This window comes from Mesobacillus sp. (assembly GCF_057785455.1).
This window is the reverse complement of record NZ_JBYNSB010000023.1, coordinates 173,015-220,954: the sequence shown is the minus strand read 5'-3', so window position 1 is coordinate 220,954 and position 47,940 is coordinate 173,015. Positions and strand designations below refer to the sequence as shown.

The window sequence follows — 47,940 nt, the reverse complement described above, 5'->3', positions numbered from 1 at the left end:
TCGAGGGGCTAGGCGCTGGAGCTGGATTAGGACAACTGAGTATTCATATTACAATTTAATTATTTTAACACCAATAAAAAAAGGAGCACAATCTTGTGCTCCTTTCGAAATGCAGATCAACAGCTTGCGTTTATCTCAGGGATGCAGGGAGAAATGAATTTGCCTGGTACAGCAATTCAGATACGGTCACAAATTTATAGCCATTTTCGGATAGAATCTTGAGTATACTATCCAGTGCCTTAACTGTCTGCGAGCGGTCACCGCCGGCATCATGAAAAATGATCACATCTCCCGGCCTTGCATCTGATACAACATTTTGGACGATTTTATTGGCTCCAGGCCTGCTCCAGTCACGTGTCTCCTGATGCCATGACCAGAGGATGACATTATAGCCGCTTGAAACTGCCGTATCGACGATTTCCTCGTCATAATATCCGGCAATCGGGCGGAAAAGAGATGGGCTGTAACCAGTTAACTCTTTGATGATCTTCTCACTTTTCTCCAGTTCCCTTTTCAAAACAGCAGGTGAATGGCCGTCACGAAAATGATGACGATAGGTGTGATTGGCAATTTCATGACCTTCCCTAGCCTGGCGTTTAACAAGCTCCGGATACCTTGCCGCCTCTTCGCCAATAACAAAAAAGGTGGCCTTCGCATTATACTTTGCCAGGATATCGAGGATCTGGGCAGTGTAGTTCGGATCAGGTCCATCATCAAACGTCAGCGCGACCAGCTTTTCATCCACGGGTATATCCCAAAAGACATGCCCAGTCTTTTCAAACCGGGCTCGTTTGACCGAGGAAGGTGTGTCGGCAGCTGCCCCTGTCCGGGGGATTCCAGCGGTTAACATGCACAATGTAATCATACCAGCTATAAGTAATTTCTTTTTCATATCAACTGGCTCCTATCTAACGTTGGTACAACATATTTTGCACACTTGCATTTTCTTTGAAGCATTTATTTAATGGAAATTGTATTAGTGTGGCAAAAGAGGTAATTGGAAAACCACTCTTTGGTAATATAGACTCCTTTTTCCTGGAAAACTGAAATGCTAATGAAGCAAATTGACTGCCTATTGGTGACAAAAAATCCCCCTCGATCAGAAAGATGGTCACCAACACGCCCCCAACCCAAGACAAGCCTGTTCCCAACAAACAAAAAAACACCGGCAGCATCGTCATGCTGCCGGTGTCCTTATTTTTACCTAAAGAGAATTACTTCTTAAGGTTGTAGAAAGATTTGATGCCGTTGAAGCGAGCTGTTTCGCCAAGCTGATCTTCAATGCGAAGAAGCTGGTTGTACTTCGCTACGCGGTCTGTACGTGATGGAGCACCTGTCTTGATTTGGCCAGCGTTTGTCGCTACAGCGATGTCAGCAATTGTTGCATCTTCTGTTTCACCAGAACGGTGAGAGATTACAGCAGTGTAGCCTGCGCGCTTAGCCATTTCGATTGCGTCGAATGTTTCAGTCAGCGTACCGATTTGGTTAACTTTGATCAGGATTGAGTTGCCAACGCCTTGCTCGATCCCTTGAGAAAGCTTCTTCGTGTTTGTAACGAACAGGTCGTCACCAACAAGCTGAACTTTTCCGCCCAGGCGCTCAGTCAATAGCTTGTGGCCTTCCCAGTCGTTTTCATCCAAACCGTCTTCGATTGAGATGATTGGGTATTTAGAAGCCATTTCTTCGTACCAGTCAACCATTTCAGCAGAAGTCTTCACAACGCCTTCTCCAGAAAGGTGGTATTTACCGTCTTCTTTGTTGTAGAACTCAGAAGAAGCAGCATCCATAGCCAGCATTACTTGCTCGCCTGGCTTGTAGCCTGCTTTTTCGATTGCAGTTACGATTGTTTGAAGAGCTTCTTCGTTAGATCCAAGGTTTGGAGCGAATCCACCTTCGTCACCTACAGCTGTGTTCAAGCCTTTTTCCTTAAGAACAGACTTCAGGCTGTGGAAAATTTCTGCACCCATGCGAAGTGCTTCACGGAAGTTTTCAGCGCCAACAGGCATAACCATGAATTCCTGGATGTCAACGTTGTTGTCAGCGTGCTCGCCGCCGTTAACGATGTTCATCATTGGAACTGGAAGCTGCTTCGCGTTGAAACCGCCAAGGTATTGATATAGAGGAATGTCAAGGTAGTCTGCAGCAGCGTGCGCAACAGCCATGGAAACACCAAGGATTGCGTTAGCGCCTAATTTACCTTTGTTTTCAGTTCCGTCTAATTCGATTAGCGCGTGGTCGATGCCAACCTGGTCAAGAACGTTGAACTCTTCACCGATCAAGAATGGAGCAATGATTTCGTTCACATTTTCAACTGCTTTTAAAACACCTTTTCCAAGGTAGCGGCTCTTGTCGCCATCACGAAGCTCAACTGCTTCATATTCACCAGTTGAAGCACCGCTTGGAACTAGTGCGCGTCCGAAAGCGCCTGATTCTGTAAAAACTTCTACCTCAACTGTTGGGTTACCGCGGGAATCCAATACTTCACGTGCGTATACGTCTGTAATAAATGGCATAGTAATCTCTCCTTATTTTTTAATAATAGATGTTCCAGTCATTTCAGCTGGCTGATCTAGTCCTAGTAATTCCAGCATTGTTGGTGCAAGGTCACCGAGAATTCCGTCTTCACGAAGCTCCACGCCCTGCTTTGTAACAATGACAGGCACCGGGTTAGTCGTATGTGCCGTCATTGGAGAACCTTCGAGCGTCACAACTTCATCTGCGTTTCCGTGGTCAGCCGTGATGATCACTGTACCGCCTTTGGAAACGATCAGATCAACGATTCGGCCAAGGCATTCGTCGACTGTTTCAACCGCTTTGATTGTCGGCTCAAGCATTCCTGAGTGCCCAACCATATCAGGGTTGGCGAAGTTCAAGAGAATCGCGTCAAAGTTATCTGCTTCGATTTCCTTGATCAGTGCGTCCGTAACTTCGTACGCGCTCATCTCTGGCTTAAGGTCGTAAGTGGCAACCTTTGGCGAGCTGATCAGGATTCGCTTTTCACCAGGGAATTCCTTTTCACGTCCGCCGCTCATGAAGAACGTTACGTGCGGATATTTTTCCGTTTCTGCGATGCGCAGCTGAGTCATGCCGGCCTGGGAAATCACTTCGCCGATTGTGTTATCAAGATTTGTTGGCTTGAAAGCTACAAAACCGTCAACCGTCTCACTGAAGTGAGTCAGGCAGACAAAGTGAAGGTTTTCAGGGTGGCCCTCGCCACGGTCGAAGGAACGGAAGTCTTTATTTGTAAAAGTATTTGAAATCTGGATTGCGCGGTCAGGACGGAAGTTGTAGAAAATCACAGCATCGTCATTCTTAACCGTCGCAACAGGTGATCCATCTGGCTTAACAAGAACAGAAGGAACAACGAATTCATCAAAGATTCCATTGTTGTAGTTATCTTCGATGAGCTCCATTGGGTTCGAATACGTAGGTCCGTCGCCGTACACCATTGAGCGGTAGGATTTCTCCACACGCTCCCAGCGCTTGTCACGGTCCATAGAATAGTATCGCCCAGAAATCGTCGCAAATTCACCGACTCCGATTTCACTCATTTTTTCAAGAGTTTGTTTAATGTATCCTGGCGCAGTTTGCGGGCCAACATCACGGCCGTCAAGGAAGCCATGTACATAAACCTTTGTCAGGCCTTCTTTAGCAGCAAGCTTCAATAAAGCAAACATATGCTCAATATGGCTGTGCACGCCGCCGTCAGACAGCAAGCCCATCAAATGCAGCGCAGTGCCTTTTTCCTTCGCATGCTTGATCGCAGCAAGGAAGGTTTCATTTTTTTCAAATTCGCCTTCACGGATTGAAATGTTCACACGTGTCAGGCTCTGGTAAACGATTCGGCCGGCACCGATGTTCAGGTGTCCAACCTCAGAGTTTCCCATTTGGCCCTCTGGAAGGCCAACCGCTTCTCCGCTCGCAATTAATTGCGCATGCGGAAAGTTGTTCCAATAGCGGTCAAAGTTTGGCTTGTTTGCCTGGGCAACGGCATTTCCCATCCGTTCACCGCGCAACGCGAAGCCATCCAGAATGATTAAAGCTGTTGGTGACTGTTTACTCATTGGAACCTGCCTCCAATAGCTGCAAGAAGGAATCTGTCTCTAAGCTTGCTCCGCCGACTAATGCGCCGTCGATATCAGGCTGTGACATGTATTCCTGGATGTTTCCTGGCTTTACGCTGCCGCCGTACTGGATGCGCACTGCTTCTGCAACTTCTGGTGAGAATTGCTCAGCAATCACCTTGCGGATGTGTGCGCAAGTTTCGTTCGCATCTTCAGCAGTGGAAGATTTGCCTGTTCCGATTGCCCAGATTGGCTCGTAAGCGATGACAGTCTGTTTTACCTGCTCATCAGTCAATCCGTTAAGAGCAGCCTTGATCTGGCCGCCAACGAATTCGTTTGTTTCGCCATTCTCACGCTGTTCAAGCGTTTCGCCGCAGCAAACGATTGGAGTCAGGCTGTATTTGAATGCAGTTAACGTCTTTTTGTTCACTGAATCGTCCGTCTCATTGAACATTTCACGGCGTTCAGAGTGGCCGATGATGACGTATTTTGCACCGATATCCTGCAATGCTTTCGGGCTTACTTCGCCTGTAAAAGCACCGCTTTCTTCAAAGTGCATATTTTGCGCGCCGATTTCAAGATCTGAACTGTTTGTTAGCTCGACCAGCTGTCCAAGGAACAATGCCGGAGCACAAACAACAGATTCAACCTTGTCCTTTGAAGGAACAAGACCGCTTACTTTTTCGATAAAATCCTTAGCTTCAGGCAGCGTTTTATGCATTTTCCAGTTACCTGCGATAATAGGTGTTCGCATGCTGACACTTCCTTTCATGTTTCCTGCTGTATGTTAGCAGTATGCTTACTTTTAAGCTTTTTTGCACAGCTGTGCATAGCTTGTTTAAAAAATTGCCACTGGATGTTGGGCTTATTAAGGTTTTTAGCGGCAGCCCACAGGATCCGCACCCTCGGACTGCTGCTTTTAAAAAAAATCTATATTAAAAACTTACTTATCGTTCAAAGCAACAACGCCTGGAAGCTGTTTGCCTTCCATGAATTCAAGGGAAGCACCGCCGCCAGTTGAGATGTGGCTCATTTTATCTGCAAGATTGAACTTTTCAACTGCTGCTGCAGAGTCTCCTCCGCCGATGACCGAATATGTACCGCTCGCATCGGCTAATGCTTGTGCTACAGCTTTTGTTCCTTCAGCGAATTTGTCGATTTCGAATACGCCCATCGGTCCATTCCAGATGACCAATTTGGATTTCTGAATCACATCGCGGTAGGTTTCAGCTGTTTTAGGTCCGATATCAAGAGCTTCCCAGTCTGAAGGAATCTCTTCAATCGCTACCACCTTTGTATTCGCATCCGCAGAAAAATCATCGGCAACGATAGCGTCGACAGGCATATAGAAGTTAACGCCCTTCGCCTTTGCTTTTTCCATGAAGCTCTTAGCCAATTCAATTTTATCTTCTTCTAAAAGAGATTTGCCGATTTCGTGGCCCTGTGCTTTTACGAATGTATAAGCAAGTCCGCCGCCGATGATCAGGTTATCTACTTTTTCTAATAGATTGTCAATGACACCGATCTTATCTTTAACCTTCGCTCCGCCAATGATTGCTGTGAACGGACGCTCTGGATTTGATAATGCTTTTCCAAGCACATCAAGTTCTTTTTGCATCAGGAAGCCTGATACTGCAGGAAGATGCTTGGCGATACCTTCAGTTGACGCATGCGCACGGTGTGCAGCTCCGAATGCATCGTTCACATACACATCTGCAAGCTCAGCAAATGATTTTGCCAGTTCAGGATCGTTTTTCTCTTCGCCTGGGTAGAAACGGACATTCTCAAGAAGCAGGACATCGCCTTCGTTCATGCTGTCGATTTCAGATTTTACAGATTCGCCATATGCTTCATCTGTTTTCTTTACATCCTTTCCAAGCAGCTCAGACAGACGCTTCGCTACTGGAGTCAAACGCAATTCTTCAACAGCCTGCCCTTTTGGACGGCCAAGGTGGCTTGCAAGAAGGACTTTAGCTCCCTGCTCGACCAGGTACTGGATTGTTGGAAGCGCAGCACGGATCCTTGTATCATCCGTTACTTGTCCATCCTTCATTGGCACGTTGAAATCAACGCGGCAAAAAACTCGTTTTCCTTTTACATCCACATCTTTTACTGTCTTTTTGTTCAAGGCTAGAGACCTCCTTTAAAATAGCGCAAGAGCGCGATTAAGCAGAAAAAGAGGAGAGGGACTTTTCCCCGCTCCCCTTTTCACACCACTACATTATAGTCGTTAATGGATGGTTTATCCAATAATAGCTTACAGACCTTTTTTAGCGATGAAATCAACAAGGTCAACTACACGGTTAGAGTAACCTGACTCGTTGTCGTACCAAGAAATAACTTTAACCATGCTGCCTTCCATTACCATTGTTGAAAGTGCATCGATTGTAGAAGAGTTTGCGCAGCCATTGTAGTCGCTTGATACAAGTGGCTCTTCGCTGTATCCAAGGATACCTTTAAGTTCGTTTTCAGAAGCTTTCTTGAATGCTGCGTTGATTTCTTCAACTGTTACGTCTTTTTCAAGCTCAGCAACAAGGTCAACTAATGAAACGTTTGGAGTTGGAACACGCATAGCTCCACCGTTCAATTTGCCTTTTAGCTCAGGCAATACTAGAGAAACTGCTTTTGCAGCACCAGTTGTTGTAGGAATGATGTTTTCCGCAGCTGCACGCGCACGACGGTAGTCTTTGTGCGGAAGGTCAAGGATTTGCTGGTCATTTGTGTAAGAGTGAACAGTTGTCATCATACCGCGCTTGATGCCGAAGTTGTCATTCAATACTTTTGCAAATGGAGCCAGGCAGTTTGTAGTACAAGATGCATTAGAGATTACGTGGTGGTTAGCTGCATCGTACTTGTCATCGTTAACACCCATAACGATTGTGATATCTTCGTCAGTTGCCGGAGCAGAGATGATAACCTTCTTAGCGCCTGCTTCAAGGTGTTTCGCAGCGTCAGCACGCTTTGTGAAACGGCCTGTTGATTCTACAACTACTTCTACGCCAAGGTCGCCCCAGCCAAGTTGTGCAGGATCTCTTTCAGCTAAAACTTTTACACGCTGTCCTGCAACTACTAGGTAGTCACCGTCAACTGAAATTTCTTCGCTCAAAGTTCCGTGAACTGTGTCATATTTTAAAAGGTGTGCAAGCATGTTTGCATCAGTTAAGTCGTTAACTGCTACTACTTCCACGTTAGGGTTTTTCAATGCTGCGCGGAAAACTACGCGTCCAATACGTCCAAATCCGTTAATACCAATCTTTACTGCCATGTTTATTTCCTCCTTCGAGTCCTTAAAAGGTGTTGTTTATATTAAGGTGTTACCCTTGTAACAATGTTTTGGCGGCTCCCTCATCTGTTATTAAAATCGTTGAGGAAGGGGCCTGTTTCATATAGGCTCTGATCGCTTTTGCCTTTGATTCGCCGCCGGCAACTGCGATGACATCTCCTATATTCGCGAGGTCATCAAGCTGAAGACCGATCGTCAGCACTTTGTGGACGATTTCCCCTGCTTCGTTGAAGTAATAGCCGAAAGCCTCGCCGACTGCATTTCCATCGAGGATTTTTTGCAAATCCTCAGGGCTGGTATTGCGACGTTCCGCCATTGTTATAGCGTCTCCAATACCGTGCAAAACCATGCTAGCTGATTTTACTAAATTCCATACCTCGTAAATCAGCGGCTCCTTGATGAAGGAATCGTAAATTTCGCTGCTGACCTGGTCGGGCACGTAAAAGACCCGGTGGCGTGAATTCGTATGGTCCGCCATGTTTGCGCAAATCGTGTTCGCCTGATTCTTGACGTCCTCACCAATTCCGCCCCTTGCAGGCACAAACAGCAAATCCTTCTCCCCAAAATCGGGCGTCAGCATTCCCGCTACCGCTGCCATGGTCGATCCGCCTGTGACAGCAATGATATTCTTGCTGTGGAGGAGAGTCTTCATGCAGTCCGCTGTAGCGCGGCCAAGCTCACTTTTCACCCATGGAGAGCGGTCGCTGTCCCCAGGGACAACAATTACCTGCCTGATGTTCATGCGCTCCTTCAGCTGCCGCTCTAATGAGTTAATACCCATTATGTCGCGCATTACACTATCAAGACTTTCCAGTATATCTTTTCCCTCATTTGTCAGTGTCATTCCCTGAACCGACATCGAGATCAGATTCTGGTCCTTCAAAAATTCCACCTCTGAACGCAAAACCCGTTCCGTCAAATTCAGGCTGACTGAAAGGTTCCTCCTGCCTACTGGCTGCATCACGTTTATGTATTGCAGGATGAGGTATCGTTTTTGCATAACTTGCATTAGATCGGGCAATATTCTTTTTTGAATATCAATGAGCGATTCGTCCATAATGATATTCTCCTTCTTCAGTGTTGGTCATAAAATGTCCCGCCAAGACATATTATGTCCCACCTGCGGTAAAAAAAATCACCCCTGCTACAGATTTCATTCTAACAGGAGTGAAAACTCAATTCAACTAATAAACTCAAGGTTTTTTCTTGTAAACGCTTCACTTATGAACTTTTTGTTCACAATGCCATATTGGATCTCTTCCCCGTCCAGTTCCACGACTGGAATCATGATTCCGTATTTTTCAACCAGGTCATCATCGAGGTCGATATTGATTTCTTCTATTGTAAAATTAAAGTTCGTCTGGAGGTCTTCGAGAATCTCCCTGGCTGTTTCGCATAGGTGGCAGCGCGGGCGGGAGTAAAGTTTTACGTTTTTTTGCATTTTTTGTGGCTCCTCGCTGTTATTAATCAAACCGTTTTCTTTTAGAAGAAGAAGGAATGCCCAGCTGGTCGCGGTATTTGGCAACCGTTCTCCGGGACACAACCATGCCTTCCCTTTCTTTCAGGATGCCAGCGATATCCTGATCCGAAATCGGCTTTTGTTTATTTTCTTCTTTTATTAAAAGCTCAATCGCCGCTTTTACTTTTTGCGATGAAGCCTGTTCATTTTCCGTCGTTTGCAGGGCGCTTGTAAAGAATGATTTCAGTTCATAGGTTCCGGAGGGGGTCTGGATATATTTTTCCCGGACTGTACGGCTCACCGTTGATTCATGAATATCAAGTTCTTCAGCGACTTCCCTCATTGTCATCGGGTTTAAGTGGGCTGGCCCAACCAGAAAGAATTCCCGCTGTTTTTCAATGATTTTCATTGAAACTTTAAGGAGCGTTTCCTTTCGCTGCTCAAGGCTCCGCTGGATCCATTGGAAGTCTCCCTGCTTTTCCTGGAGGAATTTATTCACTTCCTTGTCCTGGTGGCTCGAGAGCTGCCGGTAATACCCTTCGTTGAATGAGATCTTCGGAATCAAGGCATCAAACACGCTGACACTCAGCTCGTCTCCATCCCGCTTCACGACAACATCGGGAACAATATATGCGGATTTCTCTCTTTGAAAAATCGCGCCCGGCTTCGGGTTAAGCTGCTGGATACAGTCATGGACCTTTTGGATTTCCGTAATATCAACCTCCAGCATCTTTGCGATCGCCTTCCACTTTTTTTCGGCAAAAAGCAAAAAGTGCTCAGTTATAACCTTGATCGCCAGTTCATTTCCAGGTGAAAAAGGTTTGCGCTCGAGCTGCAGGTATAAGCACTCCTGTAAATCCTTCGCCGCGATTCCCGCAGGATCCAAAGCCTGCAGTTTTTCAATTGCTTCATCAATTAAATCCTCGGACACGCCGAATCGTTTTGCTATCGCTATTCTTTCTATTTTAAGGTAACCGTTTTCATCTATACTGGCAGCTAATGCGTGTAAAATTTGTTTTTCCTCTGGTGTCGCGTCAAGCAGATTTAATTGAGACATCAGATAGTCTTCAAGAGTTTCAGTCTCGTGAGACCCAATTTGATCAATCAGGTTTTTCTGGTCACGCTCAAACGTCCGCTTTTGCGTCTTTCTTGTGCGGTCCATATTGGTATCAAAGTTTTTTATATTTTTGAAGTCCACTTGAATCAGGGGATTTTCCATCGATTTAGTTTCAAGGAAAGCCGCAAGCTCCTGCGCAGAGTACTGCAAAAGCGCAATCGCCTGGGTAAGCTCTTGCGTCATTGCCAATTTTAAAGTCTGCTTCTGCCACAATCCAGCTTTAAGATCCATCCAAATCACCCCCGCCATTTATTTTACATGATAAACAGGCATTGGTGTATGGAAAGAATTTGGTATCGGTTACAAAGTTGGTGAGGTGGTGATTCGGCGAGGTCAAAATGCGGATGCCATAAAAAGAGAAAAACCCCTTGCCTGTTGGAACAGACAAGAGGTTTTGGCAGCGCCCTCGGCAGGAATCGAACCCACATCTCAAGAACCGGAATCTTACGTGCTATCCGTTGCACCACGAGGGCAAATATAGTGTGGCTTAAACGCTGAGCAAGTTAGCGTTACGCTTACCTATTATAGGGGAAGTTCTGCTTCTTTGCAAGGAAGATTTTATGGAAGGTGGTGAGTTCATGTCGGAGTAAGGATGAATCGGCGGATTCATTTATGACTTTTTTTTAAAAAGCTATGGTATGTGCTATGGGGATTCTATAGGGCATTCAACACGCAAAATCTCTTGGCGATTTCCTATCCGACTTCTATAAGACATTCGATATGGAAATCCTCAGTTAAATGTCCTTTGCGAGATTTCTATAAGACATTCAACAGTCAGATCCACTCATGGGTGTCCTTTAGGGGGGGCCTATAAGACATTCAAGAGGAAATTTCCCTCGGGAATGTTCTTTAAGTGGCTTCTATAAGACATTCAACACGAAGACCCTCTTAGGAATGTCCTTTACACGGCCTCTATAAGACATTCAACACAGAAATCCACTCCGCTATGTCCTTTAGCAGGCTCCTATAAGACATTCAACACAGAAATCCACTCCACTATGTCCTTTAGGCGGCTCCTATAAGACATTCAACACGGCAATCCACTCCGCAATGTCCCTTACAAGAACTTTATGAGACATCCATCAAGGAAATCCTCAAGCGAATGTCCTTTACACAGACTCTACACGAAATAAAACCCCTCTAAATTAAGCCATCAACATTCACTCCAATTGTTTAAAAAACCCAACTATGGGTAAGATGGATACGGTACAGTAGTTTGGTCGTGAAGAGATTATTGTCGAACATTTATTGAGGGCGTTGCAAGCGATTTGTTTGACCTTTATTGACCATGCGTGTATCATTAAAATACATAGCTAAACTGGCTGAGGAACCATTTGCTGCCAGATTGCTTAATTGCCTTTTCATGGCATTGAAGACCTTATGCTAAAGGAGGAAAACAAACATGAACTTGATTCCTACAGTTATTGAACAGACGAATCGTGGCGAACGTGCGTATGACATTTATTCCCGCCTTTTGAAGGACCGCATCATCATGCTGGGAAGCGGGATTGATGACCATGTGTCCAATTCAATCGTAGCGCAGCTTTTATTCCTGGAAGCTGAGAATCCGGAAAAAGACATATCCATCTACATCAATAGCCCTGGCGGCAGCATCACTGCTGGTATGGCAATTTATGATACAATGCAGTTCATCAAGCCAGATGTACAGACAATCTGTATCGGTATGGCTGCATCCATGGGCGCGTTCCTGCTTGCGGCAGGTACAAAGGGCAAGCGTTTTGCGCTTCCTAACAGTGAAGTCATGATCCACCAGCCACTAGGCGGTGCTCAAGGACAGGCGACTGAAATCGAAATCGCTGCCAAGCGCATTCTTTTCCTTCGTGACAAGCTGAATACGATTCTTGCTGAGCGTACTGGCCAGCCGCTTGAAGTCATTGCGAAGGATACTGACCGCGATAACTTCATGACTGCTGAGCGCGCGAAGGAATATGGTCTCGTGGACCAGATCATCACTCGCAACGTACTTGAAGAAAAGAAAGATAAATAAGATCAAAAAACTCGCTTCCCAATTGGGAGCGAGTTTTTATTTGGCTTAATTTTCGCGCTGGATGTATTCAGCAAGCTTTTCGAGTGCTTCCTCTTCATCGTTGCCGTCAGCGATCAGGTTGACGGATGCACCTGCACTGACTGCAAGGCTCATCAAGCCCATGATGCTTTTCGCATTAACCTTCTTGCCGTCCTTTTCCAGGAAGATGTCGGACGAGAAGCGGTTCGCTTCCTGGACAAATAATGCTGCCGGGCGAGCCTGTAAACCAGTTTTCAATTTCACTTCCACCTGTTTTTCTACCATTTTCTTAATTTCCTCCTCTATCCCTCTATTTATTTATAATCTGTCCGGCCCGTAATTTTTCTGCGATTTCGTCAATCTTTCTCAGCCGGTGATTGATTCCTGATTTACTGATGGTTCCGCCAGTCACCATCTCGCCTAACTCTTTTAATGTTACATCCTGATAATCCACCCGTAGCTGGGCGATTTCCCTCAGCTTATCCGGTAAAATATGAAGGCCGACTGTATCACGGATAAACCGGATATTTTCTACCTGGCGAAGGGCAGCCCCTATGGTCTTGTTCAAGTTTGCTGTTTCACAATTCACAAGCCGGTTGACTGAGTTCCTCATATCACGGACGATGCGGATATCCTCGAACCTCAACAGCGCGTTATGGGCGCCAACGATATTCAGAAACTCTGTAATTTTTTCCGCTTCTTTTAAATAGGTGATAAACCCTTTCTTCCGTTCCAGCGTCTTGCTGTTCAGCCCGAAGGTATTCATCAATTCACACAGGGAATCATTATGCTCCTGGTAAAGTGAAGCGATCTCAAGGTGGTATGAGGAGGTTTCCGGATTGTTGACGGATCCTCCAGCCAGGAAGGCGCCTCTGAGATAAGAACGCTTACAACATTTCTTTTTCACAAGTTCAGAAGAAATTTCATGCAAAATTTCAAAGCCTTCTCCTAAAATCTTTAAATCCTCAAGGATATCTTTTGCTTTTTCCTTCAAGCGGACAATATAAACATTGTTCTTTTTCAGCCGCATCTTCTTTCGCACCAGCAGCTCTACCTGTACCTGATAGCTTTTCTTGATCAAGGTATAGATTCTTCTGGCGATGGCAGCATTTTCAGTCTGAATGTCTACGATGAGCGTACGATTTGAGAAGGAAAGAGAACCGTTCATCCTGATCAGGGCAGACAGCTCGGCATTGGCGCAGCAGCCCTTCACTTCAATGTTCGTGAGTTCCTTTTTTGTTTCCGAAGCGAACGACACCTTCTCACCCCCTAATTATAAAAGCCCGAGCGCAGGCCTTTTTTAAAAATGGCCTGACGCTGGAGCTGAATGTATTTTTAAAAACGGAGATACGCATTTACTGATGCCAGACAAACGCTTGCATCCTATATTACGCGTTATATCTCTTTTTAGTTTCATCTAAAATCATAGAATATAAAATTTCCGATACTTTTTTTGTATCGTGGCGGATAACGTCTCCTTCAAGCTCGGCGATTTCCTCCTGAACGACTTCGATTCCAAGGGCAATCAAACGGTCTAGGTCGAAATGGACCGGCTTAGCCAGCTCCTCTTTATATCTGAGCTCGACGTCTGGCGGGATTGTTTCACTATTCACAAGGATGGTGTCGATAAAGGCACAATCCATATGGTCATAGATGGCCCTTACATGATCGCTCGCAGTGAAGTCGTGCGTTTCCCCGGCCTGTGTCATGAGGTTGCAGATATAAACTTTGCGGCCCTGCGCCTTGCATACTTCCTGCCCCAGTTTTTTTACAAGCAGGTTTGGTAAAATGCTCGTGTACAGGCTGCCCGGCCCAATCACGATCAGGTCTGCTTCCCTTATAGCCTGCAGCGTTTCAGGAAGCGGCTTGACGTTTTCCGGATTGAGGAAGACGCGCTTGATCCTTTTTCCTGAGTAAGGGATTTTCGATTCTCCCCTTACGATGCTGTCGTCCTCCATCACGGCATTGAGCATGACGCTCCGGCTGGCAGCTGGCAGGACCTTTCCGCGGACATTCAGGACCTTGCTCATTTCCTGGATCGCATGGACAAAGTTGCCCGTTATGGATGTCATGGCTGCAAGGATCAGGTTTCCGAGAGAATGCCCTGATAATTCATTGGATGTCTTGAAGCGGTGCTGGAACATCTCTTCAATTAGTGGCTCCACGTCTGAAAGGGCAGCAAGGACATTCCGGATATCGCCTGGCGGCGGGATTTGCATTTCCTCCCTTAGCCGGCCGGAGCTGCCTCCATCGTCGGCTACCGTGACAATCGCCGTGATATCAACCGGGTGTTTTTTCAATCCTCGCAGGAGGACTGGCAAGCCTGTTCCACCCCCGATGATGACGATTCTTGGCTGTCCGTTCATGTTGTCTGTCCCTTCCTTTTTTCAATATCCCTGTGGGTCACCCTGGTGTGATAGTCCTTTTCGAAAAACTTCGCAATATGCTCGGCAAGCGCAACGGAACGATGCTGGCCGCCAGTACAGCCGATTGCGATGATCAGCTGGGCCTTGCCTTCCCGCTTATAATGCGGAAGCATGAAGCTTAGCAGGTCCGTCACTTTTTCAAGGAACTTGGTTGTTTCATTCCACTTCAGGACATATGTTGACACATCCTCGTCAAGTCCCGTCTTAGGACGCATATGCTCGATATAATGCGGATTTGGCAGGAAGCGGACGTCGAATACCAGGTCGGCGTCGATCGGGATGCCGTGCTTGAACCCGAAGGACATGACATTGACCGTGAAAATCGTTTTCTTATTCTCGGAGAACTCCTCAAGGATTTTTTCCCTGAGCTCCTTCGGCTTCATATCCGTGGTTTTATAAATGGTCTGCGCTCTGCCCTTCAATTCCTCAAGCAGCTCGCGTTCCAGGCGGATGCCTTCAAGCGGAAGACCTGATGGTGCAAGCGGATGTGAACGTCTCGTCTCTTTATATCGACGCACAAGGGTTGAATCATCAGCATCCAGGAACAAAACCTGTGGTGCTACCCATGAGGTTTCTGCCAGGTCATCCAGCGCTTTGAACAGCGAATCAAAAAACTCCCGTCCGCGAAGGTCCATGACCAGTGCCACTTTATTCATCTTCGTGCCGGATTCCTTCATTAATTCCAAAAACTTCGGAAGCAATGTCGGCGGCAGATTATCTACACAGAAAAATCCGAGATCCTCAAAACTCTGGATCGCAACGGTCTTACCCGCTCCAGACATTCCCGTAATGATCACCAGCTGGGTATCAGTAGTTGCTCCAGTACTCATTTCTCTTTTCCCCCTGAAAGTGAAATTATCATTAATTTGGATCGAGCCTGTAGTTGATCAGCTCAAAATCCGGTGTATACGTAAACGCTCCATAGATGATGCCTTGTCCATGGACCATATAATCCAGGATGTGATAATCACCGGCAGCCATCGGAAGCTCTTTGATGTCATCGAGTTCATGCCATGAAATGGTACCTTCTTCGGATTCATCAAGATTTATTCCATCTGCTTCCGTTGCATAAAAGGTAAACATCATCCATTCAGAAACGACTTGGTCATTTTCTTTTATAACAAAGGTAAAAATGCCTTTAATCTGCGGGTTGCGCAGATAAATTCCCGTCTCCTCCCTGAATTCACGAATACAGGAGTCCTTGACGGTTTCACCCGGTTCCATTTTGCCGCCCGGCGCCACCCACCAATTGCGGCGCGGCTTTTGGAGAAGCAAAATTTTATTATCTTTTACAAGAACACAATTTGTTACGCGCTGCATCTATTCCACCTCTTTAAATTGCATAAAAAACGCCTGCAATAAGGACTTTCGCAGAAACCTGCAAGGAAACCGCTCCAGCCAGCTGGATAGGCGTTGAAGCCAGGGAGCCGGATGAGCGCCCAAGCTTGAATGGCCGAACTTTTATTCTTTCCATTATACTATTTTTAGATTTTCGCCACAATGAATACAAAGATGATATTTTTGTTAAGGAATTTTTTTCAATGGAAAAGTAAACGCTGTGATGTTTGAGGTGTTATAACCCTTTGGAAGAGCCTGTATCACTCTTATGTAAAAAAAAAGGAGCACAGGAGAACCTGTGCCGTCAAAGGATTATATTTTTAAAAGGGGGTCAATTTCTACTTCTATAATACCCCACGATTGTTTCACTACTGTTACAGTAGAATTAATAAATAATTACTTTTTGTTAATTTATGCCGTGATGAACTATTTTTACCAAACAAAAGGAAGTTTTTATATAAGAAAATGTATTTTTATTCCTTTTTCATTGAAAAGCTCCGCAGGCTTGAATTCCTGTGGAGCTTTTCAATTGATTGGTTTAAGCGTTCGCTTTTAGCTCTTCGATTAATTCCTCAACATAGTGCTGGGCGTTTTGGGCTGCGATACTGCCGTCGCCGGTTGCTGTAACGATCTGGCGGAGTGTTTTTTCACGGATATCGCCAGCCGCAAAGATTCCAGGAACCTTTGTTTCCATGAGTTCATTCGTTTCGATGTACCCGTTGCTGTTTGTGATTCCAAGGTTTTCGAATGGTTTTGTCAATGGAACCATGCCGATGTAAATGAATACACCATCCGCCGGGAATTCCATTTCTGCTCCGTCCTGAGTGGATACAAGCGTCACGCTGCCAACCTTGCCTTCTTTTTCGTTGATTTGCTTTACTGTGTGGTTCCAGATGAAATCAATCTTTTCGTTTGCGAATGCACGGTCCTGAAGGATTTTCTGGGCACGCAGTTCATCGCGTCGGTGAACGATTGTCACCTTTGATGCGAAACGAGTCAGGTATACGCCTTCCTCAACAGCGGAGTCCCCGCCGCCGACAACGACCAATTCCTTGTTTTTAAAGAATGCGCCGTCACAAACCGCACAGTAGGATACACCGCGGCCGCCCAATTCCTGCTCGCCAGGGACGCCGATTTTTTTGTACTCTGCTCCGGCAGAAATGATGATCGCGCGGGCTTTGTATTCCTTGTTGCCAGCTTTGATCGTTTTGTATTCCTTGCCGTCGATGACTTCCTTTACATCACCATAGGCATATTCCGCACCAAATTTCTTAGCGTGGTCGAACATTTTTGTTGAAAGTTCAGGCCCAAGAATATGGTCAAAACCAGGGTAGTTTTCTACTTCCTCAGTGTTAGCCATCTGTCCGCCCGGAACACCTCGCTCAAGCATAAGTGTCGACAAGTTCGCACGTGATGTATAAACAGCCGCCGTCATCCCCGCAGGGCCGGCACCGATAATGATCACATCATAAATTTTCTCTTCTGACATGTGTACAACTCCTTTAACATGAAGTCTGCAATAAAATCCGTTTTACATTCGAAAATAGTATTACCTGCATACCCATATCCTATAAAACAAGAGCTCCATAGTCCAAAAATATGCTTATGAAACTGCAGGAGTTCACATAATTGACAAAACCAGGGGAGGTATCTCCTGAGTTTGGAGTTGGCTTTACCGCATTAACGCGCCGGGGGTCTGACCCCCGGCGCGTTAATGCGGTAAAGCGGTGGGGGTCTGACCCCCACCGCTTTAAAGTGGAAAAGGGTAACCTTTTCTGTTGGGATACAGAATTGGTTTACCCTTTTAGATGCTGTCTTCTTCTAGCAGGAATTCGCTTGCTAAGTTGATGTATTTAGTAAGCGTGGATACGGATAGTCCGTATTTGTTTGCTACTGCTTGTTTGGTTGTCTTGATGTTTCTTAGCTTATCCCAGAGATAATCTACTGCTGCGGCCCATGCTTTCTTGTTTTTGAAGTCATAGCCGGCAGTTGCTGCCTGCTCAAATACTGAAAACCACATAATGTAGACTCCAGCTTCGTTTTTACCGATTGGCTGATAGTGGTCATAGAGAATTTTTGCTGTTTCGTGTGCGCCGGCTACTTCTTCCTTGAGTTGGATCAGCTTGCCGGAAGCGACATAGGACAGGTACGATCTCTCGATTTCCGTCATCTTCTCGGTCGACTTTTCAGCAGCCAGTATCTCCTGCTTCCTTGTCGAAATCGAAGTAAGGAACAGGGCGAACAGCCGCTCTTCAGGATAGTCGCTGTTCAGCTGGCTGATGATGGCCGCGACCTGCGTTTCGAATTTTCCGCCCGGGTTAGCAGCCCATGGCTCCATACCTTCTTTTTCAGGATTGTGCTCAAGAACCTTCTTCCAGAGGATTCGCGCTGAATTCTCCCTGCCGGTAAAATAAGATGCATGCGTCAGCCAGTAGTAGAAAGCGCCATCGCCTTCGAAGCCTGACTTTTGCAGCTTCTTCAGCCATCTGTAGGCCAGCTCGTATTCGCCGATAAGGGCAAATGTGGCACCAAGCTTGAACTGGTGTTCAACGTGGATTGGATGGATTTTTCCCAGAGAGGCCTTCAAATCTTCAACTTCTTCTGCCTGATTCTGATAGTGGGCAAACACGAGGGCATTACACAGTGCGTGCAGATTGCCAGGGTTCTGCTCCAGTACATCATTCAGGATTTCGCGCGCCTTGACGGTGTTGCCAAGATAGAAATAAGCAAGCGCGAGATTATTGTAGGCAGACCAATATTCTGGGTACTCTTCGATGACTTCATGGAAGATTTCAATCGCCTTCGGAAATTCGCCGGATTCAAGATGATTCCGCGCTTCCTCCTGCTTGACGATCAGGTCATCCTCTTCATAATAGTCCTCATCCATCTCTTCCGCTTCAAGGGTAAGCAGCTCAAGAAGGTCATTCGCATCCTCCGTAAACTCGCCATCCTCGTTCAAATCTAAGTATAAGTTCGCATGCCTGAACGCATCTCTAAATAAGCCCATATGAGCATAGTTATTTGCTAAGAAATAATGGCACTCAGCCATATGTTCATCAAGTTCTTCGAGGATCAAGTGCAAATGACGGTTCGACTCCTGGTACTCCCCCAGCTCCGACTGAACAATCGCCAGCTGGCAAATGATCATCGGTTCGCCGGGCTCAAGCTGCATCGCACGCTTGAAGTACTTTTCAGCCTTCTTGAGCTCCCGTCTATGAAAAGCCTTGACCCCTTTGGTGAAGTAATATTCACCAGTAGGAACGAATGACAGCAATTGTCCCTTTTGCTTCATTGCTTTCGAGTCTTTTCCCATGTAATCCTCCGTAAACGTTATTAACCAAGGTGTCTTTTTTCAGTTTACCTTGTTGTATGCATGACTTGGCTGCTTTTGATTCGGCGCTCAGTTCAATAGCAAGCAGCCGATTAGACAACAGCCTATGGGAATCGCCATTAACTAATGTAGTATAACATACGGACAGACGGTTCGAGAAGATGGCGTTTGGAAAATGTGGTGGCTGGGATGGGGATATTTGGGTTGTGTGCGGCATATTAGGGGATTAGGGTCTACAGATGTCAAAGTAATAAGCAGCACATTGCAGGTCAGGGCATGCCTATGTCCAGGGTAATAGGCAGCACATTGCAGGGTCGGGGTGTGCAAATGTCCAGGTAATAGGCAGCACATTGCAGGGTCAGGGTGTGCAAATGTCCAGGGGGATAGCTGTACATTGCAACGCTGGGACATAAACCTTAAGGGCGAACTGGTAAAAACCGAGCGAAATTTCCAATTCGTCGATATCTTGTATAAATTCGTCGATAAAATTAAATATTCGTCGATATATTTTATTTTTCGTCGATATATTTAAAAATTCGTCGATATCCTCGGATTTTTCGTCGATATATTTTTTTACCTGTAAAATCACTCACTATTTTTCCGGAAAAGAAGGTCCATGATCCCATCACTCAAGCTAAGATACAAGCTTCTCAGTTAAGATCCTTCCTGGCAACAAACAATTTCTCGCCACCACCTCTCGAATTCCTAATCACCATCAGCAACTCCCACTCGATTATTAAAAATCCAGCCAATAATAAAGAAATTAGCAACAGAGTCTGCAGATCCAGCAATATTGCCTTTAAACTCCCTCCATTCCAGGAGAAATACAGGCACGAAATTTTTTCAAGAAAAGAGCTTAAAAAAGCTGCGAGGCTCTTAATCAAACATCATGAACCCTTCGTACCGGACCTTAGATCGATGGACCTCCCCCTGCAAGACATGAGCAAGGGTGTTCAATGTCCTGCATGCAAAGCCTTTGGCATGCAGCATATTCATGGCAGTTGGATTTGCAGAGGATGCGGCAGCGTATCCAAGGATGCACACTTAGACGCATTAAAAGATTACTTCCATCTATATGGAGATTCCATCACAAATAAAGACCTCCGGGATTTCCTCATGGCAGATTCTGCCCCACAGGCTAAAAGGATTCTGCAACCCCTAGAACTTATCTAAACGGGAACCAACAAAGGCAGAGTCTATCGACCTTCAGGTAACTTTTTCTATTAGAAAAACTAAAGAAAAACCCAGCGCAATCCTAGTCAGCGCCGGGTTTCTTCCTCTTATCCAATACTTCCAATACGTTTTTCAGCGGCAGTTTCTGTTCCTGCAGTAGGACCATCAGGTGGTAAAGCAGGTCGGCTGCTTCCCATTTGAGTTCTTCTGGGTCGCGGTTTTTGGCTGCGATGATGACTTCTGCTGCTTCTTCGCCGACTTTTTTCAGGATCTTGTCGACGCCTTTTTCAAATAAATAGGTGGTGTAGGCGCCTTCCGGCATGTCTTGTTCACGGTCACGGATTGTTTTTTCAAGCTCCAGCATCACGGCAAAATCGCTCAATGAGGCTGAGGCATCAGCAGTTTCGCTATTCAGCAGATTCTCTGAAAAACAGCTAACCGCTCCTGTGTGGCAGGCTGGTCCGGCTGGTTCCACAAGAACAACTAATGCGTCGCCGTCACAATCATACTTAATCTCAACGATTTTCTGGGTGTTTCCGCTTGTCGCCCCTTTGTGCCAGAGCTCCTGGCGGGAACGGCTGTAGAACCAGGTCTCGTGTGTTTCCAGTGATTTTCCTAGCGATTCTTCATTCATATAGGCAACGGTCAATACTTCAAGTGTGGAGGCATCCTGCACCACTGCGGGAATCAGGCCGTTGGCGTCAAATTTCAGTTGTTCAAGGTTCATCTCACAATCACTCCTTTGTCGTGGAGATGGGATTTTACTTCTTTTACAGAGGTTTCACGATAGTGGAAAATCGAGGCTGCCAGTGCTGCATCCGCTTTTCCTTCAGTAAAAGCATCGACGAAATGGTCTGCATTGCCGGCGCCGCCTGAAGCGATGACCGGTACGGTAACTGCTTCGCTGACTGCGCGTGTCAGAGACAAATCGAAACCTTTCTTTTCGCCGTCGCTGTCCATGCTTGTCAGCAGGATTTCACCAGCGCCGAGCCTGACTGCTTCGCGCGCCCACTCGATGACCTCCAGCTCTGTCGGCGTGCGGCCGCCATGGGTGTAGACACGCCATGAACCAAGCTCAGGGTCATACTTCGCATCGATGGCAACGACGATGCATTGGGCGCCGAAATAATCAGAGCCTTCAGCGATCAATCCAGGGTTATTGACAGCGGCCGTATTCAGCGAAACCTTGTCAGCACCTGAGCGGAGCATTCTTTTCATATCTTCGAGCGTGTTGATTCCTCCGCCAACGGTGAAAGGAATGGCCAGCTCTGACGCCACTTCCCTGACTACTTCCACCATCGTTTTGCGGCCTTCAACCGATGCGGAAATATCAAGAAATACAAGCTCGTCTGCCCCCTGCTCGTCGTAGAATCGGGCAAGCTCGACCGGGTCTCCGGCGTCGCGCAGCTGGACGAATTGCACGCCTTTTACGACACGGCCATCCTTCACATCCAGGCAGGGGATGATTCGTTTACTCAGCATCGCTATTCCCCACTTCCAGGGCTGATTTTACCGAAAAACGCCCTTCGTAAATCGCTTTGCCGACGATGGCGCCGCTTATTCCGTCTCCATTGAATTCCTTCAATGCCTTCAGGTCATCAAGCGAGCTGACACCGCCGGATGCGATGACATTTTTGCCAGTTTCCAATGCAAGCTGGCGCGTCGCCTCAAGATTAGGACCCGCAAGCGTTCCATCGGTCGCAATATCGGTAAAAATAAACGTCTCGGCTCCTGCTTCGGCAAATCTCTTGCCAAGATCGATTGCGGTAACCTCAGAGGTATTCAGCCAGCCATGTGTCGCGACCATGCCATTTTTCGCATCAAGGCCTATGGCGATTTGCGCACCGTACTTCTTCACCATTTCCTCAGCAAATTCAGGTTCCGATACAGCGATGCTTCCGATGATCACTCTTGTGACGCCATTTTCGAGATAATGATTGATATCGGCTTCAGTGCGGATGCCGCCGCCGATTTGGACTTTAACACCAAGTTCACGGGCAGCCTGGATCACAAATTGATCATTGACCCGTTTTCCATCCTTCGCACCGTCGAGGTCGACCATATGGATCCACTTGGCGCCTTCTTCGGCAAACTTTTTGGCCATTTCATATGGTGAATCGCCGTAAACTGTTTCTTTATCGTAATCACCCTGGAGCAGGCGGACACATTTCCCGCCGCGCATGTCGATTGCTGGATAGATTGTAAAACTCATGAGTTGGCCTTCCTTTCTGCAGCTAGCCCGGCAAAATTGCGGAGCAGCCCCATGCCCATCGCGCTGCTTTTTTCCGGGTGGAATTGCATGCCGAATATATTGTCCCTGCCGACGATGGCCGGCACTTCAACATCATAATAGTCACCGACTGCGACAAGCACGTCCCGGTCGGAGGCTTTTACATAATAAGAATGGACGAAATAAACATAGTCCTCTTCCAGAGAATTCAATAACGGAGACTCTCCGGTCAAACGAAGCTTGTTCCAGCCAATATGCGGAACCTTGTACGCTTCGCCAGCTGCGGACGTGCCGCTGAACCGTTCAACTTTTCCAGGAAGCAGTCCAAGTCCCTGCGTCAAACCGTTCTCGGTGCTTTCCTCGAACAGCAGCTGCATGCCGAGGCAAATGCCAAGAACAGGCTTGCCTGAAGAAGCGAATTCGGTGATGGCTTCCGTTAATCCGGTACTGTTCAGCGAAGCCATTGCATCGCGGAACGAGCCGACACCCGGAACAAGCAGGGCGTCTGCCTGCAAAAGTTCTTCCTTTACTGTTGAGATAAAATATGGCGCATCCAGGCGTTCAAGCGCCTTGCTGACGCTGAACAAATTGCCCATGCCGTAATCCACGATGCCAATCATGTTCATACTTCCTTTCTATATATCGCAGGTTAGAGCATCCCTTTTGAAGATGGCACCCCTTTTACCCGAGGGTCAATCGTCGTCGCTTCATCAAGCGCACGGCCCAATGCTTTAAAAACTGCTTCGATCATATGGTGTGTATTTTTGCCATAATGAACGATCACGTGCAGGTTCATCCTTGCTTCAAGGGCGAGCTTCCAGAGGAATTCATGGACAAGCTCGACGTCGAAAGTTCCAACCTGCTGCGACGGGAATTCCGCGCGCATCTCGAGGTGAGGACGGTTGCTCAAGTCGATTACAACCTGTGCGAGGGCTTCGTCCATTGGTACAAAGGCGCTCCCGTAGCGCTTGATTCCTTTTTTGTCGCCAAGAGCTTCGCGCAGCGCCTGTCCGATGCAAATCCCGATATCCTCTGTTGTATGGTGGCCGTCGACTTCGATGTCGCCCTTTGCATCGACTCTCAAATCAAACTGGCCATGCTTCGCGAATAAATCAAGCATATGGGAAAGGAATGGCACCCCAGTTTCCAATGAGGTTTTTCCTTCACCGTCAATCCCAAATGTTAAATCGATCTTTGTCTCGTTCGTATATCTATTAACCGTTGAGGTACGTTCCATTGATTTTTCCTCCGTTAACCTTTATTTAAGCCTTGTCTCGACGGCTCTCGCATGGGCCTCAAGCCCTTCAAGCCTTGCAAACTCTGCAATTTTTGCGCCATTATCGTTCATCGCTTTTTCACTGTAAAAAATGATGCTCGATTTCTTCTGGAAGTCTTCGACGCTTAACGGACTAGAAAAGCGTGCTGTTCCGTTCGTCGGCAGGACATGGTTCGGCCCTGCAAAATAGTCTCCGACTGGCTCTGAACTATATCGTCCAAGAAAAATCGCGCCCGCATGCCTGATTTTTCCGAGCAGTTCGATTGCGTTTTCTGTCACGATTTCGAGGTGCTCAGGAGCAAGCTGGTTGATGGCTCCTATTGCTTCTTCCAGGTCCTTCGCAACATATATTGCGCCAAAGTCTTCTATTGCTGCAGTGGCGATTTCCTTACGCGGCAGCTGTGAAAGCTGTTTGTGAACTTCACTTTGAACATCCTTGGCAAGACTCCGTGAAGTTGTCACCAAAATCGCGCAGGCCCGCGGATCGTGTTCTGCCTGGGAAAGCAGGTCAGCGGCAATTTCCTCTGCTCTTGCTGAGTCATCTGCAAGGATCCCGATTTCACTTGGCCCGGCAATCATATCAATAGCAACATCCCCGAATACCTCGCGCTTTGCAAGTGCGACATAGATATTGCCCGGGCCAGTGATTTTATCGACAGGCTTGATGGTTTCAGTGCCATATGCAAGGGCAGCGATAGCCTGGGCTCCGCCGACCTTATAGATTTCTTTTACTCCGGCAATGTCCGCGGCAACGAGGACACCTGCCGGGAGTTTGCCGTCCCTGTCCGGCGGTGAAACCATGACGATGCGTTCCACTCCGGCTGTTTTTGCAGGCAGGACATTCATCAGCACAGATGAAGGATATGCCGCCGTTCCGCCTGGTACATAGACGCCGACTGAATCAAGCGGCGTCACCTTCTGGCCAAGCATGGTCCCATTTTCGTCCGTTGTCATCCAGGATGGGCGAAGCTGTTTCTCGTGATAGACCCTGATGTTTGCGGCAGCTTCAGTAATGATATCTACAAGCTTCGGACTGATTAATGTGTAGGCTTCGGCGACTTCCGCCTCCGTCACCCGGAAGTCCGAAAGCGAAACAGAATCGAATTTTTCCGTAAAAGCCGTGACAGCCTGGTCGCCTGATCGCCTTACTTCTGCAATAATTCCCTGGACAGCCCTGCGCTGCTCCTCTGTCCCGCCATCGACGGTCCGTTTCAGCGAGATGCTGCCATCTATATTAATGATTTTCATCAAAAATCAATCCTTTCAAGTCCCTGCTTAGATCACATCGCTCAGACGTTTGATCAGTTCGCTGATCACATCGTCCTTGATCCGGTAGCTGACTGGATTGACAATCAGCCTGGAGGTTACGTTCGTGATCGTTTCATATTCAACAAGGCCGTTTTCCTTCAACGTTCTTCCGGTCGAAACGATATCGACAATGCGGTCGGCGAGGCCGATCAGCGGCGCCAGTTCGATTGAGCCATTCAACTTGATGATTTCGACCTGCTCGCCCTGTTCCCTGAAGTAGGCAGCGGCGATATTCGGATATTTCGTTGCGATTTTCGGGGCAACATCGTTCATTTTCGTATTGGGAAGACCGGCAACAGCAAGATAGCAGCCGCTGATTTTTAAATCAAGCAGCTCGTATACATCCCGTTCCTCCTCAAGCAATACATCCTTGCCGGCAATCCCAAGATCGGCAACACCGTGCTCCACATATGTTGCAACATCCATCGGCTTTGCTAAAATGAAGCGGAAATTCTCTTCTTCCACATCAATAATCAATTTCCTTGAGTCATCAAATTCCGGAGGCAGCTCATAGCCTGCGCGGCGCAGGAGCTCTGCTGCTTCTTCAAAGATCCGGCCCTTCGGCATGGCGATCGTCAATTGATCATTCATTGCGCTCCCCCCTTCCCTATTAAGAAAACAACGTCAGAGAAGGCACTCGAACAGGCATCCAGATTGCGTACAGCGCTGATATCCTGCAGGACGACTTTTTCTCCATCACCACGGCGCTGGGCTGCCAGCTGATACGCTTCCTTCCTCCGTTCAAGGCTGAACAGGATGCATGTCACCGGGTCTGGTCTTCCTAAATCACCGAGGCTTTCCAGCAGCCGGTCGAGCCTGATCGCAAAACCTGTGGCTCCTACCGTTTTTCCGAACTTCTCAAGCAGGCGGTCATAACGTCCGCCATTTCCAATCGGGAAGCCAACCATGCCTGCATATACTTCAAATAAAATTCCGGTGTAATAGCTCATATGGCTGATGATGGTAAGATCGAATTTGATCTTGTCGCTATCGCCGTAATCCTCGATTACATCCCAGAGCAGCTTCAATTCATCCAGCGCCGCTCTGCCCTTCCCGTTTTCAATCAGCTCTGAGGCCTTGCCAATCACTTCGGGACCGCCGCGCAGCTCCAGGAATGCGAGTAGCCTTTGCGAATCGATCGATGACAGCGGCAAGGATTTGACATGCTCACGGTAGCCTACATAATTTTTTTCATATAAAAACTTTCTCAATTCACGGGCGCGTTCTTCGTTCCCAAGGATCTGGACAAATAATTCATTCACAAATCCTACATGGCCCACTGACAGCTGGAATTGCTGCAGCCCGGCTTTTTTTAGCGAGGAAATGGCGATTGCGATCATCTCTCCATCAGCACTGACCGAGTCGTCCCCGATGCACTCGGCGCCGATTTGTTCAAACTCGGCAGGACGCCCGCCTTCCCGCTGCTGGGCGCGGAACACATTTGCCGAGTATGCCAGCCTTAGCGGCACGCTGTCTTTGTAAAGCTTCGAAGCCGCGACCCTCGCGATTGGCGCTGTCATATCAGGCCTTAGCACAAGGGTATGGCCCTGCTGATCTAATAGCTTGAACAGCTGCTGGTCCAGGATGGCCGAAGCATTCCCGACCGTTTCGTAGTATTCAAGTGTCGGAGTCTCGATGAACTGGAAGCCCCATTGCTTCATCTCTTGCTCAATCGAGCCCCGGACCTTGTCCTTCGCTTCATATAATTCTGGAAGTGTATCTCTCATGCCAAGCGGCTTTTCAAACATGAACAATCTGCTCATCAATTTCACCCTCTTCGTTGCTGGTGGTTTTTATCCTTTACCCATTCAGGGAGATTTTAGTTTAAATTATCTAAATCCTTTAGTTCGCTAATATGGTAACAAGATGAAGTTATATGTAGTTTACAGTTCATTCTAGTATCCGTCAACCATTAGCTCTTCATGTTTGCTTTTTAAAAATCAGATGGTTAAAATGGTTGCAACTAAATAGGGGAGGCTGTCAGTCATGAGGATTCTCTGGGATTTGGATGGAACAATTCTTGATTCGTGGCCTACACTGGTCGAAGCATTCACAATCATCGCTAAAAAAGACCTGCAATATGAAGAAGTACTGCCTCATTTAAAATATGGCACGGCGTATGAGTTTTATGGTGTCGACAGAAATAGGGTGAAGGAATTCAGGGAGGTGGAGCGGACGCTGCCTCATGATCGGAAGCCACTTTTTCCTCATGTAAAAAATGTACTGGAAAGTGCCGATGTCAATGTGCTGGTCACCCACAGGAACCGGCGCTCGACCGAGGAGCTGCTGGACCATTGGGATCTTATGCCCTACTTCGAGGAAGTCATCTGCCCGGCAGACGATGGCTATTCTTTAAAACCGGATGTCCATGCGTATCAGTATCTGCATGACCGCTATCAGCTGGACCTCGCAGTCGGCGACCAAAAAACAGACTTGATCCCCGCGAAAAAAATCGGGCTGCAGACATGTTCCTATTGTGAACCTAACGAATATGCGGACCGTACAATTTACTGCTATTCGGATTTTCCATATGGTCGGAAATAAAAAAGCGAAACGGAGCTTGCCCGTTTCGCTTTTTCTGTTTTCCTAATGAGACAAGGGGTAAATAGTCAGCAAGAAGAGGAGGTTTCGATATGGAAAATAATTTTGAGGACAAAATCATCCCTGTTACGTCTGTTGACAGCGGGGATATGGAATCAGTCACGAATGATCTTCATTATTTTAATATCCAGATTGTCAACGTCTGCTTTTTCGGCCAGCCGGGCGACCAGAATGACTGGGTGCTGATTGATGCTGGCATGCCGAGGTCTGCTGAGAAATTGATCCAGGAAGCTGAAAAGCTTTTTGGAAAGAACAATCCACCCAAGGCGATCATCCTTACCCACGGCCACTTCGACCATGTCGGTGCACTTGTCGAACTCGTCGAGCACTGGAATGTCGATGTCTATGCGCATGAAATGGAGCTCCCCTATCTCTCGGGCGTAAAAAATTATCCAGAACCTGATCCTACCGTCGACGGCGGATTGCTGGCAAAGGTTTCGAAGCTTTATCCAAACGAAGCGATCAAGCTTGGCAGCTCAGCAAAAGCACTTCCACTCGATGGGACTGTGCCCGGAATGGAAGGATGGCGCTGGGTGCACACACCGGGACATACACCAGGGCATATCTCCCTTTTTCGAGATTCGGACCGCACCCTGATAGCCGGCGATGCCTTTGTCACCGTGAAACAGGAGTCGCTCTATAAGGTTGTGCTGCAAAAGAAAGAAATCAGCGGGCCGCCCCGCTATTTAACACCTGATTGGGAAGCAGCACGCAAATCAGTACAGGAACTATATGCATTGCAGCCAGCCAGGGCCATTACCGGTCACGGAAGGCCGATGGAAGATGAAGAGCTTGCGGAGAACCTGGATTTGTTGGTAAGGGACTTCGAGAAGATCGCTGTACCGGAGCATGGGAGGTTTGTAGATTGATAAAATGACGTTTACTGTGAGGCGCTTCTTTAAAATCACGCCGGTATATTTTGTGTTCTGTTAAGAACTAATGTTAATCTTCAATCCAGTTGATTGTAGTGGAAGGCGCGCAGACTCCTTCGGGATTTAGCGGGACAGGTGAGACCCCGGTAGAAATGGTCCGAAACCAAGAGACCATTTTTCCCCGGTAGAAATGGTCCGAAAACAAGAGACCATTTTTCCCCGGTAGAAATGGCCCGAAAAAGAGGGGCCATTTTACCCTGCAGGAGTGAAGCGATGAGGAGGCTCACCGCACGCCCCAAGAAGAATTTGATTATGAAAAAGCCGGCAGTTGGGCTTTTTCGTAATTCTTCAGAGGAAAGCGAAGCGCCTGGAACGGAAATCAACGGCATAATTAGGAAAGCACTATTTTTAAAATGGTTACTTTCCGCTTAAAAAGTCCAAATAATAACTAAGATTGCCCTTTTCCGACCACGAAACAGCATCCAATTGTATTACCGCATAAACATACAGGATATAAGAGCCAAGCAATAACAGGTAGTTCACAAGTCTATTTGATGCTGTTTTTAGGACAATGGACCACAATATGTAAACACCAATCGGAAACCCGATGATGACGATCGGCAGGGTGATGACTCCAATGAAGAAAAAGAACATCACGACCGAGAGGACATAGGCAATGACAAAACCAACCATCGCAGCCGCGAATAATAAAATGTACTTTAGATAGCTTTTGGCAAAATCATTCATTTATAAGCTCCTATCTTAAAATTAAACCCACTCAAAAAGCGAAACAGGATCAAAAGATCCCGTTTCGCTTATTTTTGTCCGTAAATCTCGTCATCGGCCCAGCGCTGCTGCAGTTCTTCCTTCGTGTAGATGACCCGCATTGGGTTGCCGCCGACGAAGGCTCCCGCCGGGACGTCCTTGTGGACTAGTGTAGCGGCGGATACGATGGCGCCATCACCGATTGTGATGCCAGGCATGATGGTTGAGTTGGCCCCGATCATGACCTCGCTGCCGATTTTCACTTCACCGAGGCGATATTCCTTGATTAAATATTCGTGGGCGAGGATGGTCGTGTTGTAGCCGATAACCGTATTGGTGCCGACGCTTATTTTTTCAGGGAACATGACATCAAGCATCACCATCAGCGCGAATGATGTCTGGTCGCCTACCTTCATTCTTAAAAAGGTACGGTACAGCCAATTTTTCATGCCGAGGAAAGGTGTGTAGCGCGCTAACTGGATGACGATGAAATTTTTCACGACCTTCCAAAAAGGAACAGTTTTATAAACATGCCAGAGAGAATTTGCACCTTCCACACGGTAACGGGTCGTATCCCTCATGCTATACTCCCAGGATTGGCAGGATGTCGGCCATATTGTCGAGGATGTAATCCGGCTTGTATTGCTCCAGATGCGCTCTCCCCTTGACCGACCAGGAAACGCCAGCTGTCAGTGTGCCGGCATTTTTGCCGCCAAGAATGTCATGGTGGTTATCACCTACCATGATTGCTTGCTCAGGAGTTGATCCAAGCATATCAAGCGCTTTTAAAAGCGGTTCCGGATCCGGTTTGGCCTTTTCAACATGGTCAAGGGCAACGACCACATCGAAAAATTCATCAAGTCCTGTCAGTTTTAAGCCCATTTTCACCACATCCAACCGCTTGGTCGTAACGATGGCAAGCTTGAATTGATTTTCCTTCAGTGTCCGGACCGTCTCATAAACACCCTCGAACCCTTTTACAAGAAGGTCATGGTTGGCGACATTGTATGTGCGGTAGGTTGTAATCATCTCTTCATAGTTTTCCGGGTTAAGAGTCTCGAACGTTTCTTTTAACGTTGGCCCTAAAAACGGAAGGACATCTTCCCGCTGATATTGGCCAGGATAGTATTTTTCCATCGTATGAAGGAAGGATGAGATGATCAGTTCATTTGTGTCAATTAATGTCCCGTCCAAATCGAACAGGACTGTGTCTATTTTATTGCTCATATACTGCTTCCTTTCTTTTTGCGAGTTCTGCGCGGTTCCAGATGAATGCCACTACTATCGTTAATAATATAGCCACACCAAGGCGGATCAATAACAGAGGCAGCACGGGGATTCCGAGCGGAACAAAAATCAATGTATCCTCTACGACGGCGTGGCAGGCAACCAGGAAGATGAACGCAATCGTGACATCCTTTTTGCTGACTCCATCCTCCTGGACGGCCTGGATCATCAAGCCGGCGCCAAAGGCGAGGCCAAACAGCAGCCCGGCAGCAAGCGTTGTTGAGGTGTTCTCCTTCATTCCCAGTGCTCGCGTCACTGGTGCCATCCACTTTGAGAATACATCCAGCCACTGCTTATCCTTCATGATTTGAACGACCATCATTAGCGGGATGACAATCAGCGCGAGCTGGAAAATACCGAGACCTGCTTTTGTAATGCTTTCAAGCAGTATCGGTCCGGCCCCTGTTACCGTTTCTGTTTTAGACGGAATCATTCCGTATTTGGCAAGTTCAGTTCCGCCATTCCAAACAAGGTTGATAACGGCTGCGGAGGTGATCGCAAGTCCAAAACGGACCAGCAGGATGATCCACAATTTTACGCCGACCTTAACTCCCACTCCGGATTCAATGAACATATTGTGCGAAAAGCTCAGCATCACCGCGATGATGAACACTTCTTTTACCGTTAAGTCCAGGGTCAGAATAGCTCCAATGGCGGCATATAGATTAAGAAAATTCCCGAGGACAAGCGGTATCGCTGCATCCCCCGACAGTCCGAGAAGCGACATCAACGGGGTGATCATCTTAATCACCCACGGCAGGACTGGAGTATATTGAAGGATTGAAACGATCAGTGTGACCGGGAAAATCACTTTACCTAGTGACCAGGTCGTCTTCAAGCCAACCAATAACCCCTTTTTCAATGATGAAACCATCGAAGCATCTCTCCCATTTTAATAGCTTGATTCTGTATAATTTTGCAAGAACGTCAACTTAGTTGGCCTGCTCTAAATATTTTACCTTTGAATAGCCTTTTACTCTTCTGAAAATCCATAGTCCGATGGCCACAAGAATAAGTGCGATTGAAATCGTCTGGGCGATGCGAAGTGTATCGGTCAGCATCAGGCTGTCTGTGCGCATGCCTTCGACAAAGAAGCGGCCGATTGAATACCAGATCACATAACTCAGGAAAATCTCGCCGCGGCCCAGGTTAACCTTGCGCAAGGACATTAACAGGATGAAGCCGAGGATATTCCAGATTGATTCATATAAAAATGTTGGATGATAGTACGTTCCATTAATATACATTTGGTTGATGATGAATTCCGGCAGGTGCAGGTTTTCCAGGAATGCCCGGCTCACTTCGCCGCCATGTGCCTCCTGGTTCATGAAATTGCCCCAGCGGCCGATTGCCTGCCCGAGGATCAAGCTTGGCGCTGCAATATCAGCGAGCTTCCAGAATGAAACGCCTCTGGCTCTCGTGAAAAAGTAGGTGGTCGCCACCGCTCCAATCAGCGCACCATGGATGGCGATGCCGCCATTCCAGATTTGCGGAATCTCAGCGGGATACTGGCTGTAGTAATCCCATTGGAAAATAACATAATAAAGTCTCGCCGAAATGATGGCGATCGGAATCGCCCACAGCATCAGGTCAGCAAATATATCCTTCGGCAGGCCGCGTCTTTCCCCTTCGCGCATCGCAAGCCATAAAGCAAGCGCAATCCCTGTTCCGATAATGACCCCATACCAGTGCACCTGAATCGGTCCAAGCGAAAAAGCAATCGGGTCAAGCGGCTGAATAGTCTTCTCCATAACATTTCCCCTTAATCTCTATATTAGTTGGCAATTGGCAAGCAAGCACTTTAGCACTTTAAACCGCCGGGGGTCTGACCCCCGGCGCTTTAACGCATTAATGTGGTGGGGGTCAGACCCCCGGTGCGTTAATGCGTTAATTAGTGTTCGTCGTGGTCGGTGTCATCGATTACGTCTGATAGTCTGTTGGTGAATTGTTCGGCTGCGTTGACGCCCATGCGCTTCAGTCTGAAGTTCATGGCTGCGACTTCGATGATGACGGCCAGGTTTCGGCCTGGGCGCACTGGTACGGTCAGCTTTGTTACGTCTGTATCGATGATTTTCATCGTCACTTCGTCAAGGCCTAGTCTGTCGTAGGATTTCTTTTGATCCCAGATCTCGAGGTCGATGATGAGCGAAATTCGTTTATGGCTGCGTACCGCCCCTGCGCCAAACAGCGTCATGACATTGATGATGCCCAGTCCCCGGATTTCAAGCAGATGCTCGATGAGCTCTGGTGAATTTCCGACCAGAGTTCCGATATCCTCCTGGCGAATCTCAACGCAGTCATCGGCAACAAGGCGATGTCCCCGTTTCACCAGCTCCAGCGCGGTTTCACTTTTACCAACGCCGCTTTTGCCGGTAATCAAAACGCCGATTCCGTAAATATCAACCAGTACACCATGGACGGCAGTTGTTGGCGCAAGCTTGCTTTCAAGATAGTTGGTCAGGTGGCTGGAAAGCCTTGTCGTTTTTTGCTTCGAGCGCAAAACCGGAACGGATTCACGCTCGGCAGCCTCAATCAGTTCAGGCGGGACTTCCATGTCTCTTGTGACGATGATGCCCGGAGTGATGTCGGTACAAAGCTTTTCCATCCGATACGCTTTATCACGCGGATCTAATTTTTCAAAGAATGTCAGCTCTGTTTTTCCGAGAAGCTGCAGACGCTCTGCAGGATAATATTCAAAATAACCAGCGATTTCGAGTCCTGGCCTGGAAATGTCAGTCGTGGTGATCGGCCTGTTGATTCCTTCCTCTCCGCTCACCAGCTCCATATCAAACTTTTTAATGATGTCTTTTGTCCGGACTTTTGGCAAAGAAGTTCCTCCTTTTTAATAACGTATATGGACATGTCAATTTCTGCTTCATAACAATACTTTTTATTTTAGCACTTTTTCACTAATAACCAAATACAACGAGACTAAAAACGGCAATTGTTTTGATACTCCATACACCCACAGGGAGCTATTTGGAAAACGCAAATATATGTGACTGTCAGCTTGATATGCATACCACTTACCAACTGGTACTTACCTTTACACTTAATCCTAATACCACCTATAAAATAATTCAAAAAGGTATAGACAACTATACGTGTACTTGTTATCATCAAATTGTAAGCGAATTCATTTTTGGACTTATTTTTACACTTATCATTATTTATTAAGGGGGAAACACCATGCGTAATGAAGAACGCCTGGCAAGAGAGATACTTGAACAGCTTGGCGGCGCGGGCAATGTTGCAGATGTCGCTTCATGTATGACCCGCCTCCGGGTAAGGCCGGCAGACTACAGCAAAGTGGATATTGCTGCCATCAAGAAAATTGATGGAGTCCTCGGTGTCGTTGAAGAAGAAACACTGCAGATCATTCTTGGACCTGGAATTGTCACCAAAGTCGCAAATGAAGTTTCTGAGATTACCGGGAAAACTGCTAGTCTTGTAGACGAAAGTGATCCGAATCCTTTCGAAGGGCTTGCTGGCCGCACAAAGGATGAATTGAACAAGAAGAACGCAACGCCGTTCAAGCTTTTCCTTAGAAGAATCGCAAGCATCTTCATTCCGCTGATTCCAGCGATCGTCGCTTCAGGTTTGATTGCCGGTATCACAAACGTAATCGTCCGTGCAGGCGGTGACCCTGAATCAGCATTTGTCCAGGTACTTAACCTGATTGGCTGGGGTATCTTCAGTTACCTTGGTGTTTTCGTCGGTATCAATACAGCACGTGAATTTGGCGGCTCTCCAGCATTGGGCGGCGCAGCAGGTATCCTGCTCATCAACCCGGGACTCGCGAACATCACATTATTCGGTGATGCACTCGTTCCTGGCCGAGGCGGTTTAATTGGCGTCATGCTTGCCGCTGTATTCATTGCTTTCCTTGAAAAACGCATCCGTAAATTTGTTCCGTCATCATTGGATATCATCATCACTCCTACTCTGGCATTATTGATCACGGGTGTTGCGACATTATTCGTGCTTCAGCCAGTCGGCGGATTCATTTCCGACCTGATCACAAAAGGATTGCTTGGCATCCTTGATGTAGGCGGCGTCGTTGCCGGTCTTGTGTTGGCAGGAACGTTCCTTCCTCTTGTAGTTACTGGTTTGCACCAGGGTTTAACGCCTGTCCATATGGAATTGATCAATTCAATCGGCGATGACCCTCTGCTTCCAATCCTTGCAATGGGTGGCGCTGGCCAGGTCGGTGCGGCATTCGCCATTTACTTCAAGACTAAGAACGAACGCTTGAAAAAGGTCATCAAAGGCGGTCTTCCAGTAGGTATGCTTGGAATCGGCGAACCGTTGATCTTCGGTGTCACCCTGCCGCTTGGCCGTCCGTTCATCACAGCATGTCTCGGCGCAGCTGTCGGCGGTGCTTTCCAGGCATTCTTTAAAATCGCGACGATCGCGATCGGTGTTTCTGGTATCCCGCTTGCCTTCCTTGTGCATACAAACCAGATCCTTCTTTACCTTCTTGGCCTGTTAATCGCTTATGTGTTCGGCTTCATCTTCACATGGACGTTTGGCTTCAAGGACGAAATGGCAAAAGATATCTAAATAGAATGATAGTCTCTCGCTCCCTGTCCAGCAACGGCAGGGCCGGGAGCTGCATAACGAAGGAGGAGAGTTGCTTTCCTCCTTTCTTTATTTCTATCAAGCTTTAAATCTTTTATTTCGGGAGTGTTAGACTTGCTGGGATTATCCGTTTATTTAAAAAAAGAACTCCGTGCCCAGAATGCGGCATGGATTGAAAAAGCGGCACAATATGGCTTGAAGTCAATTTTCACCTCCCTCCATATCCCTGAAGATAATCCTGCTGATTATAAAGAGCTTTTACAGGAGCTGGGCGCTCTGGCGAAAGAGCATCAGATGGAGCTGATGGCTGATGTTTCCCCGCGCTCCCTGGGTTTCCTCGGATTGGATTGGGACAGCTATGAGAAATTGCTTGACTGGGGCCTTGCCGGGATCCGGGCTGATTATGGTTTTACAACGGAACAAATCGTTTCACTGTCGCAAAAAATGAAAATCGGCATCAATGCGAGTACGGTGACGAAAGAGGAACTCTTAACCTGGCTGGATGCCGGGTTAAAAGCTGAAAATGTCGAGGCATGGCATAATTTTTACCCGCGTCCTGAAACCGGGCTGGACAAGGCCTTCCTAATAGAAAGAAATCAGATGTTCCGTGAGATGGGGATTACGACGATGGCGTTCATCCCGGGAGACAAGGATTTGCGCGGACCCGTGTTCGCCGGCCTGCCTACTCTCGAGGAGCACCGCGAACAGCTCCCTCATATTGCAGCTGCAGACTTAATGTTTTCTTGTTTTACAGATAAAATATTGATTGGCGACCTCACAGTTTCGGACGAACAGCTGGAGTCGCTGGCGCTTTTGGGAAAAAAAATCATTCCGCTCCGCATCGAGTCATCGGACTGGTCGCAGCCTGAATGGCTCAATAAGACCCTGACAAATCGGATGGATCCTGCCCGGGATGTCATTCGGGCGGTGGAATCCCGTTCCTTCGCCTCAAATGGGGACAAGCAGCACCCGCCTGAAAACCAGCTGGAAAGAATCCGCGGGACTGTTACGATTGATAATGAGCTGTACGGTAGGTATGCAGGCGAGCTGCAAATCGCAGTGAACGATCTGCCGCGGGATGAAAAAGTAAATTGCATTGGTAAAATAATCGGCGAAGACCTTCCCCTCCTTTCTTTTATCAAGGCAGGCGGAAAATTTCAATTTATTGTGAGGGATTGACATGAATATCGCAAAGCTTAATACAGAACAGCAAAATCCGAAAACAATGAATATAGACTTGATGACGACAGAAGAAATCATTACCGTGATCAACCAGGAGGATACCCTCGTTCCGAATGTGATCGCAAGGCAGGTTCCGAATATTTCGGAGGTCGTCGACAAGATCGTCGCGGCCTTTAAACAGGGCGGAAGGCTGATTTATGTTGGAGCCGGAACCTCCGGACGTCTCGGAATCATCGATGCTTCTGAATGCCCGCCAACCTATGGCACAGATCCGGGCATGGTAGTCGGAATCATCGCCGGCGGAAAGGAAGCGATGACCGAAGCCATCGAAGGTGTCGAGGACGATAAGCAGCAGGGCCAGACCGATATGAAGGAAATTTCATTATCTGCAGAAGACATTGTGGTCGGAATCGCCGCAAGCGGGCGCACTCCTTATACAATAGGAGCCCTGGAATATGCCAATAGCATTGGAGCAGTAACCGTTTCTGTCGTCTGCAGCAAGGACTCAGAGATGGAGAAGATTTCTGGCCATACGATTGCAGCGGTAGTAGGTCCCGAAGTCGTTACCGGATCAACGCGGATGAAAGCAGGGACTGCCCAGAAATTGATCTTGAACATGCTCTCCACCGCATCGATGATCAAAATGGGTAAAGTATACGGAAACCTTATGGTAGATGTTCAGATGACGAATGAAAAGCTGCATAAACGCGCAGTCAATATTGTCAAAATGGCGACCGGTGCTTCAGATGAGGAGGCAGCAGCAGCAATCAAGGAGCAGAACAACAATACGAAAGCCGCAATCCTGCAAATCATCACCGGTTTGAAGGCTGATGGAGCAAAAGAACTCCTGGAAAAGCATAATGGCTATCTTCGCGAGGCAATTGCAGAGCATTATAAAGGTTAATCGTCATGTTTTTATAAGCGGAGAATGACTCCGTTTTTTACCTGTATATACCATATGGTGCAGTAGAGTTTTCTAGCAGAAGTGGTATAGACAACCCCATACTGGTACAAGTATAATGTAAGTGTAGAAGCAGAAGATAAAAAACAGGTGATAAATATGAAAGATTTATTGTTGATAAATTCTAGAGTATTGACGGAAGCTGGTATTACTGAAAAAGGGTATATCCATATTAAGAATGGAAAAATCGAAGATATTGGCAGTCTATCCTCCTTGCCAGCATATACAGAGCAGACAGCGGAAGTTGTTCAGCTGAATGAGAAGAACACAATTGTTCCTGGATTCATCGATGTCCATATCCACGGTGCTGGAGGGGCAGATACGATGGATGCCACAACAGAGGCTCTGAATACGATGGCCTCAATCCTGCCTCAGGAAGGGACAACCTCCTTCCTGGCGACAACCATTACACAGGAGCAGGAAGCCATTTTTAAAGCATTGGAGAATGCTGCTGACTTCATCAGCCAGCACAATGCCGCTGGCAAAGCTGAAATCGTCGGCGTCCATCTGGAAGGTCCTTTCATCAATGAGGTTCGAAAAGGCGCGCAGCCAGCTGACCATATCATCGCCCCGGATATTGAACTGTTTGCAAAGATGCAAGATGCATCTGGGAACCATATCCGGCTTGTGACAATGGCTCCAGAAATGGAAAACGGCTATGAATTCATCAGCTATTTAGCTGCAAACGGAGTTATCGCTTCGCTTGGGCATACAGACGCAACATACAGCCAGATGGCAGAGGCTGTGGAAGCTGGCGCTACCCATGTGACCCACCTTTTTAACGGAATGCGCGGAATGCATCATCGTGACCCTGGAGTCGCCGGCGCTGCATTGCTTTTTGATGAACTAAAAGTGGAAATCATCGCTGATGGAATCCATGTGGTTCCTGAGATGGTCGATTTATCGGTCCGTGCCAAGGGTACAGACGGCATTATTTTGATAACAGATTCAATGCGGGCTAAATGCCTGAAGAATGGAATATATGACCTTGGCGGCCAGGAAGTCAATGTGGCAAATGGCAAAGCATTGTTAGCTGACGGAACACTGGCAGGAAGCATCCTGAAGATGAAGGATTCATTGAAGAACATGATGAAGTTTGCTGGCATTTCACTTGAAGAAGCGGTGAAGCTGGCAAGTGAAAACCCGGCCAGGCAGCTTGGGATATACGACCGCAAAGGAAGTATTGCTGTTGGCAAGGATGCCGACCTGGTCGTACTGGATGAAAACAGCGATGTTGCCATGACGATTTGCCGGGGCGGAATCAGTTATAAGCGTGACACGACTTCCCTATCTTAAGTTAAGAGGTGATAACGTTGAAACTCATTCGAACAAGCAGCTACGAGGAGCTGAGCCAGAAGGCGTCAGACCAGATCATCTCCAAACTCCAATCAGACCCTAAGCTGAACCTTGGGCTTGCGACCGGAAGCACTCCCACCGGCCTCTATAAAAACCTGATACATGACCATAAAAAAAATCAGACTTCATACAAGCAGGTTAATACCTTTAACCTGGATGAATATATCGGGATCTCAAAGAAAGACCCTAACAGCTACCATTATTTCATGTGCGAAAACCTGTTCAATCATATCGATATCCCGCTTGAGCAGACACATATACCGGATGGCACTGCCAATGATTTAGATGAAGAATGCACACGCTATGAACAATTCATCAAGGAGCATGGCGGGATCGATTTGCAGATTCTCGGGATTGGGCAGAATGGGCACATTGGCTTTAATGAGCCTGGAACCTCCTTTGCCAGCAGGACGCATATCATCCAGCTGGCAGACAGTACCCGCAAAGCCAATTCCAGATTCTTTGACTCCCTCGAAGATGTGCCGACTCAGGCAATCACAATGGGAATCGCTTCAATCATGGAAAGCAAGGAAATCTATCTGCTCGTATCCGGCGCAGGCAAGGCTGAAGCGCTCGCCCGATTAATGAATGGTGATTTAAGTGAGGACTTCCCTGCTTCCGTCTTGAAGAAGCACCCTAACGTTACGATTTTCGCAGATCAGGAAGCTCTAGCGTTATTATCATGAACTGAACTCCCTAAATGATTTTATGGGAGTTGCTTAAAAGGAAATTCTGTTTTCAGTCAGGAGAATAGCCAATGATTGATAAAAATTCACCAATACCAATTTACCACCAGCTCGAGGAGTATATCAAAGCTCAAATCGAGAGCGGCGAGCTCCAGCCTGATGAAACCATCCCTTCTGAACGTGTCTATGCAGATATGTTCCAGATCAGCCGGATGACGATCAGGCAGGCACTGACGAACCTGGTTAATGACGGCTATTTATATCGCCAGAAAGGCAAAGGTACGTTTGTCAATAAGAAGAAGGTTGAGCAGAGACTGCAGGGCCTGACCAGCTTTACGGAGGACATGCGGGAGCGCGGCTTTACACCAGGCAGCAGGCTTGTATCATTTGAGATCATTCCTGCTGGCAGGGAAATTGCCGATCGTCTCAGGCTGAGCGAAAATACGCCGGTATATGAGATCAAGCGGGTGAGGCTGGCAGATAATGTGCCGATGGCGCTGGAAACTACGTATCTTCCTGCAAATCTTGTGAAAGGTTTGACTGAGGAAATCATCAACCAATCACTCTATCAATATATCGAAGAAAAACTCAATCTGGTCATCCATGAAGCGACCCAGCAGATTGAAGCTTCCGTCGCCAAGGATCAGGAGCTCCGCCTTTTGGAAATCGAAAAAGGCTCACCTGTCCTGCTGATTCTTCGCACATCCAGCCTTCAGGACGGAACACCTTTCGAATTTGTAAAATCCGCCTATCGAGCGGACCGCTACAAATTTGTCCACACCATGCAAAGATCATAACCATGTGCAGATAAAGATGCAGATTGTAAGGGGCCAGCTCCCTTCCTTCTGTATCTTTTTTCTGTTTAAGGACCGACAATCCATGTCGAAACAGCAAGAGAAATAAACTTATTTCCACGGAAATAATCGAAACCCTGTCGAACCCCCCGCTTCGCCCCATTAACGCACTGGGGGTCAGACCCCCACCCCTTCACCGCGGTACAGCGCCGGGGGTCAGACCCCCGGCGCTGTACCGCGGTGAATTACTGGGATAGAATATGTATTAATACCGATAATTGAAGGGGTGGATTGGATTGCTTAAGAATTTTCCTGTTGAAGAGGATGAGAAGCGGCGGATGATTGGGGAGATCCAGGATTATTTCCTGAATGAGCGCGGCGAGGAGCTTGGGGATTTGGCGGCTTTGCTGATGCTTGAGTTTTTTGCAGATAAGCTAGCACCAAAGTTTTATAACTATGGGATTCAGGATGCTCATGAGTTTATGTCCCAGCGGCTTGAAGATATTTTCGAGCTTAATAAGTAGGCTTGGTTATCATCTTTGGTCCATTTAGGGTAAGCCGCTATGTCCTTTTTCCTCCTTTGGTCATATATATACTGTGTAGGAAAATCTTAAACGGAAGGTGTGAATGACGACATGAAGATCATGCTTGATGCTGGGCATGGCTATAACACCCCGGGTAAGCGAAGTCCTGACGGAATGAGAGAATATGAATTCAACCGGGCAGTGGCAAACTATGCAAGAGACCTGCTGGCCAACTATCAGAATGTGACAGTTTATTTTTCTCACTCCGACCAGGAAGATGTTCCGTTACAGGAAAGGACAAACAAGGCAAATCGCCTCAATGTGGATATATTCGTTTCCATCCATGCCAATGCATTCGGCAGCGGCGGCTGGAATAATGCCGGCGGAATCGAGACATATGTATATCCCTCGAGGCCTCCTGTAGCCTATCAGCTGGCCCAAAAAATCCAGCGCAATCTCGTGCTCTCCACTGGATTGGAGAACCGGGGAGTCAAAACGGCTGACTTCCATGTCCTCCGAGAAACAAAAATGGACGCAGTACTTGCTGAATGCGGATTCTATACAAACCGCGAAGAGGTTAAACTGCTCCGCTCAGAAACCTACCGCAGAACCGTTGCCGAGGCTATTGTAAAATCGCTTGCCGATCAGTTCGGCCTTAAGCCGAAAGCGAAATCCGTTACCGGGAACACTGCTTCCGGCACAACAACTGCCAAAGCAACGGCAGCCCCAGCCCCAACTTCCCGGAAACCGGCTTCCCCCAAAAGGAATGGCAGCCTCTTCAAGGTACAGGCTGGCGCATTCGAGGATGAGGCGAATGCTAAGGAACTGGCGGAACGGCTGCGCAAAGCCGGGTTTGACGCGTTTATTGATACAGAGTGACAATAGCAAAATACCTGTTTGCTAAAAATCGCAAACATAATTAAGGCCGGCACATCTAATTGCCGGCCTTCTTCATTATTTATTTTTGGATTCTTTGAAAACAGTATTCTGGATAATCAGATTCGCTACTGACATGATGATCGCTGTCAGCAGCGCCATGCCAAAACCGGCGATCTCAAATGAGCTTCCCATCAGGCTGTCTGTCAGCATCAAGGTGATTGCGTTGATGACAAACAGGAACAATCCAAGGCTGAGTACCGTTACCGGCAGTGTCAGCAAGATCAGGATTGGCTTCACCAGTATATTCAGGATTGAAAGAATGAAGCTTGCTCCAAGCGCTGCGCCAAAACCGGATAGGTAAATTTCATTTTCAAAAAAGCCTGCCAGTGCTATAAAGAGAACAGCATTGATCACAATTCCGAGCAGCCACCTCATCCTTAATAGCCTTCCCTGTTCGATAGTACAAAAACAAACACTAAGTATAAAATCGCCATTGGCATCAATCCTGTGCTGAACAGCAGGATGACGAACAGGACCCGCAGCAGGGTGGCATTGATTCCAAAGGATTCAGCCAGCCCTCCGAGTACACCTGCGAGCATTCTATTTGTCCGTGAACGAGTTAATTTCATGTCTAACACCTTCCTATTTTTCTATATGGACTCCCGCCGTTTTTTTCACTGCGATGGAGCCTGTCTTTGTATCTGCATACAGTCTGACAGCATGCTGGCTGCCGTCTGCCGGCTTGAAGCGCAGCGTTTTTTGGACCATATCGCTTTTCTCTTCGACCACCTGTATACCATCAAGTTCAATGCTGAAGCTGCCAAGATTGGATTTCAGCTCCCCGCTTGCCGGCGTCTTTTCTGGCAGGAAAAGGTCGATGCTGCCGGTTGTCGCCTTCAGTTCGGCATTTTCACAATCCTGATTATTGACCGTGCATGTAAGGTTTCCATTGAAGGACTGCAAATCCACTTGCTTGAAGTAACCGTCGGCCTTGATGGCGCCATTGATCGTTTCGGCCTCCAGGTCCCTCACTGCGCTTCTGTGGATTCCAATTTGGCCGTTAGCTGTCTCAGCCTCAAGCTTGCCGCACTCAAGCCCCTCGAGCAGTACCTTTCCGTTTGCTGTTTTCGCACGGCAATCCTTTACATTTAAGTTTTCACCTTGTATCGAACCATTAAACAATCTGATGCGGATATTTTCATAATCTTCCCTTGGAATATGAACCACTGCATCGACCTTCATCCACTTTTGCTGGATGGAGAATCGCAGTTTCTGCCCTTCGATTGCAAACACGGCATCCTCAAGGAATTTCCGGCGTGCTTCATCCTGATTCTCGACGCGATAAACCTTTGCGCTGCACTCAATTCGGACATCCTTTTGCTCCCATGGGATTACATTTACGGATCCATTTGCAATATCAATATCCACCTGGTTCAGGTATGCATCGCCCTGCTGGAAAATATGGGTGATATCCACAGATTGGCCGAAATTCAAATCGAGGTCAAGGTCTTTGATTTTTTTGAAGGCAGTATCGACAAAATCAAGCACCTTATCTTTTACGGAATTCATTTTGTGAGTACTGAAGTCATCCTTCTTTGCTTCTTCAAATTTTACCGAGGTAGACAGAGCCGTCGTTTCGGGCTTGGCATTCCCCTTTTCCAGCTCCTCAATTAAAAACAATGCTTCATCCACCGTCATTTTGCCGTCCTCGACAAGCTTTAAAATCCGTTTCCGTTCTTCCTTCATACAGCATCCTCCTCATCTTATATCTTTAAATTAAGCACCTTTACACCTTTAACTATATTCCAGATTAAAACAATTAAGCTCAAAAGAACCATGAATATGGCACTTGAAAACAGCAGGATTGGAAAACCGCCTGATCCTTGGGTGATATCCAAAAACACTCCAAGCAGAACCAATGGCAGCGGTATCAGCGGAATGAGATGCGAAAATAAAGCTTTTTTTGCATGATTCTTTACCTCCAGGTCCTCTGAAGCAAAATAAGCGACCAGGGGAAATAAGATGCCGGCAAACATGACACTGAAATAGCAAAGCGCAGACAGTATGCGTTTCGTCTCCATCCTTTTCAACTCCTTAGCAAGTAATACGCTGCAGAAGCCGGGAAGTTTCATTTCTTTCTTATTTATGTTCGACAAATGAATTGCAAACCCTGTACAGAGATCTGAAAGTTCCTTGAACAAAAAATATAGGTATTTCCACTATTTGCTTATTTAAAACAAACTACTAAAATATTATTCTGTAAACATAGAGAAATATTACTGTAACATTTGTTAAAATACATACGTCATTATTGATGAAAATCATCAAGAATAATTCAGCGAGGGATGCAAAGTGGCAAGTTTGAAAAAGAAAACAGCAAAATGGTGTGTATTAATCTGTATGATTGGCGGCCTTGTTACTTCTACCTCTGCCGTTGCCAGCCAGCCTGCGAATAAAAAAATCCAGGTCCTAAGCCCGCCTGGGGAAATGGAATATGCAACGGGCCGGACAGCACAAATGTTAAAAACAGCAGATTCGAATTCTCCAAGATTCGCAGTCGAAACTCCATCAGTTCCTTCTAATGAAAAAACGGTTTATCTCACCTTCGATGATGGCCCACACAAGGTCTCCGATCAGATTCTAGAATTGCTTGATGAGTATGATGCGAAAGCCACATTCTTTATGCTTGATGGAAATATGAAAGATTTTCCCGAGGCAGTTAAAAAAATGGCCCAGCAAGGACACAGCCTTGGGGCACACGGAGTAACGCACGATAAAAGTAAAATCTACCAGTCGCCGCAAACAGTTGTAGCAGAAATGAAACAGACACTGGACACGATCAAAGAAATTACAGGAATAGACTCCGATTTAATCCGCACCCCATACGGAAGCGCACCATACATGAAAGAGCCCTATAAAAAGGCAGTTGCCGATAAAGGCTATCAAATGTGGGATTGGAGCATCGACAGCAAGGACTGGTTCTACCGGGATAAAAGATTGGTCGCGAATACCATCGCCCAGGTAGAAAAGCATACAGACAAACAGGAACCGCTTGTCATCCTCCTTCATGAAAGAGAAGAAACTCTTCTGCAGCTCCCGGCTTTGCTGAATTATCTAAAGGAACATGATTATCATTTCGAGGCGCTGAATCCAGCTATGGAGCCGATCCATTTGAAGTGATTGGTGGTTTATAATATAAAAATTAGAAATAGGCCCAGGGCTGCTAAGCTTGCGGGCCTGTTTTAGTTTTTTTCGGAGGAGGTACTCATAGGTTCAGACCAATATTTCATTAATTCTGCCGCTTTTTTGCCTAAGGATCCGCAAATATGCCGTTTGTTTCCGCTACTTTTTTTCGAAATTCCGCAGCTATTTTTTTCGAAATTCCACAACTATACCTTTCGATTTTGCAGCCTTTTATTGAATATCTTGCGTTTCCGCAGCTTATTTTTTTCAAAATTCCACTACGATACACCTTTCGATACCGCAGCTTTCTTTAAGATTCCGCAAAAACGTCCTTCGATTCCGCAAATTTATGTCGAAATCCCGCAAATTCCCCCTTCAATTCCGCAAAACTTTATCGAAATCCCGCAAACTGGAAAAAACACATGATTTTTTCCAATTCCAACAGAAGCAGCAACATCCAAATACCACAAAAAAATAACTCTCCCCTCATTAAAGGGAAGAGTTATTCCAAATATTAAGCATTGCTCGTGCTTTTTTCCTTTTCGGTGATATCCTTCTTCATCCGTAAGGAATCGCGTTCAAGGATTGGTTTCAGGTATTTGCCGGTATATGATTCTGGAACCTCGGCTACCTGTTCAGGCGTTCCGGAGGCGACAATCGTACCGCCGCGGTCTCCGCCTTCTGGCCCTAGGTCGATCAAATAGTCGGCTGCCTTGATGACATCAAGATTGTGCTCGATAACCAAGACGGTATCGCCATTCTCAACAAGCCGCTGAAGGACAGCGAGCAGGCGGGCGATGTCATCGACATGAAGTCCAGTTGTCGGTTCATCGAGGATATACAGCGTCCGGCCGGTTGAGCGGCGGTGCAGCTCGGATGCCAGCTTGACGCGCTGCGCTTCCCCTCCGGAAAGGGTCGTGGCAGGCTGGCCAAGGGTGATATAACCAAGGCCCACATCATAGATTGTCTGCAGCTTGCGGGCAATCTTCGGAATGTTGGCGAAGAACTCGACAGCTGCTTCCACCGTCATATCAAGGATATCGGAAATATTTTTACCTTTATACTTAACTTCCAGCGTTTCACGGTTGTATCTCTTGCCGTGGCAGACCTCGCAAGGGACATAAACATCCGGCAGGAAGTGCATTTCGATTTTGATGATTCCGTCGCCTCTGCAGGCTTCACAGCGTCCGCCCTTCACATTGAAGCTGAAGCGGCCCTTCTTATAGCCGCGGACCTTCGCTTCATTCGTTGAAGCAAATACATCACGGATATCATCGAATACTCCCGTGTAGGTTGCCGGGTTGGAACGAGGTGTACGGCCGATCGGCGACTGGTCGATATCGATGACCTTGTCGAGCTGCTCGACACCTTTGATTTCCCTGTACTCACCAGGCTTGCTTTTGGCACGGTGGATCTGCATTGCCAGTGATTTATGAAGAATTTCATTGATCAGCGTACTTTTACCGGAACCGGATACTCCTGTAACAGCCATGAACGTTCCAAGGGGGAATTTCACATTCACGTTGCGAAGGTTGTTTTCCTTCGCCCCTTTAATTTCGATGAAACGTCCATCCGGCTTGCGGCGCTCAATCGGCAGCGGAATGAATTTTTTTCCGGATAGGTATTGGCCTGTCAGCGAGTTTGGATCGTCCATCACTTCTGCAGGCGTCCCCTGAGATATAATTTCCCCGCCGTGGACACCTGCTCCAGGGCCGATATCGATCAGATAATCTGCTGCCAGCATCGTATCCTCATCATGCTCGACGACAATCAGCGTGTTGCCGATGTCGCGCATGTTTTTCAGCGTGTCGATCAGCCTGTCATTATCCCGCTGATGGAGACCGATGGACGGCTCATCGAGGATATACAGAACGCCTGTCAGGCGCGAACCAATCTGGGTGGCGAGCCTGATACGCTGTGCTTCACCGCCGGACAGCGTACCAGCAGAACGGCTGAGCGTCAGATAATCCAGTCCAACGTTGATCAAGAAGCCAAGACGCTCCGTAATTTCACGGAAAATCATGTTGGCAATCTTCATTTCTTTTTCTGAAAGCTGCAGGCTCTGGAAAAATTGGTGGGCTTCCTCAACTGATAACCTGGTAACCTCGCCAATATGGCGTCCGTCGACCAGGACAGCGAGGCTTTCGCGCTTCAGCCTGTAGCCTTTGCATGTCGGGCAGGCATGCTCGCCCATGTACTTTTCCATCTGCTCGCGGATATAATCTGAGCCGGTTTCTTTATAACGACGCTCAACATTTTTGAGCACACCCTCGAAAACGATGTAGTTTTCCCGGACTTGTCCAAAGTCATTTTGATAACGGAAATAAATCCGATCCTTGCCTGAACCATAAAGTATCTTATCCATCTGGTTATCGGGCAGGTCTTTTACCGGAACATCCATGTCGATTCCGTAATGGTTGCAGATCGCTTTAAGGAGCGATGGATAATATTGTGAGCTTGTCGGCTCCCATGGGGCAATTGCATTTTGGTTCAGTGTCAGGTCCTTGTTAGGAATGACAAGATCAACGTCAACCTCAAGCTTCGCACCTAAACCGTCACATTCAGGGCAGGCGCCGAAAGGACTGTTGAATGAGAACATCCTTGGCTCCAATTCACCGATTGAAAAGCCGCAAATCGGGCAGGCATGATTCTCGCTGAACATCAATTCTTCTTCTCCCATGACATCAATCAGGACATTGCCTTCACCAAGTCTCAAGGCTGATTCAAGGGAGTCAGCAAGACGGGCAGCAATTCCTTCTTTGACAACAATCCTGTCAACGACGACTTCTATCGAATGCTTTTTATTCTTCTCAAGCTCGATATCATCACCAATGTCATACATTTCACCATCAATCCGGACGCGAACATAGCCCTGCTTCTTCACATCTTCAAGCACCTTGACATGTGTCCCTTTGCGGCCGGATACGAGTGGTGCAAGGATTTGCAGCTTCGTCCTTTCCGGATATTCAAGCAGACGGTCAACCATTTGCTCGATTGTCTGTGAGGAAATTTCAATATTGTGCACCGGGCAGACCGGGCGTCCTACCCTGGCAAACATCAGACGCAAATAATCATAGATTTCTGTCACTGTCCCAACTGTGGAACGCGGATTCCGGCTCGTCGTTTTCTGGTCGATCGAGATTGCCGGGGACAATCCTTCAATTGTATCGACATCCGGCTTATCCATCTGGCCAAGGAATTGGCGCGCGTACGCCGATAAGGATTCGACGTAGCGGCG

General features: G+C 47.2%; 47 protein-coding genes and 1 tRNA gene (1 of these 48 running past the window's edge). 12 read left to right on the top strand and 36 right to left on the bottom strand.

The window, feature by feature from the left end; genetic code table 11:
- Positions 1 to 130 precede the first annotated feature (130 nt).
- The 10 genes from AC3EBE_RS09160 to AC3EBE_RS09115 all read right to left on the bottom strand — a co-directional run bounded on the left by AC3EBE_RS09160 (position 131) and on the right by AC3EBE_RS09115 (position 10,396).
- A complete protein-coding gene (locus AC3EBE_RS09160) occupies positions 131 to 892 on the bottom strand; it encodes a polysaccharide deacetylase family protein (protein WP_488594713.1) in 762 nt (253 codons plus the stop codon).
- Positions 893 to 1,214: 322 nt separating this feature from the next.
- A complete protein-coding gene (eno, locus tag AC3EBE_RS09155; protein ID WP_488594712.1) occupies positions 1,215 to 2,513 on the bottom strand; it encodes a phosphopyruvate hydratase in 1,299 nt (432 codons plus the stop codon).
- A 12-nt stretch (positions 2,514 to 2,525) separates the two neighbouring features.
- Entirely contained in the window at positions 2,526 to 4,064 is a 1,539-nt protein-coding gene (gene gpmI, locus AC3EBE_RS09150; protein WP_488594711.1) for a 2,3-bisphosphoglycerate-independent phosphoglycerate mutase, read from the bottom strand.
- Positions 4,057 to 4,818: a triose-phosphate isomerase gene (tpiA, locus tag AC3EBE_RS09145; protein WP_488594710.1), complete on the bottom strand. Its 762-nt coding sequence runs from the start codon at positions 4,816 to 4,818 to the stop codon at positions 4,057 to 4,059. The genes gpmI and tpiA overlap by 8 nt, the downstream gene beginning before the upstream one ends.
- Before the next feature lie 189 nt (positions 4,819 to 5,007).
- A complete protein-coding gene (locus AC3EBE_RS09140) occupies positions 5,008 to 6,192 on the bottom strand; it encodes a phosphoglycerate kinase (RefSeq protein ID WP_488594709.1) in 1,185 nt (394 codons plus the stop codon).
- Positions 6,193 to 6,321: 129 nt separating this feature from the next.
- Entirely contained in the window at positions 6,322 to 7,329 is a 1,008-nt protein-coding gene (gap, locus tag AC3EBE_RS09135; protein ID WP_488594708.1) for a type I glyceraldehyde-3-phosphate dehydrogenase, read from the bottom strand.
- A 49-nt stretch (positions 7,330 to 7,378) separates the two neighbouring features.
- On the bottom strand, positions 7,379 to 8,404 hold the full coding sequence (locus AC3EBE_RS09130) for a sugar-binding transcriptional regulator (RefSeq protein ID WP_488594707.1): 1,026 nt from the start codon (positions 8,402 to 8,404) through the stop codon (positions 7,379 to 7,381).
- Positions 8,405 to 8,527: 123 nt separating this feature from the next.
- Positions 8,528 to 8,788: a glutaredoxin family protein gene (locus AC3EBE_RS09125; protein WP_488594706.1), complete on the bottom strand. Its 261-nt coding sequence runs from the start codon at positions 8,786 to 8,788 to the stop codon at positions 8,528 to 8,530.
- A gap of 22 nt (positions 8,789 to 8,810) precedes the next feature.
- Positions 8,811 to 10,154, bottom strand: a complete 1,344-nt coding sequence (gene rpoN, locus AC3EBE_RS09120; RefSeq protein WP_488594705.1) for an RNA polymerase factor sigma-54 — start codon at positions 10,152 to 10,154, stop codon at positions 8,811 to 8,813.
- 170 nt (positions 10,155 to 10,324) lie between these two features.
- Positions 10,325 to 10,396 (bottom strand) — tRNA-Arg (locus tag AC3EBE_RS09115).
- A 929-nt stretch (positions 10,397 to 11,325) separates the two neighbouring features.
- Between AC3EBE_RS09115 and clpP the strand changes: the two genes are divergently transcribed.
- Positions 11,326 to 11,931 carry an ATP-dependent Clp endopeptidase proteolytic subunit ClpP gene (gene clpP / locus AC3EBE_RS09110; RefSeq protein WP_488594704.1) on the top strand — a complete coding sequence of 202 codons (606 nt, stop codon included), beginning with the start codon at positions 11,326 to 11,328 and terminating at the stop codon, positions 11,929 to 11,931.
- 45 nt (positions 11,932 to 11,976) lie between these two features.
- Here clpP and AC3EBE_RS09105 read toward each other — a convergent pair whose 3' ends face one another.
- The 15 genes from AC3EBE_RS09105 to AC3EBE_RS09035 form a co-directional block, all read right to left on the bottom strand.
- Positions 11,977 to 12,234 (bottom strand): HPr family phosphocarrier protein, encoded by a 258-nt coding sequence (locus AC3EBE_RS09105; protein WP_488594703.1) that lies wholly within the window; start codon positions 12,232 to 12,234, stop codon positions 11,977 to 11,979.
- A gap of 25 nt (positions 12,235 to 12,259) precedes the next feature.
- Positions 12,260 to 13,207 carry a DNA-binding protein WhiA gene (whiA, locus tag AC3EBE_RS09100; RefSeq protein ID WP_488594702.1) on the bottom strand — a complete coding sequence of 316 codons (948 nt, stop codon included), beginning with the start codon at positions 13,205 to 13,207 and terminating at the stop codon, positions 12,260 to 12,262.
- Positions 13,208 to 13,337: 130 nt separating this feature from the next.
- Entirely contained in the window at positions 13,338 to 14,315 is a 978-nt protein-coding gene (locus tag AC3EBE_RS09095; protein ID WP_488594701.1) for a gluconeogenesis factor YvcK family protein, read from the bottom strand.
- A complete protein-coding gene (gene rapZ / locus AC3EBE_RS09090; protein ID WP_488594700.1) occupies positions 14,312 to 15,205 on the bottom strand; it encodes an RNase adapter RapZ in 894 nt (297 codons plus the stop codon). The genes AC3EBE_RS09095 and rapZ overlap by 4 nt, the downstream gene beginning before the upstream one ends.
- 31 nt (positions 15,206 to 15,236) lie before the next feature.
- On the bottom strand, positions 15,237 to 15,695 hold the full coding sequence (locus AC3EBE_RS09085; RefSeq protein ID WP_488594699.1) for an NUDIX hydrolase: 459 nt from the start codon (positions 15,693 to 15,695) through the stop codon (positions 15,237 to 15,239).
- Between the two features lie 556 nt (positions 15,696 to 16,251).
- Entirely contained in the window at positions 16,252 to 17,202 is a 951-nt protein-coding gene (trxB, locus tag AC3EBE_RS09080) for a thioredoxin-disulfide reductase (protein ID WP_488594698.1), read from the bottom strand.
- Positions 17,203 to 17,517: 315 nt separating this feature from the next.
- A complete protein-coding gene (locus tag AC3EBE_RS09075) occupies positions 17,518 to 19,026 on the bottom strand; it encodes a tetratricopeptide repeat protein (RefSeq protein WP_488594697.1) in 1,509 nt (502 codons plus the stop codon).
- Between the two features lie 1,273 nt (positions 19,027 to 20,299).
- Positions 20,300 to 20,944, bottom strand: coding sequence for a bifunctional phosphoribosyl-AMP cyclohydrolase/phosphoribosyl-ATP diphosphatase HisIE (gene hisIE, locus AC3EBE_RS09070; RefSeq protein WP_488594696.1), 645 nt, complete (start codon positions 20,942 to 20,944; stop codon positions 20,300 to 20,302).
- Positions 20,941 to 21,699, bottom strand: a complete 759-nt coding sequence (hisF, locus tag AC3EBE_RS09065; RefSeq protein ID WP_488594695.1) for an imidazole glycerol phosphate synthase subunit HisF — start codon at positions 21,697 to 21,699, stop codon at positions 20,941 to 20,943. Before hisF ends, hisIE begins: the two co-directional genes overlap by 4 nt.
- Positions 21,689 to 22,429: a 1-(5-phosphoribosyl)-5-[(5-phosphoribosylamino)methylideneamino]imidazole-4-carboxamide isomerase gene (gene hisA, locus AC3EBE_RS09060; RefSeq protein ID WP_488594694.1), complete on the bottom strand. Its 741-nt coding sequence runs from the start codon at positions 22,427 to 22,429 to the stop codon at positions 21,689 to 21,691. The genes hisF and hisA overlap by 11 nt, the downstream gene beginning before the upstream one ends.
- Entirely contained in the window at positions 22,426 to 23,067 is a 642-nt protein-coding gene (gene hisH, locus AC3EBE_RS09055; RefSeq protein WP_488594693.1) for an imidazole glycerol phosphate synthase subunit HisH, read from the bottom strand. Before hisH ends, hisA begins: the two co-directional genes overlap by 4 nt.
- A gap of 29 nt (positions 23,068 to 23,096) precedes the next feature.
- Entirely contained in the window at positions 23,097 to 23,684 is a 588-nt protein-coding gene (gene hisB, locus AC3EBE_RS09050; RefSeq protein WP_488594692.1) for an imidazoleglycerol-phosphate dehydratase HisB, read from the bottom strand.
- Positions 23,685 to 23,705: 21 nt separating this feature from the next.
- On the bottom strand, positions 23,706 to 24,971 hold the full coding sequence (gene hisD / locus AC3EBE_RS09045) for a histidinol dehydrogenase (protein WP_488594691.1): 1,266 nt from the start codon (positions 24,969 to 24,971) through the stop codon (positions 23,706 to 23,708).
- Between the two features lie 27 nt (positions 24,972 to 24,998).
- Positions 24,999 to 25,622 carry an ATP phosphoribosyltransferase gene (gene hisG, locus AC3EBE_RS09040; protein ID WP_488594690.1) on the bottom strand — a complete coding sequence of 208 codons (624 nt, stop codon included), beginning with the start codon at positions 25,620 to 25,622 and terminating at the stop codon, positions 24,999 to 25,001.
- A complete protein-coding gene (locus AC3EBE_RS09035; RefSeq protein ID WP_488594689.1) occupies positions 25,619 to 26,794 on the bottom strand; it encodes an ATP phosphoribosyltransferase regulatory subunit in 1,176 nt (391 codons plus the stop codon). Before AC3EBE_RS09035 ends, hisG begins: the two co-directional genes overlap by 4 nt.
- A gap of 223 nt (positions 26,795 to 27,017) precedes the next feature.
- Here AC3EBE_RS09035 and AC3EBE_RS09030 point away from each other — a divergent pair, with 223 nt between their 5' ends.
- On the top strand, positions 27,018 to 27,575 hold the full coding sequence (locus AC3EBE_RS09030; protein WP_488594688.1) for an HAD hydrolase-like protein: 558 nt from the start codon (positions 27,018 to 27,020) through the stop codon (positions 27,573 to 27,575).
- A gap of 89 nt (positions 27,576 to 27,664) precedes the next feature.
- Positions 27,665 to 28,501 carry an MBL fold metallo-hydrolase gene (locus AC3EBE_RS09025; RefSeq protein WP_488594687.1) on the top strand — a complete coding sequence of 279 codons (837 nt, stop codon included), beginning with the start codon at positions 27,665 to 27,667 and terminating at the stop codon, positions 28,499 to 28,501.
- 420 nt (positions 28,502 to 28,921) lie between these two features.
- Here AC3EBE_RS09025 and AC3EBE_RS09020 read toward each other — a convergent pair whose 3' ends face one another.
- The 6 genes from AC3EBE_RS09020 to hprK all read right to left on the bottom strand — a co-directional run bounded on the left by AC3EBE_RS09020 (position 28,922) and on the right by hprK (position 33,383).
- Positions 28,922 to 29,251: a hypothetical protein gene (locus AC3EBE_RS09020; RefSeq protein WP_488594686.1), complete on the bottom strand. Its 330-nt coding sequence runs from the start codon at positions 29,249 to 29,251 to the stop codon at positions 28,922 to 28,924.
- A 68-nt stretch (positions 29,252 to 29,319) separates the two neighbouring features.
- Positions 29,320 to 29,850, bottom strand: coding sequence for an acyltransferase (locus AC3EBE_RS09015; RefSeq protein WP_488594685.1), 531 nt, complete (start codon positions 29,848 to 29,850; stop codon positions 29,320 to 29,322).
- 1 nt (position 29,851) lies between these two features.
- Positions 29,852 to 30,496 carry a pyrophosphatase PpaX gene (ppaX, locus tag AC3EBE_RS09010; protein WP_488594684.1) on the bottom strand — a complete coding sequence of 215 codons (645 nt, stop codon included), beginning with the start codon at positions 30,494 to 30,496 and terminating at the stop codon, positions 29,852 to 29,854.
- The gene (locus tag AC3EBE_RS09005; RefSeq protein WP_488594683.1) at positions 30,486 to 31,430 is read right to left on the bottom strand and encodes a nucleoside recognition domain-containing protein; all 945 of its coding nucleotides are present in this window, start codon (positions 31,428 to 31,430) and stop codon (positions 30,486 to 30,488) included. The genes ppaX and AC3EBE_RS09005 overlap by 11 nt, the downstream gene beginning before the upstream one ends.
- Before the next feature lie 58 nt (positions 31,431 to 31,488).
- Complete coding sequence (gene lgt / locus AC3EBE_RS09000) at positions 31,489 to 32,307, bottom strand: prolipoprotein diacylglyceryl transferase (protein ID WP_488594682.1); 819 nt, start codon at positions 32,305 to 32,307, stop codon at positions 31,489 to 31,491.
- Positions 32,308 to 32,447: 140 nt separating this feature from the next.
- Entirely contained in the window at positions 32,448 to 33,383 is a 936-nt protein-coding gene (hprK, locus tag AC3EBE_RS08995) for an HPr(Ser) kinase/phosphatase (RefSeq protein ID WP_488594681.1), read from the bottom strand.
- 362 nt (positions 33,384 to 33,745) lie between these two features.
- Between hprK and AC3EBE_RS08990 the strand changes: the two genes are divergently transcribed.
- The 8 genes from AC3EBE_RS08990 to AC3EBE_RS08955 all read left to right on the top strand — a co-directional run bounded on the left by AC3EBE_RS08990 (position 33,746) and on the right by AC3EBE_RS08955 (position 41,519).
- Positions 33,746 to 35,119, top strand: a complete 1,374-nt coding sequence (locus tag AC3EBE_RS08990) for a PTS transporter subunit EIIC (RefSeq protein ID WP_488594680.1) — start codon at positions 33,746 to 33,748, stop codon at positions 35,117 to 35,119.
- A gap of 132 nt (positions 35,120 to 35,251) precedes the next feature.
- Positions 35,252 to 36,316 (top strand): DUF871 domain-containing protein, encoded by a 1,065-nt coding sequence (locus tag AC3EBE_RS08985; protein ID WP_488594679.1) that lies wholly within the window; start codon positions 35,252 to 35,254, stop codon positions 36,314 to 36,316.
- Between the two features lies 1 nt (position 36,317).
- On the top strand, positions 36,318 to 37,223 hold the full coding sequence (gene murQ / locus AC3EBE_RS08980; protein WP_488594678.1) for an N-acetylmuramic acid 6-phosphate etherase: 906 nt from the start codon (positions 36,318 to 36,320) through the stop codon (positions 37,221 to 37,223).
- A 156-nt stretch (positions 37,224 to 37,379) separates the two neighbouring features.
- A complete protein-coding gene (gene nagA, locus AC3EBE_RS08975) occupies positions 37,380 to 38,576 on the top strand; it encodes an N-acetylglucosamine-6-phosphate deacetylase (RefSeq protein WP_488594677.1) in 1,197 nt (398 codons plus the stop codon).
- A gap of 17 nt (positions 38,577 to 38,593) precedes the next feature.
- Positions 38,594 to 39,322, top strand: coding sequence for a glucosamine-6-phosphate deaminase (gene nagB, locus AC3EBE_RS08970; protein ID WP_488594676.1), 729 nt, complete (start codon positions 38,594 to 38,596; stop codon positions 39,320 to 39,322).
- A 71-nt stretch (positions 39,323 to 39,393) separates the two neighbouring features.
- The gene (locus tag AC3EBE_RS08965) at positions 39,394 to 40,119 is read left to right on the top strand and encodes a GntR family transcriptional regulator (RefSeq protein WP_488594675.1); all 726 of its coding nucleotides are present in this window, start codon (positions 39,394 to 39,396) and stop codon (positions 40,117 to 40,119) included.
- A gap of 293 nt (positions 40,120 to 40,412) precedes the next feature.
- The gene (locus tag AC3EBE_RS08960) at positions 40,413 to 40,640 is read left to right on the top strand and encodes a DUF2164 family protein (protein ID WP_488594674.1); all 228 of its coding nucleotides are present in this window, start codon (positions 40,413 to 40,415) and stop codon (positions 40,638 to 40,640) included.
- Positions 40,641 to 40,751: 111 nt separating this feature from the next.
- Positions 40,752 to 41,519 carry an N-acetylmuramoyl-L-alanine amidase gene (locus tag AC3EBE_RS08955; protein WP_488594673.1) on the top strand — a complete coding sequence of 256 codons (768 nt, stop codon included), beginning with the start codon at positions 40,752 to 40,754 and terminating at the stop codon, positions 41,517 to 41,519.
- 75 nt (positions 41,520 to 41,594) lie between these two features.
- On the opposite strand, the gene AC3EBE_RS08950 is transcribed toward AC3EBE_RS08955, so the two are convergent.
- Genes AC3EBE_RS08950 through AC3EBE_RS08935 form a run of 4 tightly spaced genes read right to left on the bottom strand, consistent with a single transcriptional unit; the run spans position 41,595 to position 43,600 of the window.
- Entirely contained in the window at positions 41,595 to 41,954 is a 360-nt protein-coding gene (locus AC3EBE_RS08950) for a phage holin family protein (protein ID WP_488594672.1), read from the bottom strand.
- A 2-nt stretch (positions 41,955 to 41,956) separates the two neighbouring features.
- Positions 41,957 to 42,148 (bottom strand): PspC domain-containing protein, encoded by a 192-nt coding sequence (locus AC3EBE_RS08945; RefSeq protein WP_488594671.1) that lies wholly within the window; start codon positions 42,146 to 42,148, stop codon positions 41,957 to 41,959.
- 13 nt (positions 42,149 to 42,161) lie between these two features.
- The gene (locus tag AC3EBE_RS08940) at positions 42,162 to 43,265 is read right to left on the bottom strand and encodes a DUF4097 family beta strand repeat-containing protein (protein ID WP_488594670.1); all 1,104 of its coding nucleotides are present in this window, start codon (positions 43,263 to 43,265) and stop codon (positions 42,162 to 42,164) included.
- A 17-nt stretch (positions 43,266 to 43,282) separates the two neighbouring features.
- Positions 43,283 to 43,600, bottom strand: coding sequence for a magnetosome magnetite crystal formation protein family (locus tag AC3EBE_RS08935; RefSeq protein ID WP_488594669.1), 318 nt, complete (start codon positions 43,598 to 43,600; stop codon positions 43,283 to 43,285).
- Between the two features lie 280 nt (positions 43,601 to 43,880).
- Here AC3EBE_RS08935 and AC3EBE_RS08930 point away from each other — a divergent pair, with 280 nt between their 5' ends.
- Complete coding sequence (locus tag AC3EBE_RS08930) at positions 43,881 to 44,699, top strand: polysaccharide deacetylase family protein (RefSeq protein ID WP_488594668.1); 819 nt, start codon at positions 43,881 to 43,883, stop codon at positions 44,697 to 44,699.
- 517 nt (positions 44,700 to 45,216) lie between these two features.
- Here the strand turns inward: AC3EBE_RS08930 and uvrA are convergent.
- Positions 45,217 to 47,940, bottom strand: the 3' portion of a protein-coding gene (uvrA, locus tag AC3EBE_RS08925) for an excinuclease ABC subunit UvrA (RefSeq protein WP_488594667.1). Its footprint extends 156 nt past the window's final position; only the last 2,724 of its 2,880 coding nucleotides appear in the window; its start codon lies beyond the right edge, outside the window — the gene reads right to left on this strand; it ends in the stop codon at positions 45,217 to 45,219.

Coding starts and splice junctions, on each gene's coding strand:
- AC3EBE_RS09160 (WP_488594713.1), bottom strand. CDS start 892: ATGAAAAAGAAATTACTTATAGCTGGTATGATTACATTGTGCATGTTA.
- eno (WP_488594712.1), bottom strand. CDS start 2,513: ATGCCATTTATTACAGACGTATACGCACGTGAAGTATTGGATTCCCGC.
- gpmI (WP_488594711.1), bottom strand. CDS start 4,064: ATGAGTAAACAGTCACCAACAGCTTTAATCATTCTGGATGGCTTCGCG.
- tpiA (WP_488594710.1), bottom strand. CDS start 4,818: ATGCGAACACCTATTATCGCAGGTAACTGGAAAATGCATAAAACGCTG.
- gap (WP_488594708.1), bottom strand. CDS start 7,329: ATGGCAGTAAAGATTGGTATTAACGGATTTGGACGTATTGGACGCGTA.
- AC3EBE_RS09130 (WP_488594707.1), bottom strand. CDS start 8,404: ATGGACGAATCGCTCATTGATATTCAAAAAAGAATATTGCCCGATCTA.
- AC3EBE_RS09125 (WP_488594706.1), bottom strand. CDS start 8,788: ATGCAAAAAAACGTAAAACTTTACTCCCGCCCGCGCTGCCACCTATGC.
- rpoN (WP_488594705.1), bottom strand. CDS start 10,154: ATGGATCTTAAAGCTGGATTGTGGCAGAAGCAGACTTTAAAATTGGCA.
- clpP (WP_488594704.1), top strand. CDS start 11,326: ATGAACTTGATTCCTACAGTTATTGAACAGACGAATCGTGGCGAACGT.
- AC3EBE_RS09105 (WP_488594703.1), bottom strand. CDS start 12,234: ATGGTAGAAAAACAGGTGGAAGTGAAATTGAAAACTGGTTTACAGGCT.
- AC3EBE_RS09095 (WP_488594701.1), bottom strand. CDS start 14,315: ATGAACGGACAGCCAAGAATCGTCATCATCGGGGGTGGAACAGGCTTG.
- rapZ (WP_488594700.1), bottom strand. CDS start 15,205: ATGAGTACTGGAGCAACTACTGATACCCAGCTGGTGATCATTACGGGA.
- AC3EBE_RS09085 (WP_488594699.1), bottom strand. CDS start 15,695: ATGCAGCGCGTAACAAATTGTGTTCTTGTAAAAGATAATAAAATTTTG.
- trxB (WP_488594698.1), bottom strand. CDS start 17,202: ATGTCAGAAGAGAAAATTTATGATGTGATCATTATCGGTGCCGGCCCT.
- AC3EBE_RS09075 (WP_488594697.1), bottom strand. CDS start 19,026: ATGGGAAAAGACTCGAAAGCAATGAAGCAAAAGGGACAATTGCTGTCA.
- hisIE (WP_488594696.1), bottom strand. CDS start 20,944: ATGAACCTTGAACAACTGAAATTTGACGCCAACGGCCTGATTCCCGCA.
- hisF (WP_488594695.1), bottom strand. CDS start 21,699: ATGCTGAGTAAACGAATCATCCCCTGCCTGGATGTGAAGGATGGCCGT.
- hisA (WP_488594694.1), bottom strand. CDS start 22,429: ATGAGTTTTACAATCTATCCAGCAATCGACATGCGCGGCGGGAAATGT.
- hisH (WP_488594693.1), bottom strand. CDS start 23,067: ATGATTGGCATCGTGGATTACGGCATGGGCAATTTGTTCAGCGTCAGC.
- hisB (WP_488594692.1), bottom strand. CDS start 23,684: ATGGAACGTACCTCAACGGTTAATAGATATACGAACGAGACAAAGATC.
- hisD (WP_488594691.1), bottom strand. CDS start 24,971: ATGAAAATCATTAATATAGATGGCAGCATCTCGCTGAAACGGACCGTC.
- hisG (WP_488594690.1), bottom strand. CDS start 25,622: ATGAATGATCAATTGACGATCGCCATGCCGAAGGGCCGGATCTTTGAA.
- AC3EBE_RS09035 (WP_488594689.1), bottom strand. CDS start 26,794: ATGAGCAGATTGTTCATGTTTGAAAAGCCGCTTGGCATGAGAGATACA.
- AC3EBE_RS09030 (WP_488594688.1), top strand. CDS start 27,018: ATGAGGATTCTCTGGGATTTGGATGGAACAATTCTTGATTCGTGGCCT.
- AC3EBE_RS09025 (WP_488594687.1), top strand. CDS start 27,665: ATGGAAAATAATTTTGAGGACAAAATCATCCCTGTTACGTCTGTTGAC.
- AC3EBE_RS09020 (WP_488594686.1), bottom strand. CDS start 29,251: ATGAATGATTTTGCCAAAAGCTATCTAAAGTACATTTTATTATTCGCG.
- AC3EBE_RS09015 (WP_488594685.1), bottom strand. CDS start 29,850: ATGAGGGATACGACCCGTTACCGTGTGGAAGGTGCAAATTCTCTCTGG.
- ppaX (WP_488594684.1), bottom strand. CDS start 30,496: ATGAGCAATAAAATAGACACAGTCCTGTTCGATTTGGACGGGACATTA.
- AC3EBE_RS09005 (WP_488594683.1), bottom strand. CDS start 31,430: ATGGTTTCATCATTGAAAAAGGGGTTATTGGTTGGCTTGAAGACGACC.
- lgt (WP_488594682.1), bottom strand. CDS start 32,307: ATGGAGAAGACTATTCAGCCGCTTGACCCGATTGCTTTTTCGCTTGGA.
- AC3EBE_RS08990 (WP_488594680.1), top strand. CDS start 33,746: ATGCGTAATGAAGAACGCCTGGCAAGAGAGATACTTGAACAGCTTGGC.
- murQ (WP_488594678.1), top strand. CDS start 36,318: ATGAATATCGCAAAGCTTAATACAGAACAGCAAAATCCGAAAACAATG.
- nagA (WP_488594677.1), top strand. CDS start 37,380: ATGAAAGATTTATTGTTGATAAATTCTAGAGTATTGACGGAAGCTGGT.
- AC3EBE_RS08965 (WP_488594675.1), top strand. CDS start 39,394: ATGATTGATAAAAATTCACCAATACCAATTTACCACCAGCTCGAGGAG.
- AC3EBE_RS08955 (WP_488594673.1), top strand. CDS start 40,752: ATGAAGATCATGCTTGATGCTGGGCATGGCTATAACACCCCGGGTAAG.
- AC3EBE_RS08950 (WP_488594672.1), bottom strand. CDS start 41,954: ATGAGGTGGCTGCTCGGAATTGTGATCAATGCTGTTCTCTTTATAGCA.
- AC3EBE_RS08945 (WP_488594671.1), bottom strand. CDS start 42,148: ATGAAATTAACTCGTTCACGGACAAATAGAATGCTCGCAGGTGTACTC.
- AC3EBE_RS08940 (WP_488594670.1), bottom strand. CDS start 43,265: ATGAAGGAAGAACGGAAACGGATTTTAAAGCTTGTCGAGGACGGCAAA.
- AC3EBE_RS08935 (WP_488594669.1), bottom strand. CDS start 43,600: ATGGAGACGAAACGCATACTGTCTGCGCTTTGCTATTTCAGTGTCATG.